The following is a 57447-nucleotide window of genomic DNA, read 5'->3' on the forward strand; positions in this document are numbered from 1 at the left end:
TGGTTCGGTCGGTCAGTTTGCCGGCGGTGTGCCGGCCATGTGCGATGGCGTGACCCAGGGTGAGCCGGGCATGGAGCTGGCCATTGCCAGCCGTGAAGTGATTGCCATGTCCACGGCGATTGCCTTGTCACACAATATGTTCGACGCCGCCATGATGCTGGGCATCTGCGACAAGATCGTGCCCGGCCTGATGATGGGCGCCTTGCGGTTCGGTCATCTGCCGACCATTTTCGTGCCCGGCGGGCCGATGGTTTCAGGCCTCTCCAACAAGGAAAAAGCCGACGTACGGCAGCGTTATGCGGAAGGCAAGGCCACCCGCGAAGAGTTGCTCGACTCGGAAATGAAGTCGTATCACGGTCCGGGAACCTGCACCTTCTACGGCACCGCCAACACCAACCAGCTGGTGATGGAAGTGATGGGCATGCACCTTCCCGGTGCCTCGTTCGTCAATCCCTATACGCCCTTGCGTGATGCGCTGACGGCCGAGGCGGCCCGCCAGGTAACGCGTATGACCAAGCAAAGTGGCAGCTTCATGCCGATCGGCGAGATCGTCGACGAGCGCTCGCTGGTCAATTCCATCGTTGCGCTGCACGCGACTGGCGGCTCGACCAACCACACGCTGCACATGCCGGCCATTGCCCAGGCCGCCGGCATTCAGCTGACCTGGCAGGACATGGCCGATCTGTCGGAAGTGGTACCGACCCTCAGTCACGTCTACCCCAACGGCAAGGCCGATATCAACCACTTCCAGGCGGCAGGCGGCATGTCGTTCCTGATTCGCGAGCTGCTGGCTGCCGGCCTGCTGCACGAAAACGTCAACACCGTGGCCGGTTACGGCCTGAGCCGTTACACCAAAGAGCCGTTCCTGGAAGACGGCAAACTGGTCTGGCGTGAAGGGCCGCTCGAAAGCCTCGATGAAAATATCCTGCGGCCGGTTGCCCGTCCGTTCTCGCCAGAAGGTGGCCTGCGGGTCATGGAAGGCAACCTGGGGCGCGGCGTGATGAAAGTGTCCGCCGTGGCTCCGGAACATCAGATCGTCGAAGCGCCGGCCAAGGTGTTCCAGGATCAGAAGGAACTGGCCGATGCCTTCAAGGCGGGTGAGCTGGAGTGCGATTTCGTCGCGGTGATGCGCTTCCAGGGGCCGCGCTGCAATGGCATGCCCGAGCTGCACAAGATGACGCCGTTTCTGGGGGTCCTTCAGGATCGCGGGTTCAAGGTTGCGCTGGTCACCGATGGACGCATGTCGGGCGCCTCGGGCAAGATCCCGGCGGCGATTCATGTCTGTCCGGAAGCGTTCGATGGTGGCCCATTGGCTCTCGTGCGTGATGGCGATGTGATTCGTGTGGATGGTGTAAAAGGCACGTTACAAGTTCTGGTCGAAGCGTCAGAATTGGCCGCCAGAGAACCGGCCATCAACCAGATCGACAACAGTGTCGGCTGCGGTCGCGAGCTTTTTGGATTCATGCGCATGGCCTTCAGCTCCGCAGAGCAAGGCGCCAGCGCCTTTACCTCTAGTCTGGAGACGCTTAAGTGAAGTTGGCCCTGGTCGGTGATATAGGCGGTACCAATGCACGTTTTGCCATTTGGGAAAACAGCACGCTGCATTCTGTCCGGGTATTCCCGACCATTGACTACGCGGGTCCGGAGAAGGCCATCGAAGTCTATCTGCAAGACCTGGAGCTGCAGCGCGGCGATATCGGTCATGTATGCCTGGCGGTCGCCGGACCGGTCGACGGTGATTTTTTTCAGTTCACCAACAGCCACTGGCAATTGAGCCGCGAGGCGTTCTGCGCCGACCTGCAGGTCGATGAACTGCTGTTGATCAACGACTTCACCGCCATGGCGCTGGGCATGACCCGGCTCAAGGACGATGAATACCTGACGGTCTGCCACGGTGTCGGCAAGCCTGACCGGCCGCGCGTGGTGGTGGGGCCGGGGACCGGGCTGGGCGTCGGTACGCTGATCAAACTCGAAGGCAGTAGCTGGATGGCGTTGCCGGGCGAGGGCGGGCATGCCGATCTGCCCATCGGGACTGCGCGCGAGGCGCTGCTGTGGACACGGCTGATGGCCGAACACGAGCATGTCAGCGCCGAGGTCGTGCTCAGCGGTGCCGGCTTGCTGTTGCTGTATCAGGTCAGTTGCGCGCTGGACGATATCGAGCCGGTGCTCAAATCGCCTGCGGCGATCACCACCGCCGCGCTCTCGGGCGACCCGGTAGCCGCGGCAGTGCTGGAGCAATTCTGCGTGTTTCTCGGCAGAGTGGTCGGCAACCATGTGCTGGCCCTGGGCAGCCTCGGCGGGGTTTATATCGTCGGTGGCGTGGTGCCGCGCTTTACTGAGTTCTTCATCAACAGCGGGTTCAAGCGCGCCATGGCCGAGAAGGGCGTCATGAGCGACTATTTCAAAGGTCTGCCGGTGTGGCTGGTAACGGCCGAATACCCTGGCCTCATGGGGTCGGGCGTGGCCCTGCAACAGGCGTTTGGTGCGCAGATCTGAGCGATATGGCATAACAACAAGAATTCACAGCCAGACAAGGACGCTTCAACTTGAGCCCAGTCAGTAAATCGATCCTGTTGGTGGATGACGATCAGGAAATTCGCGAGTTGCTGGACACCTACCTGAGCCGCGCCGGTTTCCAGGTGCGCACGGTGGGTGATGGCGCGGATTTCCGCCGGGCGTTCAATGACCAGCCAAGCGACCTGCTGATCCTTGACGTCATGCTGCCCGATGAAGACGGTTTCAGTCTGTGTCGCTGGATCCGCCAGCATCCGCGTCAGCCGCATGTGCCGATCATCATGTTGACTGCCAGTTCTGACGAGGCCGACCGGGTCATCGGCCTGGAGCTGGGAGCCGATGATTATCTGGGCAAGCCGTTCAGTCCGCGCGAGCTTCAGGCGCGCATCAAGGCGCTGTTGCGACGTGCCCAGTTCGGTCAGGAGCGTCCGGGTGGCGATGTGATCCTGTTTGATGAGTGGCGACTGGACATGGTCAGCCACCGGCTGTTTCACAATGACGGCGAAGAGGTGATTCTGTCCGGCGCCGACTTCGCACTGCTCAAACTGTTTCTCGACAACCCCCAGCAGATTCTCGACCGCGACACCATCGGCAACGCCACGCGTGGGCGAGAGCTGATGCCGCTGGAGCGGATCGTCGACATGGCGGTCAGCCGCCTGCGTCAGCGTCTGCGCGACACCGGCAAGTCGCCGCGTCTGATCCGTACCATTCGTGGCAGTGGTTACCTGTTGGCCGCGAACGTCAACTCGCAAGCGGGCAACGGCTATTAAACCGACAGCGGCAGGCGCGAAGAGAACCGGCCTGCCGCTGCCGCGCTCGTTGCTGGGCCGCATGTTGCTGCTGACCTTGCTGGCGGTTCTCCTGGCTCAGGCGCTGTCCAGTGTGATCTGGCTGTCACAGCTACGTGCCACGCAGATGGAGGGCCTGGTGACCAGTGCGCGCAGCCTGGCGTACTCGATGGCGGCCAGTGTCAGCTACTTTCGCTCATTGCCGCTGGCTTACCGGCCTATGGTGCTCGACCAGTTGCGCAGTATGGGCGGCACACGCTTCGTGGTGTCACTCAACGATCATCCGTTGGACATGCAGATCATGCAGCCCACTCCTCGCAAGCAGGCGGTGCTGGACGTGGTGGGCGAAGTGCTGCGCCAGCGTCTGGGCAATGGTCCGGACATCACCGTATGGTTTGCGCGGCCCGAAGATCTGAGGATCTTCAACAGCGGTCTGAAGCTCGACGAGCTGCCGCGTTCCTGGGCCCATTACGCGTTGACACTCGAGCCGGTGAACCCTCCGGTGCTGGTCACGCAAATCGAAATGGCGCCCGGCGAGTGGTTCTACATTGCCTCGCTACTGCCTGAACCCTACACCTCGCTGGAGGAGCAGGAACTGCCCCTTCAGCAGGTGTCGTTCATTGTCCTGACCAGCGCATTTCTGCTGTTGTTCATCGGGTTGCTGGTGCATTGGCAGAGCCGTCCGCTCAAGCGCCTGGCGCGGGCCGCACGGGACATGTCGCTGGGCGCGGATGTCGAGCCTGTGGTCGAGGGCGGCGGCAGCGAAGTCATCGAGGTCAGCCGGGCATTCAACGCCATGCGCACGCGGATCAGCCGCTACCTGACCGAGCGAGGCCAGTTGTTCAGTGCCATCTCCCATGATCTGCGTACGCCCATCACGCGTTTGCGCCTGCGGGTCGAGTTGCTCGAGGATGAGCAACTGCAACGCAAATTCAGTCGCGATCTGGACGAACTGGAATTGCTGGTCAAAGGCGCGCTGCAGTGCGTCAAGGACACCGATATCCATGAAAACATCGAGCCGGTGGACCTCAATGCGCTGCTTGAATGTCTGGTCGAACCCTGGCTGCTCGCTGATGGCAATGGACGTGTCACGCAGCAGGGTGAGGCACAGGCTGCCTATTCAGGCAAACCGCTGGCGCTCAAGCGCTGCATCGGCAACCTGATCGACAACGCGCTCAAATACGGTGACCGCGCGCACCTGAAGGTCGAAGACGATGCCCACGCGTTCGTGCTGCATGTCGACGATGAAGGCCCTGGCGTTCCCGAGCAGCGCCTTGAGCACGTTTTCGAACCGCATTTCCGCCTGGCAGGCAATCAGCAGCAGGGCTACGGCCTTGGCCTGGGCATCGCTCGCAACATTGCCCACAGTCATGGCGGCGAAGTCAGCCTGCAGAACCTGCGTGACGGAGGGTTGCGGGTAACGTTGTACCTGCCGAGAACTGCGGAATGACTGGTTGGGAAGTGGCTTTTGGCTAATGGTTGCAATCGGATTTAAATTGTCACCATCCTGTGACAATTGCGCGTCCCTTCGTTACTGTCGGCGCGTCAGGCTTGGTTAGACTCCCACGAAGCGCAAGCACCAGACTTGCTCATGCATAACAACAAGAAAGGTCAATTCGATGAATTCCATGTCACGTCTCGCTGTTGTCATCTCTCTCGCTTCGTTGTTCCCTCTGAGCGCTAACGCCGCTGACTCCAAAGGCACTGTTGAAGTGGTGCACTGGTGGACGTCGGGTGGCGAAAAGGCTGCAGTCGATGTTCTGAAAGCTCAGGTTGAAAAGGACGGCTTCGCCTGGAAGGACGGCGCCGTTGCAGGCGGCGGCGGCTCCACGGCCATGACCGTGCTCAAGAGTCGCGCGGTTGCCGGCAATCCTCCTGGTGTGGCCCAGATCAAAGGCCCGGACATTCAGGAGTGGGCCTCTACCGGTCTGCTCGATACCGAGGCGCTGAAAAAGGTCGCCAAGTCCGAGAAGTGGGACTCCCTGCTGGACAAGAAAGTCTCCGACACCGTGAAGTACGAGGGCGATTACGTAGCCGTGCCGGTGAACATTCACCGCGTCAACTGGTTGTGGATCAACCCTGAAGTCTTCAAGAAAGCCGGTATCGACAAGGCACCCACTACGCTCGAAGAATTCTACGCCGCGGGCGACAAGCTGAAAAAAGCCGGCTTCATCCCGCTGGCGCATGGCGGTCAGCCTTGGCAGGACAGCACCGTGTTCGAAGCCGTTGTGCTCTCGGTCATGGGCGCTGACGGTTACAAGAAAGCCCTGGTCGATCTGGACAAGGATGCGCTGACCGGTGAAGGCATGGTCAAGTCGCTTACCGAACTCAAGAAAGTCGCGACTTACATGGATGCCGACGGCAAGGGCCAGGACTGGAACCTGGAAGCTGCCAAGGTCATCAATGGCAAGGCCGGCATGCAGATCATGGGTGACTGGGCCAAGAGTGAATGGACCGCCGCCAAGAAGGTCGCCGGCAAGGACTACCAGTGCGTAGCCTTCCCGGGCACCGACAAGGCGTTTACCTATAACATCGACTCGCTGGCCGTGTTCAAGCAGAAAGACGAGGGCACGACTGCCGCACAGCAGGATCTGGCCAAGGTCGCCATGGGTGAGGACTTCCAGAAGGTCTTCAGCATCAACAAGGGGTCGATCCCGGTTCGTGAGGACATGCTGTCCGACATGAGCAAGTACGGTTTCGATTCGTGTGCGCAAACTGCTGCGAAGGACTTCCTGGCTGATTCCAAGACCGGCGGTCTGCAGCCAAGCATGGCGCACAACATGGCAACTACGCTGGCAGTGCAGGGCGCGTTCTTCGATGTGGTGACCAACTACATCAACGACCCGTCAGCCGATCCGGCAGCAACCGCCAAAAAGCTGGCCACTGCGATCAAATCTGCCCAGTAATTTGTTCTGAACCGCCTTTAACCGTCGTCCGCAGTGTTGAAATCCCTGGTTGATTTCACCTGCGGCTGCGGCCTGGATTCGATATACCGCATGGGATACTCCCGATGAGCTCTGTCGCTGCGAACAGCAAAGCCTCGCCAATGGATGCGCTGCAACGCTGGCTACCAAAACTGGTGCTGGCCCCCAGCATGTTCATCGTACTGGTGGGTTTCTACGGCTACATCCTCTGGACATTCGCACTGTCGTTCACCAACTCGACGTTCCTGCCTTCCTATAAATGGGTCGGCCTGGCGCAATACGCGCGTCTGATGGACAACGATCGCTGGTGGGTGGCAAGCAAGAACCTCGCGGTCTTTGGCGGGATGTTCATTGCAATCAGCCTGGTGATCGGGGTCCTGCTGGCCGTCCTGCTGGACCAGCGGATTCGTCGCGAGGGCATGATTCGTACTATCTACCTGTACCCGATGGCGCTGTCGATGATCGTCACCGGTACTGCCTGGAAATGGTTGCTCAACCCTGGCCTGGGCCTGGACAAGATGTTGCGCGACTGGGGCTGGGAAGGTTTCCGTTTCGACTGGCTGATTGATCAGGACCGCGTTGTGTACTGCCTGGTCATCGCAGCGGTATGGCAGTCCTCGGGCTTCGTCATGGCGTTGTTTCTGGCGGGGCTGCGTGGCGTCGATCAGTCGATCATTCGCGCGGCGCAGATGGATGGCGCAAGTCTGCCGATGATCTACTGGCGCGTCGTGCTGCCAAGCCTGCGTCCGGTATTCTTCAGTGCCGTGATGATTCTCGCGCACATTGCGATCAAGAGTTTCGACCTGGTAGCCGCGATGACCGCCGGTGGCCCCGGTTACTCATCCGACCTGCCGGCGATGTTCATGTATTCCTTCACCTTCAGCCGCGGCCAGATGGGCATGGGCTCTGCCAGTGCCATTCTGATGCTCGGCGCGATCCTGGCGATTCTGGTGCCGTATCTGTATTCCGAGCTGAGGACCAAACGCCATGACTAGTCATGTTGGCAAACCGGGCATCAGCTTCAGTCGTGTTCTGATTTACGCGGTGCTGATGCTGGCCTGTCTGATTTATCTGGTGCCGCTGGTGGTGATGCTGTTCACCAGCTTCAAGACCCCCGAGGACATCGGCACCGGCAACCTGTTGAGCTGGCCGAGCGTAGTGACTGCAATCGGCTGGCTAAAAGCCTGGGATCTGGTCGATGGCTACTTCTGGAACTCGATAAAAATCACCGTTCCGGCGGTGATCATCTCCACCGCAATCGGCGCGCTCAATGGCTATGTGCTGTCGATGTGGCGTTTCAAGGGCTCGCAGCTATTCTTCGGTCTGTTGCTGTTCGGTTGCTTTCTGCCGTTTCAGACCGTGCTGCTGCCGGCATCCTTTACATTGGGCAAGATGGGCCTGGCCAACACGACCACCGGGCTGGTGTTTGTTCACGTGGTCTACGGGCTGGCATTTACCACGCTATTCTTCCGTAACTACTACGTCAGCATTCCCGACGCGCTGGTCAAGGCTGCACGACTGGACGGTGCCGGTTTCTTCACCATCTTCGGGCGCATCATTCTGCCGATGTCCACGCCCATCGTGATGGTCTGCCTGATCTGGCAGTTCACCCAGATCTGGAACGATTTCCTGTTCGGCGTTGTGTTCTCCAGCGGCGAGTCTCAGCCGATCACCGTGGCCCTGAACAATCTGGTCAACACCAGCACAGGTGCCAAGGAATACAACGTTGACATGGCGGCGGCGATGATTGCCGGCCTGCCGACACTGCTGGTCTACGTACTGGCTGGCAAGTATTTCCTGCGTGGGCTCACGGCCGGCGCGGTCAAGGGGTAATCATGGCGACTCTCGAATTACGCAACGTCAACAAGACCTACGGCAGCAACCTGCCGGACACACTCAAGAACATCGACCTGTCGATCAAGGATGGCGAGTTCCTAATCCTGGTCGGTCCATCGGGCTGCGGTAAATCCACCCTGATGAACTGCATTGCCGGTCTGGAAAGCATCAGTGGCGGCGAGATTCTGATCGACGGCCAGGACGTCAGCGGCACCAGCCCCAAGGACCGCGACATTGCCATGGTCTTTCAGTCCTACGCCCTGTATCCGACCATGAGCGTGCGTGAAAACATCGCCTTCGGGCTGAAGATCCGCAAGATGCCGCAAGCCGACATCGACGCTGAAGTGGCGCGCGTTGCCAAGCTGTTGCAGATCGAGCACCTGCTCAATCGCAAGCCGGGCCAGATGTCCGGTGGCCAGCAACAGCGTGTCGCGATGGGCCGTGCCCTGGCACGTCGACCGAAGATCTACCTGTTCGATGAGCCTCTTTCGAACCTCGATGCCAAGTTGCGCGTCGAGATGCGTACCGAAATGAAGTTGATGCATCAACGCCTCAAAACCACCACTGTGTATGTGACCCACGATCAGATCGAGGCCATGACGCTGGGTGACAAGGTGGCGGTGATGAAGGACGGTATCGTCCAGCAGTTCGGCACGCCCAAGCAGATTTACACCGATCCGGCCAACCTGTTCGTCGCCAGCTTCATCGGTTCGCCGCCGATGAACTTCATCCCGCTGCGCCTGCAACGCAAGGATGGCCAGTTGATCGCTGCGCTCGACAGTGGCCAGGCACGTTGCGAACTGCCGGTGGGCGTGTCCGATGCAGGCCTTGAAGATCGAGAAATCATTCTCGGTATTCGCCCTGAACAGATTATGCTGGCCGGCGCTGAATCGACCGGGCTGCCGACCATTCGTGCCGAGGTCCAGGTGACCGAGCCGACCGGTCCGGATACGCTGGTGTTCGTCACGCTCAACCAGAGCAAGGTCTGCTGTCGCCTTGCCCCGGATGTCGCACCACAGGTGGGCGAGAGCCTTACCCTGCAGTTCGATCCTGCCAGGGTGCTGATTTTCGATGCCCAGAGCGGTGAGCGTCTTGGCGTGCTTGGAGCGCGGCAGGCGGCCGAACGGGAAAACAATGTGTCACCGGTCGAGCCGCAAGTGATAAATTGATTCAGCAACGAGCATCGCTGGCTGGCCGTTGGCTGCCAAAACGCACGGCCGACCAGCGAACACAAGGCAGTGAATGAAGCAACATGTCTACCAAAGCTAATAACAATAAAACGAGGATTGATGGGATGAAGAAGATCAACAAAGGTAAATCGCTTTCCCGGCTCCAGTTGGTATGCAAGCTGTCGGCGTTGGGTGCAATGGGTCTGGCAGGCAGCGTTCACGCCGCCGAGCCATTTGCCGCGGATTCACCCTGGATGACGGGTGACTGGGGTGGCAAGCGCACCGAGTTGCTGGACAAGGGTTATGACTTCTCGCTGGAATACGTTTCCGAGATGGCCAGCAACCTGAAGGGCGGCTACAACGATGACACCACCGGTCGTTACAGCGACCAGTTCGCGCTGGGCATGAAAGTCGATTTGCAGAAGGTTCTTGGCTGGCAAGACGCGGAGTTCAAGCTGGCAATCACCGAACGTAGCGGTCGCAATATCTCCAATGACCGTATCGGCGATCCTCGCGCCGGTACACTCAGCTCCTCCCAGGAAGTCTGGGGCCGTGGTCAGACCTGGCGCCTGACGCAGATGTGGATCAAGCAGAAGTACTTCGACGGCGCGCTGGACGTCAAGGCCGGTCGCTTTGGTCCGGGCGAAGACTTCAACAGCTTCCCGTGCGACTTCCAGAACCTGTCGTTCTGCGGCTCGCAGGTCGGTAACTACGTTAATACCTGGTACAACTGGCCTATCAGCCAGTGGGCGTTGCGCATCAAGTACAACATCACGCCTGAAGTCTATGCCCAGGTCGGCGTGTACGAGCAGAACCCGTCCAACCTGGAAACAGGCAACGGCTTCAAGCTCAGTGGCAGTGGCACCGAAGGCATGATTCTGCCGGTCGAACTGGTCTGGACTCCGTCCTTCAACTCGTTGCCTGGTGAGTACCGTGTCGGTTACTACAAGAGCACGCCGAACGCCAACGATGTCTATGAAGACGTGAACGGTCAGCCGCAGGCCTTGACTGGCGCAGCGTTCAAGTCGCACAGCAGCAAGCATGGCTGGTGGGTCGTGGCTCAGCAACAACTGACCACTCATGACGGCGACGCCTCGCGCGGCCTGAGCATCTTCGCCAACGCCACCGTGCATGACAAGGCGACCAACTTCGTCGACAACTACCAGCAGATCGGTTTCACGTACAAAGGTCCGTTCAACTCGCGTCCGAAAGATGACATCGGTATCGGTTTTGCCCGTATCCACGTCAACGACGATGTTCAGGATCGCGTGCGTCTGGCCAACCAGATCAGCGGTATCAACGACTACGACAACCCTGGCTTCCTGCCGGTTCAGAGCACTGAGTACAACTCTGAAATCTACTACGGCTTCCATGTCACCAACTGGCTGACCGTGCGTCCCAACCTGCAGTACATCAAGCATCCTGGTGGCGTAGATCAGGTTGATGATGCGCTGGTAGCGGGCATCAAGATCCAGTCGAAGTTCTGAGTATTGACTGACGCGTAACGCGATCAAGGGTCGTGTGTGCTTTGCGGGCAGCCTGGCTGCCCGTTTTTTTATGGCTTGATCCTTTTATTTTTCAGGGACGCGATTGGCGATGACCACTCACGACGCGCAACTGCCTGAACATCCCTTGCAACGCTTCTTCCGATCCCGACGGGCCAGACCTACTTTCGAGTGGGAGCGCCATCAGCTGCGCGGGGTACTGGTCATCGACCACCCGCAATGTCAGGCCGTATTCAGTCGTCAGGGTGCGCAATTGCTGCACTTCCAGCCGCAGGGCCAGAAACCCTGGCTCTGGTGTGCCGCGCAGTGGCCCCAGGTGGGCGCCATTCGTGGAGGCGTGCCGGTCTGCTGGCCATGGTATGGCCGACATCCTGGCGAGAGCGGCTGGCCGGCGCACGGCTGGGGACGTTTGCTGGACTGGAAACTGATCGACAGCAGTGAGAGTGAGGAGGGCGTGAGCCTGCACTGGCGCTTGCAATTGTGGGACTGGCAGGTCGATCTGTATGCCGAGCTGGGGCAGAGCATGGAACTGCGTTTGAGCACGTGTCACGAGGACAGCGAGCCGTGTCACTTCAGCCATGCGCTGCATGTTTATTGGCGGATCGGTGATGTGGCTGAGGTCGCGCTGGAGGGGCTCGACGGCGCACAGGGTTATGACCAACTCAGCCGCCAGGCCTGTCAGCAACAGGGCGAACTGCGCGTGGCGGGCGCCTGCCAACGCGTATTCGAACACGCCGGCGCCGTACAGCTCCAGGACCCGATCTGGCAGCGCAGGCTCAACATCGACACCGGCGACAGCACCAACACCGTCGTCTGGCACCCCGGCAGCCGACCGCTCCTCGGCGTATGCGGCAGCGAAACCACAGGCTTTGTCCGCGTCGAAGCGGCCTCAGGCTCCGGCGACACCTTTAGTCTGCGGCCCGGAGAACACGTGCAGCTCAAACTGCAAGCCAGCCTGGCGGGGTGAGTCGCAGATCACGCAGAGCGTCGGCACGATAGTCAAACCCCGATGGCACAGACGACGCAGAGTGCGACGTAAGTGACGGCTGAGTCCTGGCGCTGATCCGGGGGTAGCCTGGCAGGACGCCAGGCTAGCCGCACCGCGCCATGGATGGCCCGTTGCGGCGACCCCCGGATCAGTGCCAGGGCGAAGGAACCCGACGAAGTCGGGCCGGAAACGGAGCGAGGACTTTGCTTACTTTGGTCCCTCAAAGTAAGGCGCCGTAAGGGCGCAAAGGTGACCTGAGCAGAACCTCAATCCACCTGACAAAGAAAAACCGCCGTGTGACGCAGAGCATCACGAACTGCATGCCGACGCGGAGCGTGGGAACGATAGTCAACGACACCCGGTCAGCCCTGATCCTCGATCGGATAACGGCTGTCATTCAGACTTTCCTTGATCTTGCGCAGATGCGGCTGGAAATCGACGCCGCGGCGCAGCGTCATACCCGTGGCCAGCACATCGAGCACAGTCAACTGAATGATCCGCGACGTCATCGGCATATAAATATCCGTATCTTCCGGCAGAGGAATGTTCAGACTCACCGTACTGGCCTGGGCCAGCGGCGAACCGGCTGCCGTCAGCCCCAGCACCGACGCGCCGTTGGCCCGCGCGATACGCGCCACCTCCACCAACTCACGGGTACGGCCCGTATACGAAATGATCACGAACAACTCGCCGGTATGAGCCACCGACGCAATCATCCGCTGCATCAGCACATCGGCATGCGCCGTCACCGCCAGATTGAAGCGGAAGAATTTATGCTGCGCGTCCAGGGCTACCGGCGCGGAGGCACCCAGCCCGAAAAAATGGATCTGCCGCGCCTGGATGAGCATGTCCACAGACTTGCTGATCAAGGCCGGGTCCAATTGCTGGCACGCGCTGTCCAGTGACGCGATGGCGCTGCCGAAAATCTTCTGGGTATAGGCCTCCGGATTATCATCGGCTTCCACCGCACGGCTGACATAGGCCGCGCCGCTGGCCAGGCTCTGGGCCAGTTGCAGCTTCAATTCCGGATAGCCACTGACACTGAACGAACGGCAGAAGCGATTGACCGTCGGCTCGCTGACCTTGGCGGCCTGGGCAAGCGCTGCAATGCTCAGCCGCGTGGCCATCTGCGGGTTGAGCAGGATGACCTCGGCCACTTTGCGTTCGGCCTTGTTCAGCTCGTCGAGTCGGCCCTGGATTTGCTCCAGGAGGTTTCTTACGCGGTCCATTCAAAGTCCTTGTCGGGGCTGATTTACCAACGGTTTTGCCTTGGGCTTTTATTAGCCCTTTAGCCTGTAGCAAAGGTGGCCTATCGTACTGAGGGCCTGTGTTGATCACCACTGGAATATGCTTTCAGGCAGAATGTTGTGGTTATTACTACATATGGCCTTGAGTAACGCCTTTAAAAAAGGTATTTGTAGCCTAACTTGATAAAAGAACCAACATTATGCCCTTGATTACGGTTGAACCGTGCACATTTGCCCTGTTTGGTGCCCTGGGGGACCTGGCGGTACGCAAGCTGTTCCCGGCTCTTTATCAGCTTGATCGCGCTGGACTGCTGCATGAAGACACGAAAATTCTTGCCCTGGCGCGTGAGCCAGGCGACGAAGAGTCGCATCTGGCGTACATCGAAAAATCCATGCGCCGCTTCATTCCCGAGACGGAACTGGAGCCGGACAACCTGGGCCGCTTTCTGGCGCGCCTCAGCTATCTGCATGTCGACTTCCTCAAGGCCGAGGACTACGTCGCCCTTGCCGAGCGGGTTGGCAATGCCGAAACCCTGATCGCCTATTTCGCCACACCGGCCTCGGTCTATGGCGCCATCTGCGAGAACCTCGCGTCGGTCAATCTCGCCGAGCGCACGCGTGCCGTACTGGAAAAACCCATCGGCCACGACCTGGCCTCTTCGCGCCGTGTCAATGACGCCGTCGCGCAGTTTTTCCCGGAAAACCGCGTTTATCGTATCGACCACTATCTGGGCAAGGACACGGTACAGAACCTCATCGCTCTGCGCTTCGCCAACAGCCTGTTCGAAACCCAGTGGAACCAGAACCATATTTCGCACGTAGAGATCACGGTGGCCGAGAAGGTCGGCATCGAAGGCCGTTGGGGCTACTTCGATCAGGCCGGCCAGCTGCGTGACATGATTCAGAACCACCTGCTGCAGCTGCTCTGCCTGATTGCCATGGACCCGCCAAGCGACCTGTCGGCCGACAGTATCCGTGACGAGAAGGTCAAGGTGCTCAAGGCACTCGCACCCTTCACCCCGGAGCGTCTGGCGACCCAGGTGGTGCGTGGCCAGTACACCTCCGGCTACAGCGAAGGCAAGGCGGTGCCTGGCTATCTGGAGGAGGAAAACTCCAATACCCAGAGCGATACCGAAACCTTCGTCGCGTTGCGCGCCGATATCCGCAACTGGCGCTGGTCGGGTACGCCTTTCTATCTGCGCACCGGCAAACGCATGCCGCAGAAGCTGTCGCAGATCGTGATCCATTTCAAAGAGCCGCCGCACTACATCTTCGCGCCTGAACAGCGTTTGCAGATCAGCAACCGCCTGATCATCCGCCTGCAGCCTGACGAAGGCATCTCCTTGCAGGTGATGACCAAGGATCAGGGCCTGGACAAGGGCATGCAGCTGCGCAGCGGTCCCTTGCAACTGAATTTTTCCGACACCTACCGCAGCGCTCGTGTCCCCGACGCTTATGAGCGGTTGTTGCTGGAAGTCATGCGTGGCAATCAGAACCTGTTTGTCCGCAAAGATGAGATCGAGTACGCCTGGCAATGGTGCGATCAATTGATCGCTGGCTGGAAGAAGGCGGGCGATGCGCCCAAGCCTTACCCGGCCGGAACCTGGGGGCCGATGAGCTCCATTGCCCTGATTACTCGCGACGGGAGATCCTGGTATGGCGACATGTGACCTCAAGCTGCCAGCAGGGCTGGTAGCACACGATTTCGACACGGCGCAGCAACTGGCCGATGCACTGGCCGAAAAGGTCGCCGAGCGTCTGAAGCAGGCGATCAGCGAGAACGGTCTGGCGACGCTGGTGGTGTCCGGTGGACGCAGCCCGGTCGCCTTCTTCCAGCGTCTGGCGACACAACCGCTGGAGTGGTCGAAGGTCGTCATCAGTCTGGCGGACGAGCGCTTCGTGCCGACCGAACATGCCGACAGCAATGCCGGCCTGCTGCAGCGCCACTTGCTGCAAGGGCCTGTGGCGAAGGCCAGGTTTCTCGGCCTGTACAGCGTGGCGAGCAGTGTCGAGGAAGCCGCGCAGGCTGCCGATCAGGCCTTGGCCGAGCTGCCACCCATCGATGTACTGATTCTGGGCATGGGCGACGACGGGCATACCGCATCGCTATTCCCCAACAGCCCGAATCTGAGCGAAGCCCTTGATCTGCAAGGCGAGCGCCGCTGCCTGCCCATGCTCGCACCGAGCGTGCCGCACCAGCGCCTGACCCTGACCCGCCGCCTGCTGGCGTCGGCGCGCTCACCGATTCTGTCGGTGTCCGGTCAGGCCAAACTCGACACCCTGCGCACCGCGCTGGCAGGCGATGACCTCGCCGAGATGCCGGTGCGTGCCTTTCTCAACCCGTCTCTCGAGATTTACTGGTGCCCATAAGCCCCGATAAGCCCCACAAACAAAGGAACCGTCGCCATGACACAGAACGAAAATAATCAGCCGCTGACCAGCATGGCGAACAAGATTGCCCAGATCGACGAACTCTGCGCCAAGGCGAAGATTCTGCCGGTGATCACCATCGCCCGTGACCAGGACGTACTGCCGCTGGCCGATGCACTGGCCGCTGGCGGCATGACTGCGCTGGAAGTGACCCTGCGTTCGGCGTTCGGCCTGAGCGCCATTCGTATCCTGCGTGAACAGCGCCCCGAGTTGTGTGTGGGCGCGGGGACCATCCTGGACCGCAAGATGCTGGCTGACGCTGAAGCGGCCGGTTCGCAGTTCATCGTCACCCCCGGCAGCACGCAAGACCTGCTGCAAGCCGCGGTCGACAGCCCTTTGCCGCTGTTACCGGGCATCAGCAGTGCTTCGGAAATCATGATCGGCTACGCCATGGGCTATCGCCGTTTCAAGCTGTTTCCGGCCGAGATCAGCGGCGGTGTGGCAGCGATCAAAGCCCTTGGCGGGCCGTTCAACGAGGTGCGTTTCTGCCCCACTGGCGGCGTCAACGAGCAGAACCTCAAGAGCTACATGGCCCTGCCCAACGTCATGTGTGTGGGCGGCACCTGGATGATCGATAACGCCTGGGTCAAGAATGGCGACTGGGGGCGTATCCAGGAAGCGACTGCGCAGGCCATGGCGCTGTTTGACTGATTTTCAGGATTTCGGCGTCAGCCCTTGCGGCTGATTCCGACAAGGAAGTTGTTGTTGGTTGTATGGCTTTTCGGTGCTCCCTGGTCCGGAGCACCGTTTTTTTCTCTCCGGACCGTCTTTTCGTTTACCCCTTGTCCTTGAACGACTGACGCGGACGTGTGCGCAACGGGTCCAATAGCGCGCCAAGGCCGTTGTGATCGATTTCCTGCATCAGCGCCAGCAAGCCCCCCAACTCTCCTTTGGGAAAGCCTTCGCGGGCGAACCAGTTCAGGTAATGCCCTGGTAAATCAGCGATCAGCCGGCCCTTGTATTTGCCGAACGGCATTTCCCGTGTCACCAGCAACTTGAGTTTTTCCGGGTTCATTCGCGATAAGCCTGCGTTTCTGTCTCAGCTTGTACGATACGTGCATTCTGCATGCAGGCCAAACCGCCGATCATGCAGAAGTCACGAACGGGTAAATGTGAAAATTTCGTAACACATTGATATTAAAGAATTATTTTCATTTAAAAAACTGGCACGGTGTCTGCAATTACCTATACATCGAACACTTTCGTATCAACCTGCCATTAGGAAATTATCAAATGACTGATATCAACAAAGAAACGATCTCTATCCTGAATGACCTGATCGAAACCAGCAAAGACGGTGAAGAAGGTTTCCGTACCAGCGCAGAACACGCAAAAAGCGCCCAGGTAAAATCGTTCCTTGCAAACCGTTCTACTGAAGTCGCTGCAGCCGTTCGTGAACTGCAAGCTGAAGTGACCGCACTGGGTGGCAAGCCTGAAGATTCTTCCAGCGTATCTGGCGCACTGCACCGCGCATGGGTCAACCTGAAGTCGATGGTTACTTCGGACGACGACAAGGCCGTTCTGGAAGAAGTTGAAAAAGGCGAAGACGTTGCCAAGAAGGCTTATCGCGAAGCGCTGGAAAAAGCCCGCGCCAATAACGTTTCCTCTAACGTTATCGCGCTGATTGAAAAGCAGCAGGCTGGCGTTCTGGCCAACCACGACAAGGTAAAAGCACTGCGTGACGCAGCACGTGCAGCCCATGCCGCATCGTAATTCGATGCCTCAGCGGTAACCGAAAAAACGCCAGCCAGTCTGGCGTTTTTTTATGCCCGAAGGCAGCCGGTCAAACCTGATCGGTCACCTTTCTGGCAACCGAGCTGCGGTACTCGACCCGGTTACGTCCATTGTCCTTGGCCTGATACAGCGCCTTGTCGGCTACCCCGAAAAATGCCTCCAGTTTGTCGCCCTGGCGAACGACCTCCGAAGCGACCCCGATGCTCACGGTGATGGGATGCTCGGCATTCCTGAAAAGCGGCAGTGACTCTGCGGCCTTGCGAATTTTTTCCGCGATCAGCATGGCGCCCGGCAAATCTGTTTCCGGCAGCACCACCACGAACTCTTCGCCGCCATAGCGCGCCACCCGGTCGCCCGGACGGCGGATGCAGTATGAGATGGTCTGCGCAATCAGACGCAGCGCCTCGTCCCCGCCCTGATGGCCGTGACGCTCATTGAATGCCTTGAAATGGTCTACGTCGATCATCAGCAATGACAGCGGCTTGCCAGAGCGTTGCGCTCGGGCCCATTCGGTCTCCATGGCCTCGTCGAGCTGGCGGCGGTTATCGAGCCCGGTCAGACCATCTGTCGCGGCCAGGCTGGCCAGCGCATCTTCGGCACGGTGGCGTCTTCGCAGTTCGCGACACAGCAGCCAGGTCAGCCACAGAATGCCCAGACACAAAACGCTGGTGGCCGAGCCGACCAGCCAGGCATTGCGCCGCCAGACGGCATACACCTCATCCTCGGACTGCCCGATGACGACGATCAGCGGCAGGTTGCCGACTCGGGAAAAGGTATACAGCCGACGAGCGTTCAACTGCGTCGACATCGCGGCGAAGCTGCCATCGCCTTCCTGAAGGATGCGCTGAAAGTTGGGGCTGTGGCTGTAATCCTTGCCGATCAGATCCTGGCCTTCCATTTCCGGGTAGCGAACGATCAGAATGCCCGAGGTATTGATCAGGTTGATGCTGCTTTCACTGCCCAGGTTCTGGCTCATGAACAGGTGCTTGAAATACACCAGGCGCATCGCCGCACTCACGATGCCCATGAACTCACCGTTGGGGCCTGATATACGGCGGCTGAAACTGATGCACCAGTCCTTGTAGCCCCAGCGCGTCTTGTACGGCGCGCTGACATGTAGCGTCAAAGAGCGGTCGGTTGCATGGTCCTTGAAATAGGCGCGGTCAGAAAAGTTGTCCTGTCGAGGAATGACAGATAAAGAATCAGCCAATATCTCGCCGCGGTTATCGAGCAATACCAGATCGCCCTTGTAAGAGGCGGCAGTGGCGCGATCAAACAGTACAAGTTGGCGCAGTTCAGGCGACAGTTGCTGAAGGTCCGGACGCTGCCACGCACTGATCATACCCTGCAGGGAAGAGTCGTAAAGTTCTGCGTTACGCATGACGTCGGCATCAATCAAACGCACGATATTGGATGCTGCACGTGCTGCTGTCTGTGCTGCGTCGTCGCGCTCCCGGGCCAGTAGAGACGCCACGATCGCCAGAATGGCGAGCATTGAAACCGAGCTGCCGAAAATCAATATCAGCTCCGGACGGGTCCATCTGAGCCGGGCTTGCCGAGAAAACGCAAACACCATCATCGGTTGTTCTACCTGCAGACGAATGATTCTTGATAATCGGTTAATAAAATTATCAGTTATTTGGGGAACTTAATGACGCGTGTATAACACGCTCCTTATAGCCTCATATGAAGGGAATGTGAATAAAGCAAGTGTATTTAAAATGCTGCGAACAGGCGCACATTGAGGGCCGTGAAAACGGTCAGTGCAGTCAGTATTTTCAGGTGTCAGCGGGGCAGCTGGATGCCGAAAGTATTGGCGCCCTTGTCGCTGTTCACGAACACGGTGCCGCCATGCATCAAGGCAATCGCCTTGACGATGGCCAGCCCCAGGCCGTGATTGGCGCCGCTGTTGCTGCGTGAGGCATCCACCCGATAAAAGCGCTCGAACAGTCTGGGTAAATGTTCCTGAGCGATGTGTACGCCCGGATTGGTCACGCTGACAGTGACATGGGCATCGCGGGATTCGATGTTGACTTCAATGACCTCGCCAGCGCCGGTGTGCTGGACGGCGTTATGCAACAGGTTGATCAGCGCTCGGCGCAAGTGGGATTTTTCAATCGGCGCGCTGGCGTCGCCGTTGACACGGACTTGCACGTGCGCGTCTTCCAGAATGAAGTCCAGGTAATCCAGCGTTGTAGCGACTTCTTCAGCCAGTGAGGTGCAGGTCTGTGCCTTGACCCTGGTGCCCTGATCGGCGCTGGCCAGAAACAGCATGTCGTTGATGATCGAGCGCAGGCGCTCCAGCTCTTCGAGATTCGACTGCAGCACCTCGAAATAATGTTCGGCAGAGCGGCCGCGGGTCAGCGCTACCTGGGTCTGACCGATCAGATTGGTCAGCGGCGAACGAAGCTCGTGTGCCACATCGGCATTGAACGACTCCAGCCTCGAGTAGGCTTGCTCGACGCGTTCAAGCGTGGAGTTGAATGAGGCGACGAATTGCTCGAGTTCCGGCGGCAGCGGCGACAGCTGCAAGCGTCCGGACAGCCGTGGCGGGGCGAGCTTCTGGACTTCCTGCGAGAGGCTGGTCAGCGGTCGCAGGCCAATTCGCGCGACCCAGTAGCCCAGCGCCGACGCGAGCAGAATGCCCAGCGTGGCCAGGCTGATCAGGGCGACCAGCAGCGAGTGTTGCGTGTGCCAGAACGTCTCGGTGTCGATGGCGGTCAGAAAGCGCAGTGCCGGACGCTGTTCCTTGGCGGGAAACTCGCTGACCAGCACTTTGAACGAAAACGGATGATCTGCCAGTCTCAGGTCGTGCATGCCCAGCGGCCCGTGCGCAAAACGACGAATGTCCGCACCGGGATTGCCGAACTCGTAGAGCGGATTGTCACTCACCACCCAGAAGCGCAGGCGCTTGTCCTCTTCGCTGAGCAAACTGAGCTTGTTCTTGATCTTGCCCCAGTGCTCCGGGTTGCCGAAACGATTGACCGCCGATTCCAGCACGCTGTAGCGCGCATCCACTTCCGCGCGGGGCAGCAGGTCGAGGCTCTTGTCGACCTGCAGGTACAAGGCCCAGCCGATCAGCAGGAACACCACCAGTGCCACCAGCGCGAACATCCCGCTCAGGCGTAAAGCAATCGAATCAACCCGCACTGCGGTTCTCCAGCACGTAGCCCATGCCGCGAATGGTGTGCAGCAGCTTGTGCTCGTGAGGGCCATCGAGCTTGGCCCGCAAGCGCTTGATCGCGACTTCGACCACATTGGTATCGCTGTCGAAGTTGATGTCCCAGACCATCTCGGCGATGGATGTCTTGGAGAGAATGTCGCCCTGACGTCGGGCCAGCACGCTGAGCAGCGAAAACTCCTTGGCGGTCAGGTCCAGGCGCAGGCCGGCACGGGTCGCCTTGCGACTGATCAGGTCTATCCACAGGTCGGCGATGGTGATCTGTACCGGTTCATGGCCACCGCTGCGCCGGGTCAGGGCCTGCAGACGGGCGACCAGTTCCAGAAAGGAAAACGGTTTGCCCAGGTAATCATCCGCGCCTTCGCGCAGGCCGCGAATGCGGTCGTCGATCTGCTCGCGTGCGGTCAGCATGATCACGGGTGTCTGTTTGCGCGCGCGCAACGCACGCAACACACCAAAACCATCCAGGCCCGGGAGCATCACATCGAGAATGACGATCGCATGGTCATTCTCCAGCGCCAGGTGCAGGCCTTCGATCCCGTCGCGCGCCACGTCCACGGCATAGCCCTGTTCGGTCAGGCCCCGACGCAGGTAGTCGGCGGTTTTCTCTTCGTCTTCGATAATCAGCACGCGCATCGGGTGACTCTCACTTGTGCAGGGCCAGCGCCGGTGCGTCGGGCGCCGGGTGACGTCGATGAAACAGCCGCTCCAGTTGCAGATAAATGACCGGCGTGGTGAACAACGTGAGCATCTGGCTCACCAGCAGGCCGCCGACCACGGCAATGCCCAGCGGCTGACGCAATTCGGAACCGACGCCGAAACCGAGCATCAGCGGCAGCGCGCCGAGCAGCGCGGCGAGGGTGGTCATGATAATCGGTCGGAAGCGGGTGATGCAGGCCTCATAAATGGCTTCCTGGGGCGTGAGGCCCTGCTCGCGCTGGGCCTGCAGGGCAAAGTCCACCAGCAGAATACCGTTCTTTTTGACGATACCGATCAGCAACACCACGCCGATCAGGGCCATGATCGAGAAGTCCTGGCCCATCATCCACAACAGCAACAATGCGCCGATACCTGCCGAGGGCAGGGTGGAGATGATGGTCAGCGGGTGCACGAAGCTTTCATAGAGCACCCCCAGAATGATATACACCGCCACCAGCGCCGCTAGGATCAGCCACGGCTGGTTGGCCAGCGAGCTCTGGAACGCCTGTGCCGCACCCTGGAAGCTGCCGATGATCGAGGCGGGCATGCCGATCTCGTTCTTGGCCTGATCGAGCATGCGCACGGCATCGCCCAAGGCGACCCCGGGTGCCAGGTTGAACGACAGGTTCGCCGCCGGAAACATCCCGTCATGGCTGATCGATAACGGTCCCATGCGCGGCGCACTGACTTTGGCCAGCGCCGACAGCGGCACCATTTCGCTGGTCAGCGGTGAGCGCAGGTAGAAGTACGCCAGGCTTTCAGCCTTGCCGCGCTGCTGGGCGTCCAGTTCAAGGATCACCTTGTACTGGTTGACTTCCGTCTGATACTCGCTGATCTGCCGCTGGCCGAACGCGTCGTACAGTGCCTGGTCGACATCGGCCGTGGTCAGGCCGAATCGCGCGGCAGCGCTGCGGTCGATGTCGATGTGCGTGACGCTGCCGCCCAGTTGCAAGTCGTTGGACATGTCGCGAAACGCCGGGTTGCTGCGCAGCTTTTCAGTCAGCCGTTGCGTCCAGGTGTTGAGCAGTTCGCCGTCGTTGCTCTTGAGCACGTACTGGTACTGACTGCGGCTCGGGCCGGAGCTGAGGTTGATGTCCTGCCCGGCGCGCAGGTACAGAACGATGCCCGGGACCTTGGCCAGTTTGGGGCGCAGGCGGTCGATGAACTCACTGACCGACACATCGCGTTCGGCGCGTGGCTTGAGCGAGATCCAGAAGCGGCCGTTGGCGATGGTCTGGTTGCTGCCTGAAACACCGACCGAATGCGAGAACGCCAGCACCGCAGGGTCCGCGCCGACGATCTTTGCCAGTTCCAGGTGTTTTTCCACCATGTCCGGGTAGGAGATGTCGGCAGCTGCCTCGGTGGTCCCGAGTGCAAAAGCGGTGTCCTGGACCGGAAAGAAGCCTTTGGGGATGAGGATGTAACCGACCACTGCCAGCGCCAGGGTCAGGCCGAACACGCCAAGCATCAGCCGCTGATGGGCCAGGGCCTTGCGCAAGCCACGCTCGTAGGAGGCGAGCAGGCGTTCACCGAACCCCGGTTTCTGATGCGGGTGATGGGTGGGCGCGCGCATGAACAAGGCGGCCAGGGTCGGCGCGAGGGTCAGGGAGACGACCACCGAAATAAGGATGGTCGCGGTTGCGGTCAGAGCGAACTCTTTGAACAGTCGCCCGACCACGCCGCCCATGAACAACAGCGGAATGAACGCCGCCACCAGTGAGAAACTGATCGACACTACGGTAAAGCCGATTTCCCCTGAGCCCTTTATCGCGGCCTCGCGCATGCCCTGACCGGCTTCGAGATGACGGTGGATGTTCTCGACCACCACGATGGCGTCGTCCACCACGAAACCGACCGCGACCACGATGGCCACCAGTGTCAGGTTGTTCAGGCTGAAGCCGAACAGGTACATCATCGCAAAGCTGGCAATCAGCGAGACCCCGAGTACCGCACTGACGATCAGGGTGGCTGACAGTTGGCGCAGGAACAGCGCCATGACCGCGACCACCAGCAGCACCGCTATCATCAGGGTCATTTCCACTTCATGCAGCGAGGCACGGATGGTACGGGTGCGGTCGTTGAGTACCGAGACATCGACGCTGGCCGGGAGCATTTCCTGCAGGCGTGGCAGTTCACGCTGGATACGGTCCACGGTGTCGACAATGTTGGCGCCCGGCTGGCGGAAGATGGCGATGTTGACGCCTTGCTGATCGCCGGACCAGGCCTTGACGTAGGCGTTTTCCGAGCCCGCGACAACCCGTGCCACATCCTTGAGCTGGACGGGTGCGCCGTTCTTGTAGGAAACAATCAGTTGCGCGTAGTCCTGCGGCTTGAACAACTGGTCGTTGGAAGACAGGGTCGAAATACTGTCCTTGCCGTACAGCGCGCCCTTGGCCAGGTTCAGGCTGGTCTGCTGCACCGCCAGGCGAATATCGGCCAGGGTCAGCCCTAGCGCAGCCAGTTTCTCGGGAGCGGCCTGAACACGAATCGCCGGACGTTGCTGACCGGTGATGAAGACCTGGCCCACGCCTTCGATCTGGCTGAGCTGGCGCGCCAGAATGGTTTCGGTGACGTCGCTCAGTTCTGTGCCGGGGATCAGGCTGGAACTCACGCTGAGGATCAGCACCGGGCTGTCGGCCGGGTTGACCTTGCGCCAGGTCGGCAGACTGGGCAGGTCGGCCGGCAGGCGTCCGGCTGCGGTATTGATGGCGGCCTGGACTTCCTGGGCCGCAGTGTCGATGCTTTTGTTGAGCGTGAATTGCAGCGTCAGGTTGGTGGAGCCCAGTGCGCTGCTGGAGGTCATCTGGGTCATGCCCGGTATCGCACTGAACTGCACTTCCAGTGGCGTGGCAACCGAAGACGCCATGGTTTCGGGGCTGGCGCCGGGGAGCTGCGCGGTGACCTGGATGGTCGGGAATTCCGCTTCCGGCAACGGCGCGATCGGCAGCCGTGGAAAGGCAATGACCCCCAGCAGTACCAGTGCGAAGGTCAGCAACAAGGTGGCCACCGGGTGGTCGATGCACCACGCCGATACCGAGCCCCGGCCGTTCATCGTGCGGGCTCCACTTGCGCGCTCGCGACATCCGCAGCAGGCGCGGTGATCACTTCGACCGTTGCCCCGGGGCGTAGCCGCGACTGGCCGTCGCTGACCAGTACATCGCCAGCACGCGGCCCGCTGATCAGTGTCTGTTCGCTGTCCTGATAGAGCACTTTGACGGGTACGACTTCTACCTTGTTATCGGCAGTGAGCCGATAGACGAAGTGCAGGTCAACGCCGCGCTGCACCACTTGTGGCGGCACTTTCAGCGAGTTGAGTTCGATACCGGTCTGGATCTTCACGGTCACCAGTTGCCCCGGCCTGAGTTGCTCGCCGGGGTTTTTGAATTGCGCCTTGGCGCGGATCGTACCGGTGCTTGCCGACACCTGATTGTCGATCAATGAAAGCGTGCCTTCACCCAGCAGCAGGCCGTTGGCCGCGCCGTCGCCCTGATACGCCTTGACGGTCGCAGCGTTACGCTCGGCAATCAGCCCCTGCAGGGTCGGCAACATTTGCTGTGGCAGGGAAAACTCCACGGCAATCGGGTCGATCTGGGTCACTGAAAACAGCCCTGCAGCATCGCTGACGCGCAGGAAGTTGCCTTCATCGACGTTGCGAATACCGACCCGTCCCGTCACCGGCGAGCGAATCTGGGTGTAGGACAGCTGCACCTGTGAGGCGTTGATGCTCGCTTCGTTGCCTTTCGCCGTGGCTTCGAGTTGCCTGACCATTGCCTGCTGTTGGTCGAATGTCTGCCGCGAGATGCCATTGTCCTGGGTGAGCTGGCGATAGCGCTTGAGGTCCAGTTGCGCGACGTCCAGCTGCGCCTTGCTTTGCGCCAACTGGGCACGCGCCTGCTCCAGCGCGGCCCGGATAGAGCGGTCATCCAGCGTTGCCAGCAGGTCCCCGGCCTTGACCTGCTGACCTTCCTTGACCAACACACGCGTCAGCACCCCATCCACCTGGGGGCGGATCACCACGCTTTGCAGCGACAGCACCGATCCGATCCCTGTGACGAAACGCGGTACGTCTTCAAGGCTGACCGTGATCACTTTGACGGGCACAGCGGCAGCGGCATTTTTGGGGAGTGCGGCCGGGCGTGTCAGTTTCCAGCCGGCAATCGCCGCACAGGCGATCACCAGGACGACGGCGGTGACGGTCAGGGTCTTTCTGCGCATATGAAGAAAACGCCAAATGTCGGTACGGGAGAGATGTTTTTTACAGCTTCCTTATAGCCTGCAAACCCGGTCAACAGAATGACTTTCAGCTGTCAGGTTTGTCAGAAAGCCTCCAGCGGGTGTGGCGTGCAGTCAAGAAAAGTCGGAATCGGACGATATCTATGTTGAAGAGATAGTTGTCCAGATGTTTATAAAGTCCTAGGAGTTTTCCTACATTTTCCTAAGTAGGTTTCTGGCAGGTCATTCTCTCATCAACTTAAATTATCGTATGAGTCTATGAATGGAGTACGCCATGAGCAGTCAGAAATCGAACGGAAAAGTGATGGTGAAGTTACGGTCCCTTGATAAACGTTTGTGGGTCGCAATCCTGTCGACGTTGCTGCTGGCTGCTCCCGCTTCGTCATGGGCAAAGGACGGTGCAATTACGTTGCGTGGCAGTATTGTCAACAGCAGTTGCATGATTTCCAGTACAGAGATGACGGCGCCCGGTGTTCATTCGCGAACGCTGGAAGTTGCACCCGGAGTCACTATTCATGTGAGCACCGAACGCAATGTCTGTGGTGAGCAGGCAATGCCCTTCGTGACGCAGTATCAGGTGCTGCCTGCCGCCGTGTTAATCGACGGAGAAGCCCTGCAGGCAAGTGCTGCAGTGGTCACGTTGAGCTATCAGTAACTACCGGTCTGTCGTGTTTTCTCGTCCGGACTGTCACGCTTTCAAGGGGCAGTCCAGTGCCTGTAAAGTTTGAACGATACATAACCTCGGCCACAGTGAAGGCGTCGGCAGTCTGTGCCTGAGTAAGGGCGCGCTTCTGTATTGAAAAGGGTTTTTATCAGTGTGCAAGGCACCACTTATAATTATTCCTACAGACCTGTCCTGCGTGTTGTGTTGTGTTGTCTGCGGGGTGAAAGTTATCGAGCTGACAGCACTGAAATAGACCTGGCTCTATAGTGCTCACCGTCCGATAGCGGGCACACACGAAATAACACAAGGAAGGTCGTTAGCATGAAAAAGCTTTCTCTTACATTGGCAGTTCTGGGCGTAATGGGCGCTGGCATGGCAGGTACCGCCAGTGCTGCGAACAACGGCACAATGGTCTTCAACGGAACACTGACCAATATCTCCTGCGATGTGGGGCCGGGCACGGGTGTCAGTACGGGGACCAACCCTGGCGAAATCAATATCGACCTGGGCAACGTGTCCTTCTCCGATATCGGTGTATCGAGCGAAAGCCGATTCGAAACGGCTTCCCCCATCCAGTTGCTGGTCAACTGCAGTGCGGGTGCCGACCAATACAACATGGTGAAGATGCGCCTTATTGCCCGTAACGGCAGTGGCCTGGACAACAACGACGCGAAACTCCTGCGCACCACCGGTGCGGCAGATGGCGTCGGTATCGGCCTGCTCAATGCCTCCAGCGTGTTGATGGATCTGAGCGGCGACGAAACCGTCGACACCACACTCATCAAGGATGGCGCCAGCGGTGCCACCGCTGAAATCAATTTTGGCGCGGTGTATGTGCTTAACGGCACGCCCACCAATCCGGGTAATGCCGACGGCTTTCTGCCGTTCGTGATGGATTACGAGTAATCGTGTCGGACAGGGCGGGCCGTGCTCGCTCTGTCCTCTACCGAATTCAAGGCGAACGCCAGCATGTTTTCCGATTTTTTTCGCTACACGATGCTTGTTGCGTGGTTGTTCTGCGCATCCACCGTTCAGGCGGGCATCGTATTGAATACAACGCGAGTCATTTACCAGGGCAACGACAAAGAGGTCAGTCTGGGGGTGCACAACAGTGGCGGGGGGGAGATTCTCCTGCAGTCCTGGCTTGAATCTCCGACGGCGGCGGCCAGCAATAACGAAGGCCTGCAGAACCTGCCGTTTATTGTCACACCCGCGCTTGCGCGTATGGCCGGTGGTGGCAGGCAACTATTGCGGATCATTCATTCCGGTACCGACATGCCCACCGATCGTGAGTCGGTGTTATGGCTCAATGTTCAGGAAATACCCCAGAGCGCAGCAGAAAACACGCTGCAGATCGCGGTACGTCAACGCATAAAAGTCTTCTTCCGGCCTGATGGTTTGCAGGGTGATCCACAGCAGGCGCCGGAAAAACTGAACTGGCAACGGGTCGATGACACCGGTGTGCAGGTCGAAAATCCCGGCCCCTACCATGTCTCCATGCTCCGGATTTCCATACGTCAACATGACACTGAACTTGCCCTTCTGGACAGTCAGATGCTGGCGCCACATCAGCGTCTGCGTATTCCGTTACAGCACACACCGGCAAGTGCGCCGTTGGTTCTGAGTTTCGTCAGTCTCAATGACTACGGCGGACAAGTGCCTTATCAGGCAACCCTTGGCAACAAACAACCGGTTAACGCCGGCAAGGCGTCGCCCCGATAAGCTGGCGCATCCACTGTCAGCGTTCACTATTCAAACCGTCGGGCCTCAGTGACAAGACAGCCCGGCAGACCTGCGTCTGTGTAAAAGGATTGCACGGCGCGCGCGACAGCCGAAGTAGAGTGAAGACCGCTATGGAATGGCGCAAAGAAGTTAATAAGGGAGTTATTGCCCAGTGCGCGCTCCCTCACCCCCGACGCGGTGCGCTGGGTATCGGTTTCGGATTGACGTTGATGTGTGCGGTCAGCGCGTCGGCCGCCTCGTCGGGTGGCGACGGGGCAGCCAGATTCAATACGGCTTTTATCCAGGGAAGCGATCAGCCGGCTGACCTTCAGGAGTTTCTGCGCTCCAATAGCGTACTGCCCGGTACTTACCGGGTTGATATCTACGTCAATCGCAAACTGAGCGGCAGGCGCGACATCCGCTTTTTGAAAAATCCGCTGTCAGGCCTGATCGAGCCCTGCCTGTCGCTCGAGATGCTACAGAGCTTTGGTCTGGACTTGAGTCGTCTACCGTCAGGTGAGGTATCTGCCCAAGCCTGTTTCGACCTGCCTGCGCGTGTCGAATTTGCTCGCGTCGACTATCAGCCCGGTGCGTTGCGACTGACAATCAGCGTGCCGCAAGCGGTGATGTCACGCGGTGCTCGCGGTTATGTGTCGCCGGAGCTTTGGGATCAGGGCGAGACCGCAGGCTTTATCAACTACAACTTCAATGGCAGCCGGCGGCGTAACAAGGGCCTGGAAACGGAGCAGTACTACGTGGGGCTGCGAAACGGGCTGAACGTCGGCGCCTGGCGTTTGCGCAACGAGTCCTCTCTGGTCGGCGGCAGTGACAGGCCCTGGCGTTATCGCAGCAATCGTACCTTCGCGCAGCGTGACATCACCACCCTGAAAAGCCAGCTCACGCTGGGCGAGACGTTCACCGATTCGCAGGTATTCGACAGTGTCCGCTTCAGGGGCGCGGCGCTGGCCTCTGACGATGGCATGCTGTCTGACAGCGAGCGGGCCTATGCCCCGGTCATCCGCGGGATTGCCGAAACCAATGCGACCGTGGAAGTTCGCCAGAACGGCTTTCTGCTCTACAGCGGCGGTGTGTCGCCCGGGCCGTTCGAGATTGCCGATATCTATCCCAGTGGCTCCAATGGCGACTTGTCGGTGTCTGTCATCGAAGCCGACGGGCGTGTAAGAACCTTCACTCAGGCCTACGCGTCGCTGCCGATCATGGTTCCCGCAGGCTCGTTGCGCTACAGCCTGGCCGGTGGGCAGGTCGACAACAACGACGATCAGCAGGCCTCTCCGGCATTTGCCAGTGCGGCCCTGATCTACGGTCTTTCCGAACGGATTACCGGGTTTGCCGGGGTGCAACTGGCCGAGGATTACCAGGCCGCGAACATAGGCACCGGGATCAACACCGGGCTGGGCGCGGTGTCGATGGACCTTACCCGCTCGGTCAGCAAGGTGGCTCAGCGGGCGCGCAGTGGCCAGAGCCTGCGCGTGCGTTATGCCAATACGCTGGATGTCACCGACACCACGTTGGCAGTGGCCGGTTATCGATATTCGACCGAGCAATACCGGACCCTGAACCAGCACGTCAGCGACAGCGGCGCGCTGCGGCAATTGCGGGCCTCTGGGCTGGCGCGGGATCGGCTGGAACTCAGCATCACTCAGATAGTGCCTGGCCAGTCGGCGTCGCTGAGCCTGACGGCGTCCGAGCAGCGCTACTGGAACCTGTCCGGCAAGACCCGGCAGCTTTACCTGTCCTATAACGCGGCCTGGTATTCGCTCAATTACAGCCTGTCCATCGAACGCAACGAGGATTTCGGGCGAAGCGGTGACGCGAGCACCGACAATCGTGTTGCCTTGAGCGTGACCCTGCCGCTCGGCTCCAGCCCCGGCTCGTCGCGATTGTCTTTCAACGCGGTGCGCGACAGCCGCGGCGAGTACAACGCGCAGGCCGGGCTCAACGGTCAGGTGCCGGGCGACCGCGATACGTTCTATTCGGTACAGGCTGGACGTGACAGCAGCTCCGGCAGTTTCGGCGCAGGCAAGGTCAGCACCAGCACTGCGTTCGGCCGTTTCGAGGCCGGTTATAGCCAGGGCCAGGACTACGATGCATTCAGCCTGTCCGCCGCAGGTTCGCTGGTGGCGCATGCCGGTGGCGTGAACCTGGGGCAGACCTTGGGAGAAACCTTTGCTCTGGTTCAGGTGCCCGACGTCGGTGGCGCCCGCTTGAAGTCGTTCAGTAACGTCGAGACCGCCGGCAACGGCTATGCGGTTCTGCCCTATGCGCAGGCCTACCGCACCAACTGGGTCAGCCTGGATACCCGGCAACTGGGCGCTGATGTCGATCTGGAAAACGCTATTACCCAGATCGTGCCGCGCAGGGGCGCGATACCGGTGGTGCGCTTCAAGGCCAATGTGGGCCGCCGGGTCCAGTTCGAACTGGTACGCGTCGATGGCAGCAAAGTGCCGCTGGGTGCCAGTGTCGAAGATGAACAGGGCAGGGCGCTGGCAGTGGTCGATCCCGGCAGTCAGGCGCTGGTGCTCAGCGAGCAGGATGCCGGCAGCCTGTGGGTGCGCTGGTCCGATCAACGTTGTCAGGCAACATTCTCGCTACCGCCCAGAGATCCGTCGCGTGCCTACGAGCGGATCAGGGTGATATGCCGATGAGCGCTTTCGCTGGCTCATGCAAGGCGGTGTTGACGGCTGTGCTGTTGACGAGCGGCCTGGCGGCGCACGGGGCTGTTTCGCTGAGCGGAACGCGGCTGATTTTCGACGGGCAGTATCGCGAGGTCACGCTCGAGGTGCGCAATCGCGGCAAGTCCGAGGCACTTTTACAGGCCTGGCTCAGTGACGCAGTGGATGACGACGACGCCCCGGGTGAGCTTCGCAAGGCGCTGCCATTCGTGGTCACGCCACCGCTTTCACGCCTGCCGGTGGGCGGCAGGCAGACCTTGCGCGTGCTGTATCAGGGCGCAGGCATGCCGCAGAAACACGAGTCGCTGCTGCATCTTTACGTGCTTGAGATACCCCGACGCCAGGACGGTGCGGGGCAGTTGAACATCGCCGTGCGCCAACGCATCAACGTGTTCTACCGGCCCCCCGGCCTTGACGGTGATCCGGCCGACACTCCCGCGCGGCTGCTGTGGACACTGACTCATGACCCGTCTCACGCCTTGTTGCTGACGGTCAGTAACCCGACGCCCTATCACGCTGCCCTGCAAGCGCTGCGTATCGACGGGGTGCAGCTTGGCGATCATCTGTTGCTGGCGCCGGGCGCACAGGTCGCGATGGTTGTGCCGGCGAGTGTCGAGCGCTCTGCCACACATCGTTTTTCCTACCAGGCGCTGACCGACTACGGCGGCCGACGGATCCATTGCGCACAGCTCACCGGGCAGACGGCCACTACCGCCAGGCTGCCGAAAAATAATTCCATTCAGGACGAATGCTGATATGAAACATCTCTCTGCCAGAGGCTGGCTGCGATCCCTCGCCGTGTTGTTGTTACTGCATCCGGCTTCCACCTTCGCGCTGATCTGTACCACTCAAGGGACGGGCGAAACCGAAATTCACGATGACCTGAGCAGTACGGTGGCAATCCCGGAGTCGATTCCCGACGGGGAAGTGGTATGGCGTTCCGAACCTCTGAACGTTCAGGTCGAATGCGCCACAGAGGGCTGGCAGTCCGAAGCGCAGGAGATTTTTATCTACCTGAATCCGGACAATCGTTCGATCGGTCAGGGGATTCGTGCCGGAATGACGTTACAGGGTATCGATCACATCCAAGGCAGTGGACGAGTGAGTACCGGCAGCTACCTGCCGATGTGTCGCGAGGGTGAGAACACGCTCGAAAACTGCCCGAAGGTGCGTTTCAGCCTGGCGTTTTCGGTATTCATCCAGAAGTTCGGCGCTACACCGCCCTCCGGTTTGGCCAGTGACCTGCTGGATTACCGGTTCTTTCAACTGGGCGGCGCGACAGACCCGAGTCGGCTGTCAGGGCGCAGCCTCAGTTATGTGATCAATAACCTGCGGGGGCTGAGGTTCGTGGCCTGCGATGCCGATCTGCAGGTGCTCCCGGAAACCGTGGAATTTGGCGACGTTGCGATACACCAGGTGGCGATTGGCAAAGTGACTGCTACCCAGACATTCTCCCTGCTGACCAGCCGCAGCTGTGATTCGCCGTTCAGCATTGATGCGCGTTTCAGGCCGGTGACAGGCACTCTGTCTGGCGAGCTGCTGATCCCCGTCGGTAATGATTCATTGGGGATACGCATTACCAGCGCAGTAAACGGTCAGCCGCTACGTTACAACGAGCCATTCCATCTGGCGGAATTGCTCGGCGAAACCAACACAGCCAGGGCGGACTTCAATGCCGAACTGCTGTGGAACACCAACATGCCAAGGCCCGGACCGTTCAATGCCGAGGTGATGGTCGATCTGTTCTACAAATGACGGCGACAGGAGGCTCGGGCGGTTGTGCGGCGATTAATGTATGCTGCGCGGCCGCGGGCATTTGCCCGGCCAATTCGACTTTCTGGTGACACCATGACCACGCCTGAACAACCTCCTGTTCAAGACGCCGCAGCCGACTCCGTCGCAGACACTGAAAAGAGGGCTGTCATTGCGCCTTTCAGCTTTCCGTTCAAGCCTTCGGAGTTTGCCCAGGCCAAAAAAGAGCCGGCGTGGCATCAGAAAAACAACAAGCACGGCCACCACAAGACCCCGGGCGTCGCGCCGGCTGGCACCCGCAGGTCGATGGGCAAGCGCTGATTGCCTGAGAGATCCTGTCAGGCCGCCTGCAAAGGAATGAACAGGTAGGAAACCGGCTGCCGGTCAGTCACCTCGGCACCTTCCTGTTGCAGGGTGTCCAGAACGTGCTGGCCGGCGACGTGAAATTCCCACTTCGAGCCTTGGGCTTGCCCCTCCTGTGCAGGGTTTTTGACCTCTTCGATGGCGGCAGCAAACGCGCCCATGTCCGGCAGGTAGGCGACGAAACCGTTGCCCTTGAGGGCGGTGGTGCGAATGCCCAGCTTCTGGCAAATCAGCTGTTTGGTGTCTATTTCATCCCGATCGGCCTGACGCGACTGTTCGATCAGGTCCATCAGTTGAGTATCGACCAGCCTGTCGTTAACGATAAGGTCCGGACCCTGCTCCCAGGACTCTGGCGGGCAGCCCTTGTTCTCCGGGCGCAACGGAATGTGTGGATTGATCTCCATCGGATAGATCCGGCACACCAGTGGCCGGCGCTCGTAGATGCGACACAGGTTCTTCTCGTCAAGATTCCGGCAGCGCCCGACGTTGTAGGCTGCGAAGGTGATCGCCACAAAGGCTGTCGTACTGCCACTGCTGACCTCGGTCGAGCGACGGCTGGCATGGGTGAGCTGCGCCTCGGAAACCCCATAACCATTGCTCAAAAATGCCTCGGTCAGCACGATGACGTTGCCGCCATCGGCCGCCCACTGCGCGGCTTCGTTGAGCGTCAACGGTACGTGATGGTCGGTGCAACAGCCGCCACAACCCACGCAGGAAAACTTGGTGTCCATTATCTCGATGACCCGTCCAACAGTTAGGCTGCAAGCGACAACAATTGGTCACTCACTCGCTTGATGTGTCTCGGGAAGCAAGTTGCGCGCCAGTCGCCGGGCCGTGAACAGCGGGTTCAGGCTGCAGGAATGTCGAAACGCTTGAGATAGGCCATTGCGGATTTTTCGTAAAGCCGCCGCGCCGCCAGGTTGTTTTCCATGACGTGAAGGTCGACCGCTGCTTCATTGCGCGTATGCAGGTGGGCGAACAAATGATTGAGCAGGGCGTGGCCGATCCCGCTGTGTCGCACATCAGGGTGCACAACCAGGTCCCTGATGAATGCGCTGGTCCAGCACACGATCACACCGACTACCGTTTCGTCACGCATGGCCAGAAAGCACAGCGACGGATCGCAGTCGGGATCGTGTTCGAATGCAGCCAGCCAGTCCGGATAATCCGCCACGCAGCCTGCGGCGCTGCCATAACCCAGAGTCAGCAGGCGGTGAACCTCTGCGGCTCGCTCAAGCGTGAAGGGATGTGGCTGGATGCCAGGCGGCCAGGCCGGGATGGGCACTGGCACTGCAAGATCCCGACGCATCAGCCAGTAATGAGCGGCGGATGCATCGGTCAGGTTCGGACGTTGTGTCGCCGTGCGCTCAGGGATCAGAGCCCTTGGGCGACGACCGTACGCGCGGCCTCGATCAGGCATTTGGTCAACTCGGGTGACGAGAACTTGGTCAGCACGGCATTGGCCCCGGCGATCTGTGACTTCTCGCTGTTCATCGCGCTGTCGAGCGAGGTGTGCAGCAGAATGTACAGATCACTGAAGTCCGGCGTATCCCGGAGCGTGCGGGTGAGGGCATAGCCGTCCATCTCCGACATCTCGATATCGGACACCACCACGTTGATCTGTCGCGCAGTACCCTGCAGGTCGAGCAGAACGTCGATAGCCTCTTTGGCACTGCGCGCCGTGTGGCATTCGAGGCCGAGATTGCGCAAGGTAATGATCGACTGCTGCAGGGCAACCTGACTGTCATCGACGACCAGAATCCGCGCCTTGCTCAGCAGTTCCGCATCCTCTTTGGCCAGCTCCGTCGACTGCACGACGATCTGTGCAGGGGCGATGCCGTGGATCACTTTTTCGATGTCCAGTACTTGCACCAGCACGCCGTCGACCTGGGTGACCCCGGTGATGAACGACTTGCTGCTCGACCCGTAGGGCGGCGGACGGATATCGGTGGTCAGGCAATGCACAATCTTGCTGACGGCCTGAACGTGCAGGCCCTGTTTCGAGCGGCTGACATCCGTGACGATCAGGCAGCCACCGTCGGGATCGGCCAGTGGACGCTCGCCGATCGCACGACTCAGATCGATAACCGACAGTGACGAGCCACGTAGCGTCGCAATACCTTTGACGTGTGGGTGCGATTCGGGAAGATGGGTCAGAGGCGGGCAGGGAATGATCTCGCTGACCTTGAGCAGGTTGATCGCCATCAGCTTGCCGCTGCGCAACGTGAAGAGGAGCAGCGAAAGTGAATCTGCTCGGACGTTCTTGGACATATGAACCTTCTGGCTGTAGGTATTTCGTCGCCTGGTAGCGGCAAACAACTTTCTATGACAGGTTATCGACCTGCGGCCGGCAGGCTTGAGGATTTTTAACCGACAGCCGAGCGCGTCCGTTCGCTTGCCATTGAAAGCCGTTGCACCACACCACGGCGGGCCCGACAAACTGGCTGCCCATGTGCCGATAGTGGCAGTCTGGCTTCGGTTGCGTCAAACCGGGAGAGGGCGGCACATTGTCGCTCTCTGCCTTCCGACGACCTGCGTCGCGGTTTCGCACGCCATAGTGCTTTGACAGAAAGGCACCCTGCGACAAAATACCGCAGCTATATATAGAAGAAGAGCTGCGACAAACTGACGCACCCTTCTATATATAGAAGGGCTTTGCACCCGGTTCCTGCAAAAGCGTCCTGCCGGTTGTGGATGTGCTGCCGCGCAGACCACCTGACCGGCAAATGCGTCCGTATGGCTGGCCAACGCTTGAGTTGCCGAATCAGACAGATGATCATCGCGCACGTCTTGGCGCAGCCAGGCCGTACCCCCGTTCAGGCTGCGAACGCTGCATGGCGTTGACCAACCCTTTCATCAGTTCAGTAAGGTATGTGAATGAGCGACAACACGTTGTACCTGAGACGCGAAAAGCGCTTTCTGGTTTTGCTGGGTATTATCTGTCTGGCCCTGATCGGCGGCGCCCTGTACATGCAGGTCGTCCTGGACGAAGCGCCTTGCCCGCTGTGCATCCTGCAGCGATACGCACTGTTGTTCATCGCCATTTTTGCGTTCATTGGCGCCGCCATGCCCGGGCGTCGCAGCGTCACGGCGTTTGAAACCCTGGTGACCCTCAGCGCCCTTGGCGGCATTGCCGCTGCCGGCCGGCATGTCTGGATCCTTGCCCATCCGTCCGACAGTTGCGGTATCGACGTGTTGCAGCCGATTGTCGATGGCCTGCCATTGGCTACACTGTTTCCTACAGGGTTCCAGGTCGGCGGTTTCTGCACCACGCCATATCCGCCGGTTCTCGGATTATCACTCGCGCAATGGGCGCTGACGGCTTTTGTCCTGACTGCAGTTCTGGTACCGGCGTGCATCATTCGCAATCGTCGCAAACCTTACTAACTTCAGGGGCTTTCGCTAAAAACGCCCCGTGAATACGGGGCTTTTTTCGAGTACGCTGAGGCGTTTGGAGGAGGATTGTTACGCATATAGAGAATAACTGTTACAAAATTAGGCATAGTCATTAAAAATTTACGTATCTACAATCCCCGTCACTTGTCGTTCAGCTTGGCCGAACGATCAGCATTTTGAGGCTTGGAGCGTCCCCTGTGCACTCTGAACAGGCAGCGCAACGCTTGCCTCTGAGGGCGTATGATGGCCGCGTCGAAAGCGTCTGCCCGAAGTTTTGGGCAGTTCCAGCAACTCAAAAAACAAGAATCCATAGCTAAACCCGGACTTGTCGATACGCCGCTGTGCGTACCGGCGGCCCTTGTTCAATTCAAAAAAATTAGCCGGCACTGGCAGGGCGAAGTGTTGGCGGTCGAAACCCAACTGCACCGCGCAAGCTGCTTTTAGAGGTCGTGAAATGAGTAAAAAAAGGTACCCCAGGTTTTTTGGCTTCTTGGCCCTTTTCTGTATGCTTTTGCTCAGTGGATGCGATGGCGTACCTCTGCTCGATCCAAAAGGGCAGGTGGGTATCGAGCAGCGGAACCTGATCGTAATCGCAACGTTGCTGATGCTGATTGTCGTGATCCCGGTCATCCTGATGACCCTGATCTTCGCCTGGAAGTATCGCGCATCGAACAAGGCTGCCAAGTACACGCCGGACTGGTCTCACTCCACCAAGATCGAAATCGCAGTCTGGGGCGTACCCATGCTGTTGCTGGTCTTCCTGGGGTACATCACCTACGTCTCGACTCACTCGCTGGACCCTTACCGTCCGCTTGATTCGGACGTCAAGCCGGTCACCATCCAGGCGATCTCGGTTGACTGGAAATGGGTATTCATCTACCCGGACTACGGCATTGCCACGGTCAACAAGATCGTGTTCCCGGCCAAGACTCCGATCAACTTCCAGGTGACCTCGGACAGCGTGATGAACTCGTTCTTCATCCCGGGTCTGGGTGGTCAGATCTACGCGATGGCGGGCATGCACACCAAGCTGCACCTCATCGCCAACGAGAATCACGAATTCAACGGTATTTCGGCCAACTACAGTGGCGCAGGCTTTACCGGCATGAAGTTCAAGGCCATCGCTACCAGCCAGGCTGATTTCGACAGCTGGGTCAGCGAAGTCAAGAGCTCGCCCAAAAAGCTTGGCACGGCCGAATACGCCGAGTTGATCAAGCCAAGCGAACGCAACCCTGTCGAACTCTTTTCCTCGGTCACCCCGAACCTGTTCCAGATCGTCATCGACAAGTATGAAGGTATGAATCCGGGCAAGAAGGTTGTTGCTGGTGAGAAGGAAGTAGCCGGTGAGGCTGGTGCGGAAAAAGGCAAAAATTCAGCTGCTGGGGCAGAGGAGTAAACGATGTTTGGCAAATTAAGTCTGGAAGCGGTGCCGTTCCACGAGCCCATAGTCATGGTGACACTTGCCATGATCGCGCTCGGCGGCATTGCGGTTGTCGGGTTGATCACCTATTTCCGCAAGTGGACGTACTTGTGGTCTGAGTGGCTGACCTCTGTCGACCACAAGAAAATCGGCGTGATGTACATCGTCGTTGCCATGGTCATGCTGCTGCGCGGTTTTGCCGACGCAATCATGATGCGTACCCAACTGGCGATGGCCCAGAACGGTTCCGAAGGGTTCCTTCCGCCTGAACACTATGACCAGATCTTCACCGCTCACGGTGTGATCATGATCATCTTCATGGCGATGCCGTTCTTCACGGGTCTGATGAACATCGTTCTGCCTCTGCAGATCGGCGCTCGCGACGTGGCGTTCCCGTTCCTGAACTCCCTGAGCTTCTGGCTGCTGGTCGCAGGTATGCTGCTGATCAACATCTCCCTGGGTGTCGGTGAGTTCGCCAAGACCGGCTGGGTCGCGTATCCGCCTCTTTCCGGGTTGCAATACAGTCCTGGCGTAGGGGTTGACTACTACATCTGGGCGCTACAGTTATCCGGCTTGGGTACGACGCTGACGGGGGTCAACTTCCTCGTGACCGTGCTGAAGATGCGTACCCCTGGCATGAAACTGATGGACATGCCGATCTTCACCTGGACCTGCACCTGGGCAAACATCCTGATCGTGGCTTCGTTCCCGATCCTGACCGCTACCCTGGCGTTCCTGACCCTTGACCGCTACCTGGACTTCCACATTTTCACGAACGAAATGGGCGGTAACCCCATGATGTACGTGAACCTGTTCTGGGCGTGGGGTCACCCTGAGGTGTACATCCTGATCCTGCCGGCCTTCGGCGTGTTCTCGGAAGTCATCTCGACGTTCTCCGGCAAGCGTCTGTTCGGCCACAAGTCGATGATCTTCGCCTCCGGTGCGATCTGTATCCTGGGCTTCATGGTCTGGCTGCACCACTTCTTCACCATGGGGGCGGGTGCCAACGTCAACGCCTTCTTCGGTCTGGCGACGATGCTGATTGCGATCCCGACGGGTGTGAAGCTGTTCAACTGGCTGTTCACCATGTATCAGGGCCGTCTGCGCTTCACTGCACCGGTACTCTGGACCCTGGGCTTCATGGTCACCTTCTCGATCGGCGGCATGACCGGCGTTCTGTTGGCGATCCCGGGTGCTGACTTCGTGCTGCACAACAGCCTGTTCGTAATCGCTCACTTCCACAACGTCATCATCGGCGGTGCGGTATTCGGTTACATCGCCGGCTTCGCGTTCTGGTTCCCTAAAGCGTTCGGTTTCACCCTGAACGAGAAGTGGGGCAAGGCAGCGTTCTGGTTCTGGATCGTCGGCTTCTTCGTCGCATTCATGCCGCTGTACGCGCTGGGCTTCCTGGGCATGACCCGTCGTCTGAACGCTACCGACATGCCAGAGTGGAACATCTACCTGGACGTCGCGCTGTTCGGTGCCGTGCTGATCGCCATGGGTATCGCTTCTCAGCTGATCCAGCTGTTCGTGAGTATCCGTGACCGCGACAACAACCGCGATCTGACCGGTGACCCATGGAATGGCCATACCCTGGAATGGTCCACTTCTTCGCCTCCACCGTTCTACAACTTTGCCGAGCTGCCAAAAGCTGACGATATCGACCCGTTCACCGATGCGAAACGTGCCGGTACCGCTTACAAGGTTCCTGCCCGCTACTCGGCGATCCACATGCCTAACAACACGGCTACCGGCCTGTACATGGGTATGTTGCTGACGGTCTTCGGCTTCGCATTCATCTGGCACATCTGGTGGCTGGTAGGCGCAAGCCTGGTCGCGACCATTGCCGTCTTCGTTGCTCACGCTGTCCGTGACGACCAGGGCTACATGGTGCCGGCTGAAGATGTAGCGCGTATTGAAGGTGAGCATCACAAGGTCCTGGCGGCCAACGGTGCATACACTCCTGTCAAGTCCTCGCTGGAACAGGTTTAAACAATGTCAAATATTGCAATCAACTCCGGAGCCCACGATCACGGTCACGACCATGATCACGGGCATGACGATCACCACGACAGCGGTGGCATGACGGTCTACGGCTTCTGGCTGTACCTGATGACCGACTGCGTGTTGTTCGCCTCGTTCTTCGCGGTGTACGCCGTGATGGTCAACAGTGTCGCGGGCGGCCCGTCGGGCCAGGACATCTTCCTGCTGCCATTCGTGGCAGTGGAAACCGCGTTCCTGTTGGTCAGTAGTATCACTTACGGCTTTGCCATGCTGGCACTGTACAAGGGCAATAAGAGCCAGGTACTGGGCTGGCTGGCACTGACCTTCCTGTGCGGTGCTGCCTTTATCGGCATGGAAATCTATGAGTTCCATCACCTGATCGAAGAGGGCTACGGTCCGAGCCGCAGCGGCTTCCTGTCAGCGTTCTTCGCGCTGGTAGGCCTGCACGGCGCCCACGTGACCAGTGGTCTGATCTGGATGGCGATCATGATGTTCCAGGTCCAGAAGAAGGGCCTGACCAACACCAACAAGACGCGCCTGAGCTGCCTGAGCCTGTTCTGGCACTTCCTGGACGTTGTCTGGATCGGCGTGTTCACCGTTGTCTATCTGATGGGAGCTTTGTAATGTCAAATTCGCATCACTCCGCTGAAGACAATAGTCACGGCTCAGTGAAGTCGTACGTCATCGGTTTCGTACTGTCGATCATCCTGACCGCCATTCCGTTTGCCCTGGTGATGTCACCTTCACTGCCGAAGGACATGACGATCGCAATCGTTCTGGTCTTCGCGATCATCCAGATTCTGGTGCACCTGCATTACTTCCTGCATCTGGACTTCACGAGCGTGCAGCGTAACAACGTGATGGCCTTCGCCTTTACCACGATGGTTATCGTCCTGCTGGTCGGCTTGTCGCTGTGGATCATTTTCAGCGTCCACCGCGAAATGATGGCGCATTGAGGAATACCAGATGTCACTGAAGCACTTTATCCAAATCACCAAGCCGGGGATCATTTTCGGTAACGTGCTTTCGGTGGCAGGTGGCTTTTTTCTGGCTTCCAAGGGAAATATCGATTTCGGCGTGTTCCTCGCTGCAGTCATCGGTACTTCCCTGGTCGTTGCGTCCGGTTGTGTGTTCAATAACTGCATCGATCGCGATATCGATCAGCGAATGGAGAGAACCCGTAACCGGGTTCTGGTGCAGGGCCTGGTTTCACTGAAACTGGCGCTGCTCTACGCAACCCTGCTCGGTATTGCAGGCGTTGGCCTGCTGTACACCGAGGCCAATCCCTTGGCCGCACTGTTTGCAGTGATCGGGTTCGTGATCTACGTCGGCCTTTACAGCCTGTACCTGAAACGCAGATCCGTTCACGGCACGCTGGTGGGCAGTCTCTCGGGGGCCATGCCGCCGGTGATTGGCTACTGCGCAGTGAGCAACAGCTTCGACTTTGCGGCCCTGACGCTACTGGTGATGTTCAGCCTGTGGCAGATGCCGCATTCGTATGCGATCGCCATCTTCCGCTTCAACGATTACCGTGCTGCGAAGATCCCGGTTCTGCCTGTCAAGCGCGGCATTCTGGTCACCAAGCGCCACATCATGCTCTACATCCTGGCGTTCCTCGTGGCGACCCTGATGTTGACCGTCGGTGGCTATGCGGGCCTCAACTACCTGGCTGTCGCAGCGGGTATGGGCATGTACTGGCTGTACATGGCCTGGAAGGGCTACAAGGCCGTTGACGATACTGTCTGGGCTCGCAAGCTGTTCGTGTTTTCGATCTTCACCATTACTGCCTTGAGCGTGATGATGTCGGTCGACTTTCAGGTGACAAAAGAATTGCTGGTGACTTACGCCTTCTGATTCCACTTGATACGCGACCTGATAAACCCCGTTCTGCGAAGAACGGGGTTTTTTTTGAGTGTCGATCTACACTGGTTGAAGGAAATGGCATGCCGATAGTTTTTTGGCGGCTGTAAACGCCTGTTTGCAGGGCGTTTTTGACCTTTCATGGAAAAACAGGAGCGCTTGCCCCATGATGTGCCGTTTTCAAGCGACCCGTTACAGATATCCGGTTTCCGAGCCCGTCAGGGCTGATCATGATTATGGCTGCTATCCATGATGTCTTCAGAAAGTCAAAACCTCTCGCCCAGCCCTTTGGTTTCCATCGTAGCCCCTTGCTACAACGCCGAGCGATTTCTTGAGGTCGCGATTCAGAGCATCTTTGCTCAGGACTACAAGAATTTCGAGGTCATCGTCGTCGACGATGGTTCTACCGACAACAGCATCGCCATGCTCGAGTCCCTGCAGCAACGCTATCCGTTCCAGCTCTACCGCCAGGCCAATCAGGGCGTCAGTGCTGCCCTCAACCATGGTCTGCGTTACGCCAAAGGCGTTTACCTTTCCACGCCGGACCTGGATGACATCATGCTTCCCTCTTCGGTGCGTATCCGTGCCGAGTACCTCGATGAGCATCCCGCAGTAGGCTGTGTCGGCGCATTGGTCAGCTACATGGATGGTGACGGCAAGGAAATAAAACGTCAGTCGCGCGATTACATCGAGCGGCTGACGTTCGACGACATATTGCGCGACGCGGTGGTCGTCGGTGCGCCGGTTGCTCTGTACCGCATGAAGGCCATCAAGGATGCAAACGGTTATGACCCGCAGATAAAGGTTCAGGATTTTCAGGCGACACTGAAAATCGCTCATCTGGGCTATGAAATTCATGTGCTCCCCGAGATCGTCACGCGCTATCGACGTCACCCGAACAACCTTTCACGCAAGTACAAGGTGTTGCTTGAGGCTGACCTGAAAAGCATCGAGCCTTATCGGGATCATCGCGAATACCAGAGCGGTCGAACTCAGGCCATCAACAAAGCCTTGAAATACGCCGCGGTTGCGGACAAGCGATATGCCTGGAGTCTGTTGTTTTCCATCCCATGGAGGCAGATCAACAGAACGACCTTGCGGCGCTGCAAGCGTTTGCTGTTGAGCTATCGATAAGTGCGGCCTGGCTGTCCAAAAAAAATGTGATTGAAGATATGAAATTCATCGAGCTGTTGAAAAATAGAAAAATACGCAAACAGTTGCGCAAGATGGACAAACTGGACAGGCACGCCGAAAAAATCAGATTGAAATACCCGCGTGCGGTAGTCGGCGTCGGGACTTATGGCATTCCGGATATTGTCGACTTCGGTGACGACTCGGTGTTCAGGGTTGGGGCTTACACCTCCATTGCCGAGGGCGTGAAAATTCTACTGGGCGGTGAGCATCGCACGGACTGGATTACGACGTACCCATTCCCGGCGATGGTCGGGCAAGTCGCAGATATTCAGGATTACGCGCCAAGCAAGGGCGATGTAGTGATCGGCAGCGACTGCTGGATTTGCGCCAATGCAACCATTGTGTCGGGTGTCACCATCGGCCATGGCGCCATTGTCGCGGCAGGTGCGATGGTCGTTCGGGACGTGGCTCCTTATTCGGTGGTGGGCGGCAACCCCTGCAAATTCATCCGTTGGCGATTCGACGAGGACATTCGCCAGTTGCTGCTCCAGGCAGCCTGGTGGGACTGGCCTGTCGAAGAGGTCAAGTCCGTCGCACGAACATTGTGCAGTTCGGATATGGACACATTTATCGACTATATCCGCCAGCGCCAGGCATCGCCGCCGCTACCGGTCGGGTGACCGCTGGACTCATGAGGCGTCTGCCCGCATGTCTGCTTCAGAAATGCCATGTCGGTTTGCATTTATTTCGAGCCTCATGGCCTGAATGATCTGGCAGAATAAGGCATTGGCCTGACTCGACCAGGCAGTCGCTAAAATGATAGAGGGCGTTATGAGTCAAGAAAGCATCAACTGGGACACTCTGGGTTTTGACTACATCAAGACCGACAAGCGCTACCTTTCTCATTGGCGCGACGGTGCCTGGGATCAGGGCTCACTGACCGAGGACAACACGCTGCATATCAGCGAAGGGTCGACCGCGCTGCATTATGGCCAGCAGTGCTTCGAGGGCCTCAAGGCCTACCGCTGCAAGGATGGCTCGATCAATCTGTTCCGTCCCGATCAGAACGCCCAGCGCATGCAGCGCAGCTGCTCCCGTCTGTTGATGCCCCACGTCCCGACCGATGTCTTCATTGAAGCCTGCAAGCAGGTGGTCAAGGCCAACGAACGCTTCATCCCGCCTTACGGTTCTGGCGGCGCGCTGTACCTGCGCCCGTTCGTCATCGGTGTGGGTGACAACATCGGCGTGCGCACGGCGCCTGAATTCATCTTCTCGATTTTCTGCATCCCGGTGGGCGCCTATTTCAAGGGGGGCCTGAAGCCGAACAATTTCGTCATCTCCGGCTACGACCGCGCTGCGCCCAACGGTACAGGTGCAGCCAAGGTCGGCGGTAACTACGCCGCCAGCCTGATGCCCGGTTCCGAAGCCAAGAAGCACAGCTTTGCAGATTGCATCTATCTCGATCCGCAGACCCACTCCAAGATCGAGGAAGTGGGCTCGGCCAACTTCTTTGCCATCACCAAGGATGATGTGTTCCTGACGCCCAAGTCGCCATCGGTGCTGCCGGGTATCACCCGCCTGTCGTTGATCGAACTGGCGAAATCCCGTCTGGGCCTGACGGTCGAAGAGGGTGATGTGTTCATCGACCAGCTCGGCGAGTTCAAGGAAGCCGGCGCATGCGGTACGGCTGCGGTCATTACTCCGATCGGCGGGATTTCCTACAAGGACAACCTGCACGTGTTCTACAGCCAGACCGAAGTCGGTCCTGTGACTCAGCGTCTGTACAAGGAGCTGACCGGCGTTCAGTCCGGTGACATCGAGGCGCCAGCTGGCTGGATCGTCAAGGTGTGATGAGCTGACCCGGATCGTTCCAGCGTCGAACGCTGGAACGATCCTCGGCCACAGGTTCAGGCTTCAGGTGTTTTCCCTTCCTCAACAGGCTCTTTCGCCGGCCCCAACACAATCGCCAGATGCCGCAAGTCGTCGACCTCCAGGCTATAGCTCTTGCCTGAAGGGCTCAGGGTGACGGTTCCCAGCGCATACACCGTGAAGAACTTCACGTCCTCCGCATGGCTCAGCAGCTCACTGATGTAGCGGCTGGAGCGATAGGCCTGCATCTGCGCAGGCGACACGTAGAGCGTCACCAGTTTGCCGTCGAGACGGTCGAAGAACCTGAACTTGAAACCCAGCCCGTATCGCTGTTCGATCAGACCGCCGCCGAACAGCACCCGTCCGTTATCGCCTGATTGTGCGTATTTGATATGGCGAAAATACGAGCGCAGCGACACTTCGCCCTGGCCTGGAATTTTCAGCTTCAGCAGCTTGAAGTCTTCCAGTGACAGCTCAGCCTTGGCCTGCCGATAACTGTCCACCAACCGTTCCAGGTTATTGGTGCGGGTCTCGCTGTAACGGGGCACCTTCGGCGTAGCAGGCTCTATTGGCGGATTGGCAGCGGGTGGACGTTGCACCGGTGCGCCAGCCTTTTCCAGGCCGGACTTCTCCTTGGCCGGCTCCTTGATCGTCGGGTCGAAAACGTCGATGTAATCATCCAGTTTGCGCTTGGCCTTGCGCAGACGCGTCTGGACATCGGTTTCTTCAATCGGGTCTGCGGCCTTGTCGTCTTCGTCCTCGTCCACCCATTCACAGCCCGGCGAGTGGTCGTAATGCGGATTGGCACGGAAGTGCGCGGCGACAAAGGTCGGGTTGTCCTGAGGCTTCACGTCGTAGCGCACGCCCGTCACTTTGGCACCCAGCGCCCGGCAGGCTTCGTTCGAGCAGAGAAACTCGAAGCGCGTACGTGGTGGCTCCTGGGAAAAGTATTCGCGTCGGGCAGCGGCAATCGACAGCTCTTGCTGCAGTTCAACGCAGAATGCGCGGGTGATGGGCTTGCTGGGCTTCATGCGGATCGTCCTTGTACATTCAGGACAACACGCTATTTCAGGCGTAGAGCGCTTGCAACAAAATATGTGAAATGGCGTGAAAAACGGCGGGCAGGGCGAGATAAATCAAATACCCGGCTGCACCCTTTGCGCTATGACGCAAGGGGTGCAAAGGGTGCAAATTGAATCAGGACAGGCGGAAGCGTCCCACGATGTTGTTCAGGTCCAGCGCCAGCGTTGACAGCTCTCGACTTGCACTGGCGGTCTGTTGCGCGCCAGACGAAGATTGCGCCGAAAGGTCACGGATGTTCATGAGGTTGCGATCCACTTCCCGGGCGACATGGGCCTGCTGCTGGGCCGCACTGGCGATCACCAGATTGAGATCATTGATCTCGCTCACGGCAGCGCTGATGACGGTCAGAGACTCGTTCGCGCCCTCTGCAATGCCAAGCGTTTCGCTGGCCAGCTCGGTGTTGCCGCGCATGGAGCCTACTGCGCGTTCGGTGCCGTTCTGAATATTGGTCACCAGACGTTCGATTTCGCTGGTGGATTGCTGAGTGCGGTGAGCCAGAGCACGCACTTCATCCGCCACCACGGCAAACCCGCGTCCAGCCTCGCCCGCGCGAGCCGCTTCGATCGCCGCATTGAGCGCCAGCAGATTGGTCTGTTCCGCAAGGCCCCGAATAACATCCAGCACCTTGCCGATGTCGCGGGACTGACCTGCCAGCTCGCCAATCAGGGTCGCGGTTTTCTGCACATCCGTGCTCATGGTGTTGATTGAGGTCACGGTCTTTTTGACCAGCCCCAGACCGTCTTGCGCGGCGCTGGTCGCATTACTGGACGAGCGCGCCGTATGCTCGGCATTGCGCGCGACTTCTTCCACTGCGCTGGTCATTTCATTGACTGCGGTGGCGGCCTGGTCGATTTCGTTGTTCTGACGCTGGATGCCTTGCACACCGTCTTCGGTGATTGCAGTCATCTCTTCGGCAGCGGCGGCCAGTTGAGTTGCAGAACTGGAGATCTGCTGCAGGGTGTCGCGCAATTGAGTCTGCATCGCAACGACCGCAGCAGCAACGCTGGAAGTGTCATTGGCGCTGATGTTGATCGTGCTGCTCAAATCGCCTCGGGCGATGGTGCGTGTGATCGTCGCGACGGTGCTCGGTTCGCCCCCAATGGCTGACAGGATGCTGCGTATGGTCATGAGGGTCACGATCACGCCCAGTATCGCGATTGTCAGCGTGGCGGCGATGGACAGATTATTGGCTTGAGTGGCGCTTGATTCCTGCGCATCGAAACGCTCGCCCGCACGTTGCTTGCCTTGTTCGCGCAGCGTTTGCAGGGTCTTGAACACCTGCTCGGCAAAGGGTTTGACTTCGGTGCGGTTAATGTTGGTGGCGGCGGCGATATCACCGGTCTGGATCACGCTGGTCTGGTGCCGCATGCCGTCCCGCAACTTGACATAGCCACGCTGCAATTGTTGGGTCAAGGTCACATCAAGGGTTTCTGCGGTGTTCTTGCTCAACTGGACGGTCAGCTCATCCAGCTTGCTGAAGGCCGCTTCGTTTTCATTCTTCCAGCCTGCCGTCTGCTCCGGGTTGCCGATGGCGATCATGCGTAAAATATTGATATCCACCCGCGTAAGCGCACCATCGATATTGTTGACCGCTTCCGTAGCCAGAAAATCTCTGTTGTAGAGGGCGTCGACATTCGCGGTGGATGTCTTGAGCGTCTGGATCATGAAAACCGACAGCACGATAAATGCAGCGATGATGGCAAATGTAGACGCCATCAGCCTGTTTTTTACGGTCATGCCGCTGGTAGCCGTCGTTTGAATCTGGGACATGGGATTTCCCTGTGAAAGCCTATTGATGGCCTCGTCAGTAATACCGAGGAACAAATAAGTATCGGCGTAGAAAATCCTGACTTTAGGTGATGGCTAAATAATGTCTATCAAGGGGTGGCGGGTACTGCCAGCCACTCGCTCAGCGCCTGCTGATACTCGCCAGTGGCCTTGCTCAGGTGCAGCCACTGATCCACATAGGCTTTCCAGGCGACATCGTCGCGTGGCAACAAATAGGCTTTTTCGCCGTATTGCATGTAGCGGGTCGGGTTGACGGCACACAGGCCCGGCATGCGTTTCTGCTGGTAGAGCGCTTCGGAAGCATCGGTGATCATCACGTCAGCTTTTTTGTCCAGCAGCTCCTGAAAGATGGTCTTGTTGTCATGAAAGGCCAGCGACGCCTTTGGCAGATGAGCGCGAGCGAAGGCTTCATTGGTGCCACCGGCAGGTTCGATCAAACGCACAGAGGGCTGGTTGATCTGCTCGACAGTCTGATACAGGGCCTGATCGGCGCAGCGGACCAGCGGGATTTTGCCATCGACGTCCAGCGTGTTGCTGAAAAACGCTTTTTTCTGGCGTTCCAGGCTCACCGAGATGCCACCCATACCGATGTCGCATTTACCGGCCACCATGTCCGGCATCAGGTTTTTCCACGTCGTGGGCACCCACTGCACGTTCACCCCCAGGCTCTTGGCCAGTGAGCGGGCCATGGTGATATCAATGCCTTCGTATTCGCCGTCTTCGCGCAGCAGGGAGTAGGGCTTGTAGTCGCCAGTGGTGCACACAGCCAGCTGGCCAGCCTGCAGCACCTTGTCCAGATGCGAGGTGTAGTCCTGAGCCTGAGCCATGCCTGTGATGCCCAGCAACAAGGCGGTCAGGGCGCTGTATTTAAGATTCATCATGAGTCTGGATACTCGCAGCGGTGCAGTCGGTTTTATTGAAGTCGACAGATTGCTTCATTTGTCAGGCCGATGTGAAGCTGTAATCAAAACATGCCGTTGACGGGGCAGCGTAAATCAGGGGTTGAACATTTCGTAAAAAAGCGTAATGTTGTCCTCCATGATTCTTGAGCAAATCAAAGCGGTCGGCAATGACACTCGCATGTTGATCATGGAGTGGCTGAAAAACCCGCAAGCCCATTTCCCTCCCCAGGACCACGGTGATCCGGCGATAGGCGTGTGCGTGTCGCACATTCAGGCCAAGGCCAACCTGTCGGCTTCTACCGCGTCTGCGCATCTGGCCATCCTGCAACGTGCCGGGCTGGTTCAGGCCACGAGGATTGGCAAGTGGACCTATTTTCGCCGTGACGAGCAGGCCATCGACCGGTTTGCCGACAGGCTCAAGAAAGAACTCTAGGCTTTGAGCGTTATTTATACATTTCGTCATTTTGCGTAATGTTGAATTGATAGGAGATTGACCATGAGCAATACAACCATCTATGTGCAGGCTGGCGGCGGCTACGATCAGGTCAGCGTGGGCGAAAGCGAAGTGCTTGCACCGAAAGCCGGTGAGATCACTGTGCGTCTGCACGCCAACTCGCTCAACTATCACGACTTTGCGGTCGTCACCGGCATGTGGGCACCAACGGAAAAACGCATTCCCATGGCCGATGGTGCAGGCGTAGTCACCGCAGTAGGCGAGGGCGTCAGCGAGTTCGCGGTTGGCGACTCCGTGGTCAGCACGTTCTTCCCGGAATGGATCAGCGGCGAGCCGCTGGTTGAAGGTTTTGTCACGGTGCCGGGTGATGGCGTCGACGGTTATGCCCGTGAGCAGGTGACTGCCCGTGCTACCTCGTTCACCCTGGCGCCAAAGGGCTACAGCCATGCCGAAGCGTCCACGCTGACCACCGCTGGCCTGACCGCATGGCGTGCGCTGATGGTCGATGACGCGTTGAAAGCCGGCGATACCGTTCTGGTACAGGGCACTGGCGGTGTATCGATTTTCGCGCTGCAATTCGCCAAGATGGTCGGTGCGACCGTTATCGCGACGTCGTCGAGTGATGAAAAGCTGGAGCGTCTGCAAGCCATGGGCGCCGACCACCTGATCAACTACCGCAAGGACAGCAACTGGGGCGAGACTGCCCGCAAGCTGACCGGCGGCCGTGGTGTTGATCACATCATCGACGTGGGCGGTCCATCGACCCTGCAGCATTCCATGAATGCGGCACGGGTCGCTGGGCACATCTCGGTCATCGGCATTCTGAGCGGTGTTGCCGGTCAACTGGAGTTCGTCCCGGCGCTGGTCAAACAGCTGCGCATGCAGGGCGTGCTGGTCGGCAGTCGCACCCAGCAACAGGACATGATCCGTGCCATTGATGCCAACGGCATGCGTCCGGTCATGGACCGTTCCTTCCCGATGACCGACATCGTCGAAGCGTTCCGTTATCAGGAAACCAATCAGCATTTCGGCAAGATCTGCCTGGATATCTGATCCGCAACACTGTGCTGTTAACTGAGCACAGGTGAACAGCGCTGGCCTGCCGACCCTGGTGTCGGCGGGCCAGTCGTGAAGTCTTGCATTACTTTCCTTGGCGATCCCCGCTCATTTCCTTGCATCAAGTTCGCAGGTCTGTGGTCACATCCTCTGTGGCATGAAAGACGTTCGTGCTGTGCAGCGTCAGCGCTGCCTGGCGCCACGTTCACTTCGATTATCAGATCAGGGACGCATTGAATTATGAAACCTCACCTTTTGCTGGGTCTGCTTGGCGTTTTCTCTTTCGGTGTTCAGGCTGCATCGCTGGACGTTCCGATCAATCTGGTCAGCGCTGACGGCGCCCCCAAACCTGTCGGCAGCGTTACGGTAAGCGAAACCCAATACGGCTTGCTGTTCACTCCGAATCTGAAAGAGCTGCCTGCGGGCATCCACGGTTTTCATGTGCATGAAAACGGCAGTTGCGAAGCGGGTACCAAGGACGGCAAGAAGGTCGCAGCCCTCGCGGCTGGCGGGCACTTCGACCCGGCCAAGACCGGCAAGCATCTGGGGCCTTACGCCGATGGCCATTTAGGCGATCTGCCTGCGCTGTACGTGGCTGCTGACGGCACCGCGAGTTATCCGGTGCTTGCCCCACGCCTGAAGAAGCTCTCGGAAATCAAAGGCCATGCGCTGATGGTTCACGCCGGCGGCGACAACCATTCCGACCACCCCGCACCCCTGGGCGGTGGTGGTGATCGTGCTGCCTGCGGCGTGATCTGATGCAGCGTGCCTGCATCCGTTTAGGGTGCAGGCGCGCCAATGGTTAAAGCTTTCTTTATCGCCTGAGTAAGTCGGGCGCTGCGCCGTGCTCCGTTTGTCTCGGCGCTGAGCAATCACGCGCGCTTGAGTGCACCCCCATGATGCATCACCGAATGACCGGTCTTGTCGCTCTTCACTTCGTACTGCGGATCGTCCTTTGAAGCGGGCCGATGTTTGCCCATGAACTCCACGTCCTGCACATGTACTTTGGTGACTTTGCCATGCACCTGGCCTGCCTCGGAGTTCCAGTGTACGGCGTCGCCAACTTTGAATGCGGTGGTCATTCAGATGTCCTCGAGTGGGGAGCGACTGATCTGCAGCGTTCGCTCGGTACTGTTCGGAGTGTTCGGCGCGGCAAGAATTCACTGCGGTTGATCATGTGGTTGGCCTTTATCTTGCTCATGTATCTGCAGTCCGTTATCAAGGAAGTGATGACATGAGGAAGTGGCTTACAGGCGCACAGATTACCAATGATCAAACCCGGGCTGTTATTGACGGCGTCCTGCAACACGGCCGCGCATTGTCCGAGGCGAAAGGGGGAGTGGCTGATCCGATTGCCTGCATGATCATGGAGAACGATCTATTGATTGGCGGCGTTACAGGCCGAACCGAGTTTCAACGGTTGTTTGTGAGTTACCTGTGGATCGATGCCGGGTCGCGCGGAAAAGGGCTCGGGGCGCAGACCCTGCACAGGCTTGAGGCATTGGCCATCGAGCGAGGCTGCACTGACGCTCTGATCGAAACGCTGGATGACGATATCGCCAGATGGTATGCGCGTTGCGGTTACGTGCCGATCGCATGCCTTCCACGCTACTGTGGCCCCTGGAGCCGGCACACGCTGTTGAAGTCGTTCGCTGGACAGGACGACATGTGAAAAAGTCAGGTGTGCACTGTTATCTCGTTTTAAAAGGGGATTCTCGCATCATTGCTCTTGGTGTAAGTTGAAAAGCTTGCTGATCAAACGATCAGAACATTCGCGCTTTGCTTGCCAAGGAATGCTTTCAATAATGAATCTGTCACTCAAAAAACTGGCTGCCTCCACCTTGATCCTGGCCAGTCTCTCGTCGTTCTCCAGTCTGGCAAACGCCACTGTCACTGCACAACAGAGCGCCGTCATCCTCAAGACGTTCAGTGATACGTCGGTAAAGGATTTCAGGCAGTTTCTGAACAGTCTGGCCAACGCTGATGTGGTTAAAACTGCCGATTTTGGCCCGGCCATCAGTGCCTTTCTCGATAACAAACCACTTTCCGCAGCGCAACAAAACGATATTCATCGCCTGCTCGGTCTGTATACCCGCATGAAGTACGGCAGCGCGGCGACTGAAACCCTGCGTGAGCTGGTGGCGATTCCCACGGTTCGTGTCGACGGCGTTGCCCAGCACGAAAACCCGGCGTTCATAAAGATTGCCGACAAGATCAAGAGCCTTGCCGAAGGCTTCGATCTGAAGTTTCGTAACGTCGATAACCGTGTGTATGAAGTGTCGCTCGACGGGGCCAGTGATGAAGTGGTGGGCATTCATGTGCATGCCGATGTTGTACCGGTCACGCTGGACAACTGGGTCTTGCCTGACGGCACTCGTCTGGACCCGTTCAAGGTGACGTTGATCGGTGATCGCATGTACGGGCGCGGTACCGAAGACGACAAGAACGGTATTGTGGTGGCGCTCTATGCCATGAAAGTCATCAAGGAAGAAAAACTGCCGCTGGCCAGAAACTTCAAGCTGCTGATCGATACCACGGAAGAAACCGCCGGCGACGCCATCCCTTACTATTTTGAGCGTAACCCGACGCCTGCCTACAACCTGGCGCTGGATGGCGGTTATCCCGTTGTGATCGCAGAAAAAGGTTACGGCACGGTCATGGCCAGCTTTGCCCGACGCCAGGCAGAAGGCGAGGGTGCCGAGATCGTTTCAATGACCGGGGGTATGGCCACCAATCAGATTCCATCGAAGTCGGTCGCCACTCTGCTGACCGACAAACCTGCCGAGCTTGCTGCCAGTCTGCAACAGGCCGGAGCCGAGTACGTGAAAAGCAATGGCGGTGACTTCGAGGGCGATGCCAGGGTCGACGGCAAGGACGTCAAACTGACCGTGACCGGCGTATCCGCACACTCATCGGCGCCCCAGTCCGGGGTCAATCCGGTCGCGAGGATGCTGGATTTCATCAACAGCCTGCAGGGCAAGGTGGCGCTCAAACATAACCAGATCACCGACGCTGCTCGCTATGCCGCCGACAACTGGGGGCTCGATTACCTGGGCAGCAAGTTGGGCGTCGGGTTCTCCGACGACTTCATGGGGCCTCTGACCGCATCACTGACGTACGTCGCAATGGATGAAAAGGCATTCAAGCTTGCGGTCAATCTGCGCGTGCCGAAGGGCAAGTCCCCACAGGTGCTCAAATCCGAAATCGCCGAAAAGCTGGCGGCCTGGAGTACGAAAACCGCGATCAAGCCAGCGTTCGACTATTCCATTGCCGAGCCGATGTACCGCAATCCCGAGGGTGAGTGGGTCAAGGCGCTGCTCGCTGTCGCCAGTGAAAATCTCGGTATGGAACACACCTTTGGCACGTCGGCTGGCGCGACGTCGGTCCATTCATTACCCAACGGTGTGCAGTTCGGTCTGGCGAGACCCGAAGTCAAATACACCGGTCATACGGATAACGAGTTCAAGACCACCGGGCAGTTCTTGCTGGATCTGCAGATCGTCACCGAGATGATGGGGCGTATCGGACAACTGCCGAAGCTCTGACACGATTTCCGGGCCTGTTGCAATGACAGGCCCGGGTTCAATGCGCAGGCAAACGAGGCGGGCAACGAGTAAAACCAAGTCTTGGTCTAAGCGCATTCCACCCGGTTGCGGCCCAGGCGCTTGGCCTGATAAAGCGCCTTGTCTGCACGCTGAATGAGGCTGGCAGCCGTTTCCCCGGCGCTGAGCTCTGCAACGCCCAGAGAAATGGTCACCGACCCGGTTTCCGGAATCACCAGGCTTTCGACGCTGTTGCGAATGCGTTCCGCGAGTTCGGCAGCCTGTTTCAACGAGCTGTCGGGCACCAGGATCAGAAACTCTTCTCCTCCCCATCGAGCGGCGACATCCAAGAGGCGGATACGCTGTTTGAGGATGGCCGCAACGCTGGTGATTACGCTGTCCCCGGCAGGATGGCCGTAACGGTCATTGACCGCCTTGAAATGATCGATATCGCAGATGATCAGGCTGAACGGCTTGCCCGACATGCTCACCGCAGGTATCTGCCGCTCAAGCGTATGCTCGGCCGAGCGACGATTATCCAGCCCGGTCAGCGGATCGCTGTGCGCAATCTCCAGCAACTTTTGTTCACGGCCCAGGCGTGTAGTCACATCCTGGCTGATGCTGACGTAATGGGTGATTGCGCCCTCCAGATTACACAGTGGAGAAATGCTGTGTTCCGCATAGAACAGCGAGCCATCCTTGCGCTTGTTGATGAAGGTCGTGCGAAGCGGGGCGCCACTCTTCAGCGCTTCCTTGAATTGCGCATAGAACGCCTCATCGTGTTTTCCAGAGCTCAGCATCCGCGGGTTTTCGCCGAGGATTTCGCTGCTGCTGTAGCCAGTGATCTGCTGAAAGGCTTCATTGGCAAACACGATGGTGGAATTACAGTCCGTAATGATAATCGGATCAAGCGCAGCGTTCAGCGCCTGCGCCAGCAGGTGTTGCTCACGCTCGGCGCGGATGCGCGGGCTGATGTTCTGCTGCACAGAGACAAAGTTGCATACCGTACCGGCATCGTCGCGCACGGGAGAAATTTTCCACTCGACGATGTAAGGACTTCCGTCCGCACGGTAATTGACCGTCGACCCTTCGAAAAAAAGACTTTCGCTCAGGCATTCGCGCATCCGCTCGATCACTTGGGGATCGGTGTCCGGGCCTTGCAGGATCCGTGGCGAGGCTCCGATCAATGCCTCGGCCGTGTAGCCGGTCATGGCGCAGAATGCCGGATTGACGTACACAATGAAGGGGCCGCCATTGGCCAGATTGGCGTCGGTGATCAATACGGCATTGAATGACTGTTCAACAACTGCTTCAAGCAAGGCAAGACGCTGGCTGGATGAGGTCATCTGATTTCCTGTCGAGTGATCCGTTAATTGATCGCGGCTCTGATCAGATAATGTGTGACGCAATGCCGGTTGGACGATGGATGCCGTGGGTTGGACCGCAGGCACTGAGCACTGGTTGCACAGGCACTATACCTCCATGAATAAACGGGTGCATAACGCCCCCATGCAGCGCCCAAGTATCTGACCGGTTTGGCAAATATTAACTGCGACGCGATGTCGCATTCCGGTATCGTTCGGTCAATTGAAACTAATTGTTTCTGATTCTTTCGAGGAGTGCGCTGAAAAGCACCCTGAAAAAACGAACGCCAGGAGGTCCGCGTTGGATTTGTCGTCTGCTGCCTGGGTGTTTCACGACACCCGCCTGATTATCTGCTGCCTGATTGCCATCGCCACGATCATCGTGCTGATCAGCGCCACCAGGTTGCCCCCCTTTCTCTCCATTCTCGTCGGCACGTTCATCGCCGGCATCGGCGCAGGTTTGCCAGCCGAGGCTGTTGCAAAGGCCTTCAGCAAAGGCGCGGGCAGCATTCTCGGCGAGGCCGGAATCATCATCGCGCTGGGGGCAATGCTTGGCGCGCTGATGGCCGAGTCGGGGGCTGCGGATCGCATCGCTTCCACTTTGCTCAGGCTGGGCAAGGGCCGCACGTTGCCGTGGATAATGGCGCTGGTGGCGATGGTCATCGGCTTGCCGCTGTTCTTTGAGGTCGGTCTGGTGCTGATGGTGCCGATCATCTTCGTCATGGCGCGTCAGTCCGGTCAGCCGCTGCTGAAAATCGCGATTCCGGCACTGGCGGGCATGACCACCTTGCATGCCCTGATGCCCCCGCATCCCGGCCCGTTGATTGCGGTCAGCGCGTTGCATGCCGATCTGGGGCTGACCATGCTGCTGGGGTTGTGCATTGCCGTGCCGGCAGTGATTCTCGCCGGCCCGCTGTACGGCAACTGGCTATCCGGGCGCATGCACGTTGAAGAGCCCGCCGAGCTGGGTGAGTTGTTCAGTGCCAAGCCTGAAACCAGCCGGCAGCCTGGGTTTGGCATCTCGCTGCTGATCATCCTTTTACCGGTGATCCTCATGCTCGGCAGCACCTTTGCCAAGATAGCGCTGGAACCTGAAAGCAACATCGCGCTGACCTTGAAGTTTCTAGGCGAGCCCCTGGTGGCGCTGGGCATCGCGGTGCTGGCGGCAACGGTTTGCCTGGGCTGGGCCAACGGGCTTTCCCGTGAGCACGTCGGCGGTACATTGCGCAAAAGCCTCGCGCCCATCGCTGTGCTGTTGCTGACCATCGGCGCGGGTGGTGGTCTGAAGCAGACGCTGCTGGATGCCGGTGTCAGCCAGACCATCAGCAAGGTGGCAGAAGGTGCGCACATGCCTTATCTGCTGCTCGCCTGGCTGATTGCCGTGGCACTGCGTCAGGCCACCGGGTCTGCGACCGTGGCGACCACGACGACGGCAGGTATCCTTGCGCCGATGATGGCCGGGCTGGCGCCGGTGCAGGCATCGCTGGTGGCGCTGGTGATCGGTGCCGGCTCGGTGTTCTTCTGCCACGTCAACGACGCAGGCTTCTGGATGGTCCGCGAATACTTCGGCCTGCAACTCAAGCAAACCATCTGGGTCTGGTCGGTGTTGCAGACCATCGTGTCGGTGGTCGGGCTGGTCGGGACATTGCTGTTGTGGCACTGGCTGACGTGAAATGCTGCGGAATGGCCGGGAGTCAGTCCGGCCCATCAACATCGGCGTAAATCAGGCAGTGCATTCGGCTGCGGATTTGATGATATGCAGCAATGCCTCTGAGCGCATCGGTCTGTTCAGCAGATAACCCTGAAAGTAAGGGCAGCCCATTTTGCGCAGCAGGTTGTATTGTTCTGCTGTCTCCACACCTTCCGCCGTGATATCCAGGTTCAGCGCTCGTCCCAGCGACAGGATGCTGCTGACAATGGCTTCGCTGCGCTCATAGGTCATCATTCGGGACACGAAGGACCGATCGATCTTCACGGCATCGATCGGGTAACGGTCGATGTAGCCGAGCGAGCTGTAACCCGTGCCGAAGTCATCCAGCGCCACTCTCACGCCAAGCTGCCTGATCTGCCGGAGAATCTCCGCGATCGCGTCAGGCTGATAGAGAAACACCGACTCGGTGACCTCGATCTGCAGTTGTGTAGCAGGCAGGCCGGTGGAGGCAATGATCCGTGTTACCCGATCGACGAATCCGGGATGGCTCAACTCTTTTCCGGACACGTTGACATTGAGCCTGAGGTCCAGATGAGAGAACTCCTTGCGCCAGGCCTGCACTTCGCTGCAGGCTTTGTGCATTACCCAGGCACCCAGCTCATGAATAATCCCCAGGTCTTCGGCAATCGGGATGAACGCATCGGGAGAAATGATGCCCATGGTGGCATGGTTCCATCTGACCAAGGCTTCGACCCCGACCAGGTGTTCACAGTTGCCGCTGTAGATCGGCTGATAAAAGACCAGGAAATCCTTGTCTTCCAGTGCCTGGCGCAACGCGTTCTGAATCATCAGCGTGTCGATCGCCGCCTCGCGCATTGAGGTGTTGAAGATGCTCCAGCGTCCTCGGCCCTGTTTTTTCGCGGAATACATGGCCACATCGGCGTCACGCAGCAACTCTTCGGGCTTTGTATGACTTTCGCCTGCGCTGACGATGCCGATGCTGCAGGAGATGAAAATGTCCTGGCCTTCGATCTGGATTGCCGTGTTCAACTGGCTCACGATGCGTTCAGCCATTTTTACGGCAGTCTCCGGCTGATCCTTGCCCATCAGCAGGATCGCAAATTCGTCGCCGCCGATTCGCGCCAACACATCATTCGAGCGAACGCAGGTCTGCAATCGGTTCGCGACCCCCTTGAGCAACTGGTCACCGGCCAGGTGCCCCATGCTGTCGTTGACCACCTTGAAACCGTCCAGGTCCAGAAAGAGTACCGTTGCCCGTTCGTAACGAGACTTACGGGTTTCAAATGCCGTGGTCAATTCGTTCATCAGGTAAGCGCGGTTGAACAGTGAGGTCAGCTCATCGTGAAAAGCGATATAGGTCAGCTCTTCGGACATGCGCTCGCGTTCCTCCAGCCGGCTCTGTAACGCAAGCTTTTCCTCCCACTCCAGACGAGCTCGCTGAGCCAGTTGCTGAGATTCCTT

51 protein-coding genes and 2 pseudogenes (2 of these 53 cut by a window edge) are annotated in these 57447 nt (G+C 58.7%); 36 read left to right on the top strand and 17 right to left on the bottom strand.

What is annotated here, in order from left to right:
- The 10 genes from edd to KBY08_RS08265 all read left to right on the top strand — a co-directional run.
- On the top strand, positions 1-1534 hold the 3' portion of the coding sequence (gene edd / locus KBY08_RS08220; protein WP_004406660.1) for a phosphogluconate dehydratase. It extends 293 nt beyond the left edge of the window; only the last 1534 of its 1827 coding nucleotides appear in the window; its start codon lies off the left edge, out of view; it ends in the stop codon at positions 1532-1534.
- Complete coding sequence (locus KBY08_RS08225; protein WP_111522057.1) at positions 1531-2496, top strand: glucokinase; 966 nt, start codon at positions 1531-1533, stop codon at positions 2494-2496. The genes edd and KBY08_RS08225 overlap by 4 nt, the downstream gene beginning before the upstream one ends.
- A gap of 50 nt (positions 2497-2546) precedes the next feature.
- A complete protein-coding gene (locus tag KBY08_RS08230) occupies positions 2547-3284 on the top strand; it encodes a response regulator (protein WP_011266831.1) in 738 nt (245 codons plus the stop codon).
- 61 nt (positions 3285-3345) lie between these two features.
- The gene (locus KBY08_RS08235; protein WP_024660500.1) at positions 3346-4752 is read left to right on the top strand and encodes an ATP-binding protein; all 1407 of its coding nucleotides are present in this window, start codon (positions 3346-3348) and stop codon (positions 4750-4752) included.
- 169 nt (positions 4753-4921) lie between these two features.
- Entirely contained in the window at positions 4922-6208 is a 1287-nt protein-coding gene (locus tag KBY08_RS08240; protein WP_054091517.1) for an ABC transporter substrate-binding protein, read from the top strand.
- Positions 6209-6312: 104 nt separating this feature from the next.
- A complete protein-coding gene (locus KBY08_RS08245) occupies positions 6313-7221 on the top strand; it encodes a carbohydrate ABC transporter permease (RefSeq protein WP_003314048.1) in 909 nt (302 codons plus the stop codon).
- Positions 7214-8059, top strand: a complete 846-nt coding sequence (locus KBY08_RS08250) for a carbohydrate ABC transporter permease (protein WP_103714741.1) — start codon at positions 7214-7216, stop codon at positions 8057-8059. Before KBY08_RS08245 ends, KBY08_RS08250 begins: the two co-directional genes overlap by 8 nt.
- 2 nt (positions 8060-8061) lie before the next feature.
- Positions 8062-9231 carry an ABC transporter ATP-binding protein gene (locus KBY08_RS08255; RefSeq protein WP_011266834.1) on the top strand — a complete coding sequence of 390 codons (1170 nt, stop codon included), beginning with the start codon at positions 8062-8064 and terminating at the stop codon, positions 9229-9231.
- Between the two features lie 125 nt (positions 9232-9356).
- Positions 9357-10718 (top strand): carbohydrate porin, encoded by a 1362-nt coding sequence (locus tag KBY08_RS08260; protein WP_011266835.1) that lies wholly within the window; start codon positions 9357-9359, stop codon positions 10716-10718.
- A gap of 109 nt (positions 10719-10827) precedes the next feature.
- Entirely contained in the window at positions 10828-11703 is an 876-nt protein-coding gene (locus KBY08_RS08265; protein ID WP_111522056.1) for a D-hexose-6-phosphate mutarotase, read from the top strand.
- Positions 11704-12086: 383 nt separating this feature from the next.
- On the opposite strand, the gene KBY08_RS08270 is transcribed toward KBY08_RS08265, so the two are convergent.
- Positions 12087-12953: a MurR/RpiR family transcriptional regulator gene (locus tag KBY08_RS08270; protein WP_002552324.1), complete on the bottom strand. Its 867-nt coding sequence runs from the start codon at positions 12951-12953 to the stop codon at positions 12087-12089.
- A gap of 218 nt (positions 12954-13171) precedes the next feature.
- Between KBY08_RS08270 and zwf the strand changes: the two genes are divergently transcribed.
- The 3 genes from zwf to KBY08_RS08285 are packed head-to-tail and all read left to right on the top strand — an operon-like array spanning position 13172 to position 16052.
- Positions 13172-14641 carry a glucose-6-phosphate dehydrogenase gene (gene zwf / locus KBY08_RS08275; RefSeq protein WP_003408964.1) on the top strand — a complete coding sequence of 490 codons (1470 nt, stop codon included), beginning with the start codon at positions 13172-13174 and terminating at the stop codon, positions 14639-14641.
- Complete coding sequence (pgl, locus tag KBY08_RS08280) at positions 14628-15341, top strand: 6-phosphogluconolactonase (RefSeq protein ID WP_111522055.1); 714 nt, start codon at positions 14628-14630, stop codon at positions 15339-15341. The genes zwf and pgl overlap by 14 nt, the downstream gene beginning before the upstream one ends.
- Before the next feature lie 36 nt (positions 15342-15377).
- Entirely contained in the window at positions 15378-16052 is a 675-nt protein-coding gene (locus KBY08_RS08285; protein WP_003408967.1) for a bifunctional 4-hydroxy-2-oxoglutarate aldolase/2-dehydro-3-deoxy-phosphogluconate aldolase, read from the top strand.
- A gap of 124 nt (positions 16053-16176) precedes the next feature.
- Here the strand turns inward: KBY08_RS08285 and KBY08_RS08290 are convergent, their stop codons facing one another.
- Entirely contained in the window at positions 16177-16416 is a 240-nt protein-coding gene (locus KBY08_RS08290; RefSeq protein ID WP_080433799.1) for a DUF3820 family protein, read from the bottom strand.
- A gap of 218 nt (positions 16417-16634) precedes the next feature.
- Here KBY08_RS08290 and KBY08_RS08295 point away from each other — a divergent pair, with 218 nt between their 5' ends.
- On the top strand, positions 16635-17114 hold the full coding sequence (locus KBY08_RS08295) for a PA2169 family four-helix-bundle protein (RefSeq protein ID WP_103713177.1): 480 nt from the start codon (positions 16635-16637) through the stop codon (positions 17112-17114).
- Between the two features lie 70 nt (positions 17115-17184).
- On the opposite strand, the gene KBY08_RS08300 is transcribed toward KBY08_RS08295, so the two are convergent.
- From KBY08_RS08300 to KBY08_RS08320, 5 genes are all read right to left on the bottom strand, one after another.
- Positions 17185-18714 (bottom strand): sensor domain-containing diguanylate cyclase, encoded by a 1530-nt coding sequence (locus KBY08_RS08300; protein WP_004406640.1) that lies wholly within the window; start codon positions 18712-18714, stop codon positions 17185-17187.
- Positions 18715-18920: 206 nt separating this feature from the next.
- Positions 18921-20285, bottom strand: coding sequence for a heavy metal sensor histidine kinase (locus tag KBY08_RS08305; RefSeq protein WP_011266840.1), 1365 nt, complete (start codon positions 20283-20285; stop codon positions 18921-18923).
- Positions 20275-20952 carry a heavy metal response regulator transcription factor gene (locus tag KBY08_RS08310; RefSeq protein WP_024651218.1) on the bottom strand — a complete coding sequence of 226 codons (678 nt, stop codon included), beginning with the start codon at positions 20950-20952 and terminating at the stop codon, positions 20275-20277. The genes KBY08_RS08305 and KBY08_RS08310 overlap by 11 nt, the downstream gene beginning before the upstream one ends.
- Positions 20953-20962: 10 nt before the next feature.
- Positions 20963-24067, bottom strand: a complete 3105-nt coding sequence (locus KBY08_RS08315) for a multidrug efflux RND transporter permease subunit (RefSeq protein ID WP_096135351.1) — start codon at positions 24065-24067, stop codon at positions 20963-20965.
- Complete coding sequence (locus KBY08_RS08320; RefSeq protein ID WP_225651102.1) at positions 24064-25230, bottom strand: efflux RND transporter periplasmic adaptor subunit; 1167 nt, start codon at positions 25228-25230, stop codon at positions 24064-24066. Before KBY08_RS08320 ends, KBY08_RS08315 begins: the two co-directional genes overlap by 4 nt.
- Positions 25231-25522: 292 nt before the next feature.
- Here KBY08_RS08320 and KBY08_RS08325 point away from each other — a divergent pair, with 292 nt between their 5' ends.
- From KBY08_RS08325 to KBY08_RS08355, 7 genes are all read left to right on the top strand, one after another.
- Complete coding sequence (locus KBY08_RS08325; RefSeq protein WP_024639201.1) at positions 25523-25903, top strand: hypothetical protein; 381 nt, start codon at positions 25523-25525, stop codon at positions 25901-25903.
- 330 nt (positions 25904-26233) lie between these two features.
- On the top strand, positions 26234-26818 hold the full coding sequence (locus KBY08_RS08330; protein WP_011266843.1) for a fimbrial protein: 585 nt from the start codon (positions 26234-26236) through the stop codon (positions 26816-26818).
- Between the two features lie 63 nt (positions 26819-26881).
- Positions 26882-27634, top strand: a complete 753-nt coding sequence (locus KBY08_RS08335) for a molecular chaperone (RefSeq protein ID WP_024660807.1) — start codon at positions 26882-26884, stop codon at positions 27632-27634.
- Positions 27635-27837: 203 nt separating this feature from the next.
- Positions 27838-30300 carry a fimbria/pilus outer membrane usher protein gene (locus KBY08_RS08340; RefSeq protein ID WP_177410917.1) on the top strand — a complete coding sequence of 821 codons (2463 nt, stop codon included), beginning with the start codon at positions 27838-27840 and terminating at the stop codon, positions 30298-30300.
- On the top strand, positions 30297-31082 hold the full coding sequence (locus KBY08_RS08345) for a molecular chaperone (RefSeq protein WP_058399015.1): 786 nt from the start codon (positions 30297-30299) through the stop codon (positions 31080-31082). Before KBY08_RS08340 ends, KBY08_RS08345 begins: the two co-directional genes overlap by 4 nt.
- 1 nt (position 31083) lies before the next feature.
- Positions 31084-32082, top strand: a complete 999-nt coding sequence (locus KBY08_RS08350; RefSeq protein WP_004406627.1) for a fimbrial protein — start codon at positions 31084-31086, stop codon at positions 32080-32082.
- Between the two features lie 93 nt (positions 32083-32175).
- Positions 32176-32400 (top strand): hypothetical protein, encoded by a 225-nt coding sequence (locus tag KBY08_RS08355; protein WP_004406626.1) that lies wholly within the window; start codon positions 32176-32178, stop codon positions 32398-32400.
- Between the two features lie 17 nt (positions 32401-32417).
- Here KBY08_RS08355 and KBY08_RS08360 read toward each other — a convergent pair whose 3' ends face one another.
- The 3 genes from KBY08_RS08360 to KBY08_RS08370 form a co-directional block, all read right to left on the bottom strand.
- Entirely contained in the window at positions 32418-33173 is a 756-nt protein-coding gene (locus KBY08_RS08360; protein ID WP_011266848.1) for a YkgJ family cysteine cluster protein, read from the bottom strand.
- 116 nt (positions 33174-33289) lie between these two features.
- Positions 33290-33751 carry a GNAT family N-acetyltransferase gene (locus tag KBY08_RS08365; RefSeq protein ID WP_111522053.1) on the bottom strand — a complete coding sequence of 154 codons (462 nt, stop codon included), beginning with the start codon at positions 33749-33751 and terminating at the stop codon, positions 33290-33292.
- A 65-nt stretch (positions 33752-33816) separates the two neighbouring features.
- Entirely contained in the window at positions 33817-34713 is an 897-nt protein-coding gene (locus tag KBY08_RS08370; protein ID WP_003408993.1) for a chemotaxis protein, read from the bottom strand.
- A gap of 606 nt (positions 34714-35319) precedes the next feature.
- Here KBY08_RS08370 and KBY08_RS08375 point away from each other — a divergent pair.
- The 9 genes from KBY08_RS08375 (at position 35320) to KBY08_RS08415 (ending at position 44107) form a co-directional block, all read left to right on the top strand.
- Complete coding sequence (locus tag KBY08_RS08375; protein ID WP_024642500.1) at positions 35320-35829, top strand: disulfide bond formation protein B; 510 nt, start codon at positions 35320-35322, stop codon at positions 35827-35829.
- A 463-nt stretch (positions 35830-36292) separates the two neighbouring features.
- Entirely contained in the window at positions 36293-37234 is a 942-nt protein-coding gene (gene cyoA, locus KBY08_RS08380) for a ubiquinol oxidase subunit II (RefSeq protein ID WP_011266850.1), read from the top strand.
- 3 nt (positions 37235-37237) lie between these two features.
- A complete protein-coding gene (cyoB, locus tag KBY08_RS08385; RefSeq protein WP_011266851.1) occupies positions 37238-39250 on the top strand; it encodes a cytochrome o ubiquinol oxidase subunit I in 2013 nt (670 codons plus the stop codon).
- A gap of 3 nt (positions 39251-39253) precedes the next feature.
- On the top strand, positions 39254-39886 hold the full coding sequence (locus KBY08_RS08390) for a cytochrome o ubiquinol oxidase subunit III (protein ID WP_011266852.1): 633 nt from the start codon (positions 39254-39256) through the stop codon (positions 39884-39886).
- Positions 39886-40218, top strand: a complete 333-nt coding sequence (gene cyoD / locus KBY08_RS08395; RefSeq protein ID WP_003409003.1) for a cytochrome o ubiquinol oxidase subunit IV — start codon at positions 39886-39888, stop codon at positions 40216-40218. Before KBY08_RS08390 ends, cyoD begins: the two co-directional genes overlap by 1 nt.
- Positions 40219-40228: 10 nt before the next feature.
- Positions 40229-41116 (top strand): heme o synthase, encoded by an 888-nt coding sequence (cyoE, locus tag KBY08_RS08400; protein ID WP_003314082.1) that lies wholly within the window; start codon positions 40229-40231, stop codon positions 41114-41116.
- Positions 41117-41371: 255 nt separating this feature from the next.
- Positions 41372-42256, top strand: a complete 885-nt coding sequence (locus tag KBY08_RS08405; RefSeq protein ID WP_024642501.1) for a glycosyltransferase family 2 protein — start codon at positions 41372-41374, stop codon at positions 42254-42256.
- A gap of 38 nt (positions 42257-42294) precedes the next feature.
- A complete protein-coding gene (locus tag KBY08_RS08410) occupies positions 42295-42936 on the top strand; it encodes a CatB-related O-acetyltransferase (protein ID WP_004406614.1) in 642 nt (213 codons plus the stop codon).
- Between the two features lie 151 nt (positions 42937-43087).
- Positions 43088-44107: a branched-chain amino acid aminotransferase gene (locus tag KBY08_RS08415; protein ID WP_003314085.1), complete on the top strand. Its 1020-nt coding sequence runs from the start codon at positions 43088-43090 to the stop codon at positions 44105-44107.
- A 56-nt stretch (positions 44108-44163) separates the two neighbouring features.
- Here the strand turns inward: KBY08_RS08415 and KBY08_RS08420 are convergent, their stop codons facing one another.
- The 4 genes and pseudogenes from KBY08_RS08420 to KBY08_RS08430 form a co-directional block, all read right to left on the bottom strand.
- Positions 44164-45156, bottom strand: coding sequence for a hypothetical protein (locus KBY08_RS08420; RefSeq protein ID WP_060409540.1), 993 nt, complete (start codon positions 45154-45156; stop codon positions 44164-44166).
- Between the two features lie 166 nt (positions 45157-45322).
- Positions 45323-46081 (bottom strand): annotated as a pseudogene (locus KBY08_RS26715) (methyl-accepting chemotaxis protein); the annotation flags it as partial.
- 363 nt (positions 46082-46444) lie between these two features.
- Positions 46445-46978 (bottom strand): annotated as a pseudogene (locus tag KBY08_RS26720) (MCP four helix bundle domain-containing protein); the annotation flags it as partial.
- A gap of 107 nt (positions 46979-47085) precedes the next feature.
- On the bottom strand, positions 47086-47877 hold the full coding sequence (locus KBY08_RS08430; RefSeq protein WP_011266856.1) for a transporter substrate-binding domain-containing protein: 792 nt from the start codon (positions 47875-47877) through the stop codon (positions 47086-47088).
- A 145-nt stretch (positions 47878-48022) separates the two neighbouring features.
- Here KBY08_RS08430 and KBY08_RS08435 point away from each other — a divergent pair, with 145 nt between their 5' ends.
- From KBY08_RS08435 to sodC, 3 genes are all read left to right on the top strand, one after another.
- Entirely contained in the window at positions 48023-48331 is a 309-nt protein-coding gene (locus tag KBY08_RS08435; RefSeq protein WP_004406609.1) for an ArsR/SmtB family transcription factor, read from the top strand.
- 63 nt (positions 48332-48394) lie between these two features.
- A complete protein-coding gene (locus KBY08_RS08440; protein WP_003365244.1) occupies positions 48395-49405 on the top strand; it encodes a zinc-dependent alcohol dehydrogenase family protein in 1011 nt (336 codons plus the stop codon).
- Positions 49406-49648: 243 nt separating this feature from the next.
- Complete coding sequence (gene sodC, locus KBY08_RS08445) at positions 49649-50167, top strand: superoxide dismutase family protein (protein ID WP_011266857.1); 519 nt, start codon at positions 49649-49651, stop codon at positions 50165-50167.
- A gap of 113 nt (positions 50168-50280) precedes the next feature.
- On the opposite strand, the gene KBY08_RS08450 is transcribed toward sodC, so the two are convergent.
- A complete protein-coding gene (locus KBY08_RS08450) occupies positions 50281-50490 on the bottom strand; it encodes a DUF2945 domain-containing protein (RefSeq protein WP_225651103.1) in 210 nt (69 codons plus the stop codon).
- A 152-nt stretch (positions 50491-50642) separates the two neighbouring features.
- On the opposite strand from KBY08_RS08450, the gene KBY08_RS08455 reads away from it, so the two are divergent.
- Positions 50643-51080 (top strand): GNAT family N-acetyltransferase, encoded by a 438-nt coding sequence (locus KBY08_RS08455; protein ID WP_032656324.1) that lies wholly within the window; start codon positions 50643-50645, stop codon positions 51078-51080.
- A gap of 133 nt (positions 51081-51213) precedes the next feature.
- Positions 51214-52953: a dipeptidase gene (locus KBY08_RS08460; RefSeq protein WP_096104644.1), complete on the top strand. Its 1740-nt coding sequence runs from the start codon at positions 51214-51216 to the stop codon at positions 52951-52953.
- An 86-nt stretch (positions 52954-53039) separates the two neighbouring features.
- On the opposite strand, the gene KBY08_RS08465 is transcribed toward KBY08_RS08460, so the two are convergent.
- Positions 53040-54296, bottom strand: a complete 1257-nt coding sequence (locus KBY08_RS08465) for a sensor domain-containing diguanylate cyclase (protein ID WP_004406604.1) — start codon at positions 54294-54296, stop codon at positions 53040-53042.
- A gap of 319 nt (positions 54297-54615) precedes the next feature.
- On the opposite strand from KBY08_RS08465, the gene KBY08_RS08470 reads away from it, so the two are divergent.
- Positions 54616-55986: a gluconate:H+ symporter gene (locus KBY08_RS08470; protein ID WP_004406603.1), complete on the top strand. Its 1371-nt coding sequence runs from the start codon at positions 54616-54618 to the stop codon at positions 55984-55986.
- 51 nt (positions 55987-56037) lie between these two features.
- Here KBY08_RS08470 and KBY08_RS08475 read toward each other — a convergent pair whose 3' ends face one another.
- Positions 56038-57447, bottom strand: the 3' portion of a protein-coding gene (locus tag KBY08_RS08475; RefSeq protein WP_011266860.1) for a putative bifunctional diguanylate cyclase/phosphodiesterase. Its footprint extends 837 nt past the window's final position; the window shows 1410 of its 2247 coding nt (coding positions 838-2247); the start codon falls outside the window, past its right edge; its stop codon occupies positions 56038-56040.

Source organism: Pseudomonas sp. P135 (assembly GCF_020312125.1).
In the GTDB taxonomy this organism is placed as follows: domain Bacteria; phylum Pseudomonadota; class Gammaproteobacteria; order Pseudomonadales; family Pseudomonadaceae; genus Aquipseudomonas; species Aquipseudomonas fragariae.

Excerpts from the sequence above, each read along its gene's own strand:
- KBY08_RS08235 (WP_024660500.1), top strand. The coding sequence starts at position 3,346 with ATGTTGCTGCTGACCTTGCTGGCGGTTCTCCTGGCTCAGGCGCTGTCC.
- KBY08_RS08240 (WP_054091517.1), top strand. The coding sequence starts at position 4,922 with ATGAATTCCATGTCACGTCTCGCTGTTGTCATCTCTCTCGCTTCGTTG.
- KBY08_RS08245 (WP_003314048.1), top strand. The coding sequence starts at position 6,313 with ATGAGCTCTGTCGCTGCGAACAGCAAAGCCTCGCCAATGGATGCGCTG.
- KBY08_RS08250 (WP_103714741.1), top strand. The coding sequence starts at position 7,214 with ATGACTAGTCATGTTGGCAAACCGGGCATCAGCTTCAGTCGTGTTCTG.
- KBY08_RS08255 (WP_011266834.1), top strand. The coding sequence starts at position 8,062 with ATGGCGACTCTCGAATTACGCAACGTCAACAAGACCTACGGCAGCAAC.
- KBY08_RS08260 (WP_011266835.1), top strand. The coding sequence starts at position 9,357 with ATGAAGAAGATCAACAAAGGTAAATCGCTTTCCCGGCTCCAGTTGGTA.
- KBY08_RS08265 (WP_111522056.1), top strand. The coding sequence starts at position 10,828 with ATGACCACTCACGACGCGCAACTGCCTGAACATCCCTTGCAACGCTTC.
- KBY08_RS08270 (WP_002552324.1), bottom strand. The coding sequence starts at position 12,953 with ATGGACCGCGTAAGAAACCTCCTGGAGCAAATCCAGGGCCGACTCGAC.
- zwf (WP_003408964.1), top strand. The coding sequence starts at position 13,172 with ATGCCCTTGATTACGGTTGAACCGTGCACATTTGCCCTGTTTGGTGCC.
- pgl (WP_111522055.1), top strand. The coding sequence starts at position 14,628 with ATGGCGACATGTGACCTCAAGCTGCCAGCAGGGCTGGTAGCACACGAT.
- KBY08_RS08285 (WP_003408967.1), top strand. The coding sequence starts at position 15,378 with ATGACACAGAACGAAAATAATCAGCCGCTGACCAGCATGGCGAACAAG.
- KBY08_RS08290 (WP_080433799.1), bottom strand. The coding sequence starts at position 16,416 with ATGAACCCGGAAAAACTCAAGTTGCTGGTGACACGGGAAATGCCGTTC.
- KBY08_RS08295 (WP_103713177.1), top strand. The coding sequence starts at position 16,635 with ATGACTGATATCAACAAAGAAACGATCTCTATCCTGAATGACCTGATC.
- KBY08_RS08300 (WP_004406640.1), bottom strand. The coding sequence starts at position 18,714 with ATGATGGTGTTTGCGTTTTCTCGGCAAGCCCGGCTCAGATGGACCCGT.
- KBY08_RS08310 (WP_024651218.1), bottom strand. The coding sequence starts at position 20,952 with ATGCGCGTGCTGATTATCGAAGACGAAGAGAAAACCGCCGACTACCTG.
- KBY08_RS08315 (WP_096135351.1), bottom strand. The coding sequence starts at position 24,067 with ATGAACGGCCGGGGCTCGGTATCGGCGTGGTGCATCGACCACCCGGTG.
- KBY08_RS08320 (WP_225651102.1), bottom strand. The coding sequence starts at position 25,230 with ATGCGCAGAAAGACCCTGACCGTCACCGCCGTCGTCCTGGTGATCGCC.
- KBY08_RS08325 (WP_024639201.1), top strand. The coding sequence starts at position 25,523 with ATGAGCAGTCAGAAATCGAACGGAAAAGTGATGGTGAAGTTACGGTCC.
- KBY08_RS08330 (WP_011266843.1), top strand. The coding sequence starts at position 26,234 with ATGAAAAAGCTTTCTCTTACATTGGCAGTTCTGGGCGTAATGGGCGCT.
- KBY08_RS08335 (WP_024660807.1), top strand. The coding sequence starts at position 26,882 with ATGTTTTCCGATTTTTTTCGCTACACGATGCTTGTTGCGTGGTTGTTC.
- KBY08_RS08345 (WP_058399015.1), top strand. The coding sequence starts at position 30,297 with ATGAGCGCTTTCGCTGGCTCATGCAAGGCGGTGTTGACGGCTGTGCTG.
- KBY08_RS08350 (WP_004406627.1), top strand. The coding sequence starts at position 31,084 with ATGAAACATCTCTCTGCCAGAGGCTGGCTGCGATCCCTCGCCGTGTTG.
- KBY08_RS08355 (WP_004406626.1), top strand. The coding sequence starts at position 32,176 with ATGACCACGCCTGAACAACCTCCTGTTCAAGACGCCGCAGCCGACTCC.
- KBY08_RS08360 (WP_011266848.1), bottom strand. The coding sequence starts at position 33,173 with ATGGACACCAAGTTTTCCTGCGTGGGTTGTGGCGGCTGTTGCACCGAC.
- KBY08_RS08365 (WP_111522053.1), bottom strand. The coding sequence starts at position 33,751 with ATGCGTCGGGATCTTGCAGTGCCAGTGCCCATCCCGGCCTGGCCGCCT.
- KBY08_RS08370 (WP_003408993.1), bottom strand. The coding sequence starts at position 34,713 with ATGTCCAAGAACGTCCGAGCAGATTCACTTTCGCTGCTCCTCTTCACG.
- KBY08_RS08375 (WP_024642500.1), top strand. The coding sequence starts at position 35,320 with ATGAGCGACAACACGTTGTACCTGAGACGCGAAAAGCGCTTTCTGGTT.
- cyoA (WP_011266850.1), top strand. The coding sequence starts at position 36,293 with ATGAGTAAAAAAAGGTACCCCAGGTTTTTTGGCTTCTTGGCCCTTTTC.
- cyoB (WP_011266851.1), top strand. The coding sequence starts at position 37,238 with ATGTTTGGCAAATTAAGTCTGGAAGCGGTGCCGTTCCACGAGCCCATA.
- KBY08_RS08390 (WP_011266852.1), top strand. The coding sequence starts at position 39,254 with ATGTCAAATATTGCAATCAACTCCGGAGCCCACGATCACGGTCACGAC.
- cyoD (WP_003409003.1), top strand. The coding sequence starts at position 39,886 with ATGTCAAATTCGCATCACTCCGCTGAAGACAATAGTCACGGCTCAGTG.
- cyoE (WP_003314082.1), top strand. The coding sequence starts at position 40,229 with ATGTCACTGAAGCACTTTATCCAAATCACCAAGCCGGGGATCATTTTC.
- KBY08_RS08405 (WP_024642501.1), top strand. The coding sequence starts at position 41,372 with ATGATGTCTTCAGAAAGTCAAAACCTCTCGCCCAGCCCTTTGGTTTCC.
- KBY08_RS08410 (WP_004406614.1), top strand. The coding sequence starts at position 42,295 with ATGAAATTCATCGAGCTGTTGAAAAATAGAAAAATACGCAAACAGTTG.
- KBY08_RS08415 (WP_003314085.1), top strand. The coding sequence starts at position 43,088 with ATGAGTCAAGAAAGCATCAACTGGGACACTCTGGGTTTTGACTACATC.
- KBY08_RS08420 (WP_060409540.1), bottom strand. The coding sequence starts at position 45,156 with ATGAAGCCCAGCAAGCCCATCACCCGCGCATTCTGCGTTGAACTGCAG.
- KBY08_RS08430 (WP_011266856.1), bottom strand. The coding sequence starts at position 47,877 with ATGATGAATCTTAAATACAGCGCCCTGACCGCCTTGTTGCTGGGCATC.
- KBY08_RS08435 (WP_004406609.1), top strand. The coding sequence starts at position 48,023 with ATGTTGTCCTCCATGATTCTTGAGCAAATCAAAGCGGTCGGCAATGAC.
- KBY08_RS08440 (WP_003365244.1), top strand. The coding sequence starts at position 48,395 with ATGAGCAATACAACCATCTATGTGCAGGCTGGCGGCGGCTACGATCAG.
- sodC (WP_011266857.1), top strand. The coding sequence starts at position 49,649 with ATGAAACCTCACCTTTTGCTGGGTCTGCTTGGCGTTTTCTCTTTCGGT.
- KBY08_RS08450 (WP_225651103.1), bottom strand. The coding sequence starts at position 50,490 with ATGACCACCGCATTCAAAGTTGGCGACGCCGTACACTGGAACTCCGAG.
- KBY08_RS08455 (WP_032656324.1), top strand. The coding sequence starts at position 50,643 with ATGAGGAAGTGGCTTACAGGCGCACAGATTACCAATGATCAAACCCGG.
- KBY08_RS08460 (WP_096104644.1), top strand. The coding sequence starts at position 51,214 with ATGAATCTGTCACTCAAAAAACTGGCTGCCTCCACCTTGATCCTGGCC.
- KBY08_RS08465 (WP_004406604.1), bottom strand. The coding sequence starts at position 54,296 with ATGACCTCATCCAGCCAGCGTCTTGCCTTGCTTGAAGCAGTTGTTGAA.